This is a genomic window from Modicisalibacter coralii, from assembly GCF_004117855.1.
Taxonomy (GTDB): Bacteria; Pseudomonadota; Gammaproteobacteria; order Pseudomonadales; family Halomonadaceae; genus Modicisalibacter; species Modicisalibacter coralii.
In genome coordinates this window covers 1-45,998 of the sequence record NZ_QWBW01000036.1, presented here as the reverse complement: position 1 = coordinate 45,998, position 45,998 = coordinate 1, and the positions used below count along the sequence as shown (strand labels likewise).

Sequence of the window (45,998 nt, the reverse complement as noted above, 5' to 3'; positions counted from 1 at the left end):
GACCAGCACCGTGCGCGGCACGCCGCCGAAGTGGCGGAAGGCCTGCACCAGTGCCTCATAGGTGTGCTCGGCATCCTGGCTGGACGCCGCCCAGGCATGGAAGCGCCGTGAGTAGCCCAGCGTGTTGACCGCAAAATAGACCTTGCAGCGCTGGCCGGCGACGACCGTCTCGATTTCACCCCAGTCTTGCTGAAGCTGGAAGCCGGGCTGGGTCTCGAAGCGTACGGTCCGCTTGCTGGGCCGTAACGCCCGCTTGGGCTGGATGTACAGACGTACCATCGTGACGCCGCCGCTGTAACCCTGCTCGCGAATCAACTGGAAGATCACTTCGGCGTTCCAGACGTTGTCGGCCAGCAACTGATCAATGATCGGCTTGTAGGGATCGAGCTTGCTCGCTCGCGGCCTGGCCGGTCGCCCGGAGGGTGCCTCCTCGCGGGCCAGGTGGCGGCGCACGGTCCGTTCGCAACAGCCGATCTGATGCGCAATGTCCACGAGGTGGGCGCCTCGCTGGTGAAGTTGCCTTATCATGAGAAAGTCCTCTCGGCTCAGCATGGCGCGGCCCTTACCGGTTTGGTCACCAGCAAGGAAAGGCCATGCGGGTCGGGGGGACAATCTGTGTTGATGATTTACGGACTTATAGCTCCGGCGTCGACACCGGTCTACTGGCCGCGCAAGCTACGCCGGGAAAGCACGGCATCCGGGCCGGTATGAAGGTGTCACCGCGCCTCGTGGTCGATCCGCAGGTTCCGAGCGGCGAGCAATCGGCCCACCCTGGTCGCACGAGACGTCAAGCTCTCCCGAGCTCTACCCAGTTGCTACGTGACATCTGTTGGGTGATCGCGTCCGTTCACGGTATACGCAGCATCCGGGCCGCCGAGGATACACAGGAATGGTTGAGCCATAGCTTTTATGGGACAGCCGAAAGATTCAAGAGTGTAACGGCTTCCAAGAAACAACTGGCTAACGTTTTGGGGTGATCTCTTGAATATTGAAAAGTATCTTAGATTGACAGGGTTTCTGAGAAAAGGGAGTTACCCTGACATAAAAATTCCCTCGCCTGGAGAGGCAGAGGATATCAAGGCGGCGCCCAGCACCCTGTTCCATGTCGATGATCATTGTCTTGTGTTGGGTGACGCCGGTTTTCGAGAAAGGGGTATGTTACTTGGGGGTGGTTTTTTAGTGGTTCTGCTTGTGATCATTCCTTACTTGGTTGCAAGTTTCTTTCTGATAAAGTACCAGTATTATTGGCCGCCGGTTGTTTTCTTTGTGGTAGTAGTATTGGGGGGCATCCTTTTTTTTTGGCGGCGTGGTTCGAGGTAAATCGTGACTCGATTTATCCGGTGGTGTTCAACCGAAAGACCGGCAAGGTGTATTTTTTCAGCGATCAGGACGGCCGGCCCCGGCAAATGCCCTGGCAGGAATGTTCCTATGCCGTCGCTTACAAGGGGCGCTCCATTGTGGCCTGCCAGTATGAATTGCGAGGGTTTATCATGTCCGGTTATCGTGTCGAGGACAGTTTCTCCTTTGGTGATACGATTTATGAGTTCCGGGAGGCGCCAAAGAATGAAGTGTTCTATTTGTTCTATTATGTTCAGGCTTTTATGGAACATAACGAGGATTTCGAGAAGCCCGAACGGCTCATGTCCTGGCGGCCGTCGCTGGCCGAGTCCGCGCGACATACGATCCCCCGACTCGTCACCAACAACACCACCGTCAATGTCTTGTCCACTGTGTTTTATCGGTCGATGTGTGTCTTCTTCTCCTGGCAGATACTGGGGCATTATCTGATTAGTCGGTATGGAAAAATACCGCAATGGCCCCAGGAGATCATCGATGAGTGTGGTGAGGGTATTATTCTGAAGTAGGGCAGACTGGAATCATATCCTTGGCAGTGGTGGAGCGCGAATGCTCTCCCAGCGCTACAGCGTCCATGAGATCGCTCATATCGGATCCTCTGCTGCCTTGATGATCGATAGTGACGCGCAGAATAAGTCGAAATGCTGTGTTACGAACCGATATGTGATGAGTTTCAGATCGCGTGCCGGGTTGCGCTACATGCCCCATTTGCAAGCCGAAGGCGTAGCGGAGATGGGCTGCAACAGCCATCCGTGGTGTGCTGATGGCCGGTTTCGCCGTGGTCTCCTGGACTAGCATCATCCTGGTGGTCGGGTTCTGGTTTTTCGGCGACGATGCGCTGTCCAATGCGCGCTCCATCTACCGCATGAACGATACCTACATGGATATCAGAACCTTCTTCGATGAATGGCGGGGTCGGGTGTTGTTGGGGTTTTTTCCATTGTTGCTTGGTTTTTTTGGACTTTTTGTTTAGTTTTTTCCAATGGTGATGGATTTCTAAGTGGTCAGGATCTCATGGAACTGTTGATCAGAGAGTCAATATTGTGAATGAAAATTTTAGAGTGATGTTTGGTTTTGAGTGAGTGACGTTTTGAGAGAGGTGAAGTGGATGAAAAAGTTTATGCTTGTTTTACTCGGAGCTCTTGGGTTGGGGCATGCCCATGCTGATCAGACATTGGATTATTCAAAAGTCGATTCTCGCGAAAAGGCTATGGAGTTGGCTCGTGAAGGGAAGTTGCAAAAAATTCTTCTTTTTCCTTCAGAGTTAGGAGGTGAAGATATTCCTCAGAATGTCGTGTATGTACCTCCCGGTATTTCCGAGATCAAGGATAGAATCACGGGAACTCTCTTCAGATTTGCACAGGAGGGGGTGATCGATAGCTTACAAGTCAATCCAGAATACAAGGGGGTTAGTGTTATTCCTTCTCGGATCCATATCAAAACATCACATTCGGGGAAACCTGGTGAGTTCAATCCTACCATCGATATTTGGTGAGTTAAGTCGCCATGAGTTCTGGTCATCGCCCTAAGTGTTCTTATATTATGCATGGATAACTCGCTGAGAGATGGCGGCCGGCCTCATGAGCCAAGTGCAATCCATGTCCCATTCTTTGTAGTGTCCCAATCCATCGGAGGAAAGCATCTATATCGGTTCCATGGTTTTTACGTGATATCATGCTTTTGCTGATTTTTTGAAGAGGAGGTTGTTATGAAGGTTCGTAAATTTTCGCTCGTGGTTGCCTGTATCATGATCCCAGCGATGTCCTATGCTCAGGATTTTGACTTTGCAAATTTTTCGAAGGCCGTTGAAAGAGCTCATGAGCTAGGGACCGCGTGCCAGAATAGTGTGGATGCCGATGAAATGACACCACAGTGCGAAAAGTTTTTGAATTACTATAATGGCGAATACGATGAGCAGGCGGTTTTGCTATCCGAAGAAATGTCCAGGAATGGTGCTCGGTTCATTGATGACATTGGCTACGATGAGTTCGACCGTGTCTCTGAGCTTGATGAGCAAGTTGAGAGAATGGAGATTTTTGCCTACGACCTGAAGTACAATTAGAAGATAATAGGCTAGATCAAAGGTTGATGAATACGACGCCTGGCCAAAACGGTTAGGCGTTGTGTGTACTGATTATTTCATTTTTGCATTGGAAGCCGTTCTCCGGCTGCAGGCAGATTTGATCAATCCTGATCTCGTTGTCTCTTGGCCGACTGTCAGGTAAACACCGTAACACCTCAAACTGATGTTACGTCACAAAGTGCTGGGTAGGGCCTTCACGTCCACTTGGCTTCGGCGGTGAACGATACCGTGAACCAGCGTCGCTCCGGCGGGATGGAAAGCCCGCCGGCGATCTGTTCGCGGATCTCGTCGAATACTGCGACGCCTTTATCGGCGCCGAAGTCGGGAGTGGTGAGTATGTGGATCTCGATGAAGTGGCCGCGTCCGCTCTTGGCCACGTGGCTGAAGTAATCGAGCAGTCCGTCGCGGGCCATGACCGGCGTCATCGCGGCATGGACCTCGCTGTCCAACTTGCTGGGGGCGATGAGAAATATCTCGCGGATGGCCCGGCGCAGGATGCCGACAGGAACCGGCATGAAGCACAGCGTCAGCAGGGCGAGCAGCAGCGAGTCCACGTAGGGCGTGAGGTGGGCGTAGGCGGTGCGCTCCAGCACCAGGGCAATGGCGAAGGCCACCACCAGCGCGGCGGTGATCAGCCCGGCCATCAGCCAGCCCTGCATGTCGATGCGCAGAAACTCGGAGTCCACCCGGCGGTTGATGCGTTTCTCGTAGATGAACATCGTGAAGCAGGCCGTGGCGACCACCACGGCGTAGACGATCGCGAGGCCAAAGGCGAGCTCCTGGCCGCCGTCCACCAGCCCCTGCACGGCATTGAGGAAGGCGTAGAAGCACAGCAATAGTAGGATGCCGCCGTTCAGACCCGCCACCATCGGCTCCAGGTGCCAGTAGCCGTGCTGGAAACGCTGGCTGGCTTCACGTACCGCCAGGCGGGCGACCAGTAATGCCAGTCCCGACATCGCCGCGTCCAGGGTCGAGAACACGCCATCGAAGAGAATCGAACGTGAACCGGCCAGCAGGCCGAATGTCACCCCCAGCGCCGATACACCCAGTGTGGTGGCGATGGAGAGCATCAGGGTGCGTTGTTCGAGCGCGGCTTGCGTGGGCGCTGTCATGGGGCAGGACTCAGCAGCGGAAAAGTCTCGATACTAGCCGAGTGGCCCGAGAATGCGAAATCGCGCGCCAACGGCGTTGTCTCACGACCGACGGCGCTCACTTCCACTTGATATTGCAGCCCATCGACGGCTTCTGCTGGGTGCTTGGCAGTTGCCCCTCGAGCACCGCATCGGCGGCGGCGCGCAGGTCCTCGCCGGTCACCGGGGCGTCCTTGTTCGGGCGACTGTCGTCGAACTGTCCGCGGTAGGCCAGCTTGTGCTCGCGGTCGAACAGGAATAAATCCGGCGTGCAGGCCGCCTCGAACGCGCGGGCCACGTCCTGACTCTCGTCCACCAGATAGGGAAAGGAGTAACCGCGGCGACTAACCTCTTCTAGCATCTTCTCCGGACGGTCGTCCGGGTGGCTGTGGAAGTCGTTGCTGTTGATCGCGACCACGGCCACGCCTTGCTCCCGATACTCGCGGGCGAAAGCGGCGAAGGCATCGGCGATGTGCTTGACGAACGGGCAGTGGTTGCAGATGAACGCGACTACCAGCGGCTGGCCGGCGAAGTCCGTATTCGAGATTTCCCGCCCCTCGGGGTCGGGTAGCCGGAACGCCGGCAGGGGAGAGCCCAGTTCGATCATCCGCGACGGGGTCAGTGACATAACGGTTTCCGCTCCTCGAATAGCGTCTTGACCCTTCAGTTGTGCAGTATTGATCTGTCACTATCAAGGCCTTGCATTGCCCCCAAGACCTAACGGGATCGATAGCGCTAATGCCGATAACCGCCAATACCCCGGAACCTCCCTACTACGCCGTCATCTTCAGCAGCCAGCGAACCGAAGGCGATCATGGTTATGCGGCCATGGCCGAACGCATGGTGGCGTTGGCCGCCCAGCAGCCGGGGTTTCTCGGCATCGAGTCCGCGCGGGAGGAACTGGGCATCACCGTATCGTATTGGCAGAGCCTGGCCGCCATTCGGGACTGGAAGCGGCATGCCGAGCATCTCGAGGCACAGCGGCTAGGGCGCCGCCAGTGGTACAGCGACTTTCGCGTGCGTATCGCTCGGGTCGAGCGTGAGTATGGCATGTAGGCCGAGATGGGAATTCGGAGCCGGAATTTCACGCTGCCCGCCCAAGACGCCGGGGCGGAAAAGCTGGATAATGGCGCGCCATAGCCAGCCGAAAGCCACCAACCCGGCCCATCTTCATGGAAATCAAGGTCAACTACCTCGAAAATCTGCGTCAGGAAGCGAAGTTCGACGATTTTACCGTCGTCACCGATCAGCCTATCCGCTACAAGGGTGATGGCTCCGCGCCGGGGCCGTTCGATTACTTCCTGGCCTCGTCGGCACTGTGCGCCGCCTACTTCGTGAGGGTGTACTGCAACGCGCGGGACATCCCCACCGAGAACATCCGTCTGTCGCAGAACAACATCGTCGACCCGGAGAACCGCTACAACCAGATATTCCGCATCCAGGTCGAGCTGCCCAACGACCTCTCCGAGAAGGATCGCACCGGCATCCTGCGTTCCATCGAGCGCTGCTCGGTCAAGCGGGTGATCCAGAACAACCCCGAGTTCCAGATCGAGGTGGTCGACAACATCGACGAGGACGCTCAGGCGCTGCTGATGGGCGGGACCGTCGACGGCGACGAGACCTGGATCGAGGGCAAGGATCTGCCGCTGGAGCGGACCATCGCCAACATGACCCGCATCCTCGAGGATCTCGGCATGAAGATCGAGATCGCCTCGTGGCGCAACATCGTGCCCAATGTCTGGTCGCTGCACATCCGCGATGCCCACTCCAACATGTGCTTCACCAACGGCAAGGGCGCCACCAAGGAAGCCGCGCTCTGCTCGGCGCTGGGCGAGTTCATCGAGCGCCTCTCCTGCAACTTCTTCTACAACGACCAGTTCTTCGGCGAGGTCATCGCCGAGAGTGGCTTTGTCCACTACCCGGACGAGAAGTGGTTCCAGCCGGGGCCCGACGACGCGCTGCCGACCGAGATTCTGGACGACCATTGTCGGGCGATCTACGACCCGGACGGCGAGCTGCGCGGCTCGCACCTGATCGACACCAACTCCGGCCGGACGGAGCGCGGTATCGTCTCGCTGCCGTTCGTGCGTCGCTCGGACGGCGCGACGGTGTACTTCCCCTCGAATTTGATCGAGAACCTCTACCTCAGCAACGGCATGAGTGCCGGCAACACCATTGCCGAGGCGCAGGTGCAGTGCCTTTCCGAGATCTTCGAGCGGGCGGTCAAGAAGCAGATCATCGAGCAGGAGCTCGCGCTGCCTGACGTGCCGGACGCCGTGCTGGCCAAGTACCCCGGCATCAAGGAGGGCCTCGATGCACTGGAGGCACAGGGCTTCCCGGTGCTGGTCAAGGACGCCTCGCTGGGCGGGCAGTTCCCGGTGATGTGCGTGACGCTGATGAATCCGCGCACCGGCGGGGTGTTCGCCTCGTTCGGCGCGCACCCGAGCTTCGAGGTGGCGCTGGAGCGCAGTCTTACCGAACTGCTGCAGGGGCGCAGCTTCGAGGGCATGAGCGACCTGCCGGCGCCGACCTTCAACTCGCTGGCGGTGACCGAGCCGAACAACTTCGTCGAGCACTTCATCGATTCGTCCGGGGTGATCTCCTGGCGCTTCTTCAGCGCCCGCGCGGACCACGAATTCGTCGAGTGGGACTTCTCGGGCAGCAATGACGACGAGGCCGAGCGGCTATTCGGTATCCTCGACGAGCAGGACCTGGAAGCCTACATGGTCGTGCACGAGGACCTCGGCGCGCCGGTGTGCCGTATCCTGGTGCCCGGCTATTCCGAGGTGTACCCGGTGGAGGATCTGGTCTGGGACAACACCAACATGGCGCTGAATTTTCGTGCCGACATCCTCAACCTGCATGCTCTCAACGATGCGCAACTGACCGACCTGCAGGAGCGCCTGGAGGAGAGCCAGCTCGACGACCAGTTGAAGATCGTCACGCTGATCGGCATCGAGTTCGACGACAATACCGTCTGGTCGGAACTGACCATCCTGGAACTGAAACTGCTGATCGACCTGGCGCTCGAGCGGTTCGAGGACGCCCTGGCGCGTGTCGAGATGTTCCTGCAGTTCCACGACAACACCGTGGCGCGGGAACTGTTCTACCGCGCGGTGCAGGCGGTACTGGAGATCACTCTCGATGACGAGCTGGAGCTCGACGATTACCTCGTCAACCTGCGGCGCATGTTCGGCGAAGAGACCATGGACGCGGTGGTCGGTTCGATCACCGGCGAGGTGCGCTTCCACGGCCTGACGCCCACCAGCATGGCACTGGAGGGGATCGAAAGGCATCAGCGGCTGATCGAGAGCTATCGCAAGCTGCATGCCCACCGTGCGGCCCAGGCGGGGCTCTGACTGCCGGGTTGGCGTGTCTTGCCTGAGATGCGTACGAAGAAGCGGCGAGTGCAGGCCGTTTTCGTGCAAGACCTAGCGCCCACTACCGGGTGGGCGCTGTCGTCTCGGCTACCGTTGTCGGCGGGCGTCGTCGATGTACGTGGCGTATGCCGCTATTCAGCGCCGAGTGCCTTCGAGCAGCATGACGGCCAGACGCACCCCGTCGACTGACGAAAGGATGCCGACGAGCCGGTCGCCGTCGAGCACCGGCATGGCGCCCTGGCGGTTTTCGAGCAGTTGCTGAAAGGCGTCGGCGAGCGGCGTATCGGGGGAGAGCGTGGCGACGTTACGGTCGATGACCTGAGCCAGCGCGATGCGGTCGAGATGCCGACTCAGGTGCAGCGAACCGAAGGTGTCGGTGATGCGCAGTGCTTCGCGCAGCACGATCTTCTGGTTGAGCAGGCCCATCAACTGGCCCTGGTCGTCCAGTACCGGCACGTGGCGTATCCGGTATTCCCCCATGGCCTCGTTGGCGTCGTGCAGGGTCTGGTCGTGGCGCAGGGTCACGATGTCGCGAGTCATGATATCGGCGACGACGTCGGGTGTTTCCTGGGTCATGAATTGCATCCTTGATCGAATCGAATATCGGGTGTTGCCACGGCTCGGCCACTTGCTGCCATCGGTGGCTCGATGGCTCCGAGTCGCCCTGCGGTGGTGGCTTCGTCGTGAAGCCGTCGCGGGGCGATCCACGATGGACTTCTGCTCTTTATCGGCAGCGAGCGGCCGAGCCACAGCCTGATTCGGATTTTTTCGACCAAGGGAGCATGTCTGCGGAAGGGGCATCGCCTCCCGGCCGTGTGTCGGCAGGCGATGGCACGCAGCGTGCGGCGGAAGGAATGGTGCTCGCGTCGTCTATAGACGGCTGACGATCAATGCCGCGTTGACGCCGCCGAAACCGAATCCGTTGCACAGTGCATGGCGGATCGAGTGCTCGCGCGTAGTGTTCGCCACGAAATCCAGCCCTTGCAGGTCATCGTCGGGGTTTTCCAGGTTCAGCGTCGGGGGCAGTCGGCCCTGTATCACGGCCAGCGCGGTGAACAGGCTTTCCACGCCGCCGGCGGCACCCAGCACATGGCCGGTCGCCGACTTGGTGGCGGAGATCGGTATCGTGGTCAGCGCCTCATCGAAGACGTTGCGCAGGGCGGCGATCTCGGCGCGGTCGCCGACCGGGGTCGAGGTCGCGTGGGCATTGATGTGATCGATGGACTCCGGCGCCAGGCCCGCCATTCGCAAGGCCGCCCTGACCGCCGCCGCCGCGCCGGCGCCATCCTCCGGACCGGCGGTGATGTGATAGGCGTCGGCGCTGGTGCCGTAGCCGCTGAGCATGGCCAGGGGCGTCGCGCCGCGCGCCTCGGCGTGGGCCAGCGTCTCGATCACCATCAGCCCGGCGCCTTCACCCATCACGAAACCATTGCGATTCCGGTCGAAGGGACGCGATGCCCGGTCGGGCCGTTCCCGTTCGGTCGAGAGCGCCTTCATGGCGTGAAAGCCGGCCAGCGATAGCGGGTCGATGCAGGCTTCGGCACCGCCCACCAGGGCGACTTCCGCCTCGCCGCTGCGGATCAGCCGCATGCCGTCGCCGATGGCCTGAAGGCCGGCCGCGCAGGCGGTGACCGGACACCCCAGCGGCCCCCGAAAGCCGTGGCGAATCGAGACGTTCCCCGCCGCCAGGTTGGCCAGGAAGGCCGGCACCGTGAAGGGCGAGAGGCGGCGGTGACCGCGCGTCGTCAGGGTGTTCTGAGCCTGGGTGATGGTCGGGAAGCCGCCGATGCCGGACCCCACCAGGGTGGCGGTGGCCTCGCGGTCCGCGTCGCGCGTGGGGTGCCAGTCCGCCTGGGCCAGCGCCTCGTCGGCGGCGGCCATGGCGTAGAGGCTGAACAGCTCCAGCTTGCGGCGTGCCTTGGCGTCGGCGATACGTTCCGGGTCGAAGCCGGCCTCGGGGTCGTCGCCGAGATCGGGAACGCTGCCGGCGATCTTGATCGGCAACTCTCCGGACTCGAACCGGGTGATCGTCCTGACGCCCGAGCGGCCGGCGAGCAGGCGTTCCCAGCTTGCCTTGACGCCGCAACCCAGCGGGCTGACCATTCCCATGCCGGTGATGACGAGAGGGGATTGCATGGCGTTTTTTCCTGCATGGCGAGTTTTCGCCAAGCTAGCATCGCGCTATATATGATCAAGGTAATATTCAGGCGTGAGATGACGAGGTAGCCATGCCTTACTCGGCAACCCACAAGGCCAGGTCCCGGGAGCGGATTCTCAAGTCGGCTACCGAGCTGTTCAGCCGCCAGGGCTTCGAAAAGGTCTCGATCGGCCAGATCATGAAGCTGGCCCGAATGACCCATGGGGCCTTCTACGCGCACTTCGCCTCGAAGGAGGCGCTTTATCAGGCCTCGGTGCGTCAGACCCTGGAGAACAGCCGCGCGGCCAGGCTGGTCAAGGGGCCGCTGTCGGCCAAGCACCTGACGGACCTGGTCGCCAACTGCTGGAATCTTCAGGAACTCGAGCGCAAGCACAAGCCAGGCCCGGAGTCGGTGCTGTTCAACGAGATCGGCAACGAAAATACCGAGATTCGCACGCTGTTCGAGGCCTCGTACCGGCGCGTGAAGAAGATGCTGGAAACCCGCCTCATCGCCCTGAGTCGCCTGAAGAAACTGCCCCTCGAACCCGACCGCGAGGCCATCGCCGATAAGTCCCGCGTGATTCTCGCCTCGCTGGTCGGTGCCGTGGCCATCGCCAAGAGCCTGCCCGAGGAAGCCGAGCGCCAGCGCGTGTTGAACGCCGCCCAACGGCATATCCTGCGCATGCTCGGCGTCGAGGAGAGCGAGCTGGAAAGCCTGTTGGACGCTTCGGGGTTGGAGGGGAATCCTGCGTAACCCGATTTCGACCGCAAAATGCCCCGTACAACGGCAGGCCATGTTTTCCATGAGTTTCTTGCTCCGCGGGACTGGTAGCGTTGCTGAATATTCATTCAGGCCCCAGCCCAGCGGGCTACACGCCCCGACAAAGTCTTTTGCGGCATAGAGCGCCTTCCAAGATTTTGAAAGGCACTATAAGCATAGTCAGCAAGGTGGACAAAAATGGCCTGTAATTGACTTCTCCTTAAATCTGTTCATGCCGCCCGGAGTATAAAATGTTCGAGATAGTGAGAGCCGTTTTTCCCGATGATCTTGAGGATGTTCTTGATCTGTACCGGGAGTACGTGGGAAGCACCTCGGTCGATCTCTCTTTCCAGGGCAATGAGAAAGAGTTTAGCCAGTTGCCTGAGAAGTATGGCTCTGGAGAATCAAAGATTTTTCTGCTGAAAAAAGACGGCAAGCCGGTTGGGTGTGCGGCATTTCGGAAGCTGAATGAGGAAGTCTGCGAAATGAAGAGGGTGTATGTCCGGCCAAGTGCGCGAGGCGATAATCAGGGCGCTAATCTTGTGGGCAGAGTCTTGCAAGAGGCCTTGATGAGTGGATATAAGAAAATATGTCTGGATGTGCTGCCTGAGTTCAAGGCTGCCCTGAAATTATACCGGTCGTATGGATTCGTTGAGCATCCTCCCGTAACGAACAACCCCGTTCCAGGAACAAATTTCCTGGGCTTGAATCTAGAGCTGTATAACCAAGCATTGCAGCGGACGGGCCGCTAACTATAGCGTTAGGTGTCTACGATGCATGTCCTCATTACCGGTGCAGCAGGTTCCGGAACCAGCACTCTCGGCAAGGCTCTTGCCAGGGAATTGAATGTCTTGTTTTTGGAGGCTGACGATTTCTATTGGTTGGATACCAACCCGCCGTTCACGAAGAAAAGAGCTGCGGCGGAGAGGTGCAGGTTGCTGTCGTCGAGACTGGGAAGCCATTCGGACGCAGTCGTCTCAGGGTCGGTGATGGAATGGGGCCAGTCAATTGAAGACGCTTTCGATGTCGTGATCTTCTTGTATGTGGAAACTCATATCCGTCTAAAGAGATTGCAGGCCAGGGAAATCCACCTTTTTGGTGCTGCAGACCCCGAATTTCTTGAATGGGCGGCTCAGTATGACCAGGGAACCGCGCCGGGGAGCAGTCTTGCTAGGCATCGGGCATGGCTGGAAAAACGTTCATGTCCCGTGATCAAGCTAGAAGGGGACATGCCAGTGACTGAGCAAATGGCTATTTTGAAGGAGCATGGTTTGATCAACCGTTTCAGCCGACCATGGTAAGCGCCGTTGCGCATCGACTGACAACTGAGCTTCGATATTCTGCGTTGAGCACCTATGTGGACGCTTGAAATAATCTCGCCTGATACCATCGAGGCAGCCACGGAACTCGCCAAGGCTGCATTCAGCGATGATGATCGCTTCAGGCCGCTGACGGTGGCGTCAGGCGGCCCTCCCGGCCATGATGATCCCATGGTTCACGGAAGATGGATGAGAGACAGCCATTACTATGCCTGCTTTTTGGAAGGTTGTCTCGGCGGCTCGATAATAATTGCTGTGCGTGGCGGCGCTCGGGGGATAATTCATGGTATGCATGTCCACCCGAGCGTGATGAACAAGGGAGTCGGGAGCTGGATGCTTCGGGAGATACGGCGGCTTTATCCGGCAGTCAAAATCTGGGAGCTGGAAACCCCGGACTACGCGAAGCGTAATCATCATTTTTATGAGAAAAATGGCTTTGTGAGAGTGTCAGTCACGGGGCCGGAGCCTGACCTGGGTTTCGGATTTTTCCAATATCGATTCGTCGGTCAATAAGGCGCCAAGGCTGCAATCATATTTCCGCCGTGTCGGTAGGTACGAGTCAAACCATGAAACTGGGATGGTCGTCATGAATGCTACGACGCTGAGTACGAAAGGTTATTGCCGTTGCGGACAGACAGCGTTCGAGGTTCGTGGCAAGCCAATGATCACCATGGCCTGCCATTGCACGGGGTGTCAGAGGATGACATCCAGTGCCTTCAGCCTCAGTTCGCTGTTTCACAGCACGGCCTTCTCGATCACATCCGGGGAACCGGTTATCGGTGGGCTGCATGGTAGTACGCGCCATTTTTTCTGCGGGCATTGCATGAGCTGGCTATTCACGCGCCCGGAAGGCATGGATGATTTCGTCAATGTGCGTGCGACGATGCTGGAAGATGCCCGAGCCTTCAGGCCATTCGTCGAAACGTATACGGATGAAAAGCTGGAATGGGCGACGACGGGGGCAGAGCATAGCTTCTGCAAGTTCCCGCCGCAGGACAAGTTCCCGGAGCTACTTCAGGCATATGCGCTAAGGCCGGGTTGAATCCAGCATCCGTTGCCATGGGGCGCATGAAGCCATCACCTCGGTAATCTCAATGCCAGGCATGCATCTCGTGACAAGCCCTGAGTCAGACCTCTGATTCGGGGCTTTTGGGTTTTCGTGGCTTGAGTCAATTTTTAACGCCGTATGGGCGAGCGCAGCATTTTTCAGACAAAGCGTAAAGCCTCGTCAGCGGTCAATCGCGCCAGATATGCGCTCGAGCACAGACAGTGTTGTCTCCAGCTCCGCCTGGGTGATGCCTGCTGAGCATGTCTTGGCCCAGCCTGACTGCTTTTCATACAGCTTCGAATAGACCGTTCTTCCAAGGTCAGAGAGGCTGATCAGTTTTGCACGCTTATGCCCCGGATTGTCATGGAACAACAGAAGGTTATCCTTCTGCATGGCATCCACGAGCCGCTGTACGGCTTGTCTTGTCAGCCCCATGCTTCCGGCGATCTGCGGCACGGTTTGCGGTTCACCCGCCAGGGAAAGGGCACCCAGGATCTTCCATCGGGCACTGGTAATGCCATATTCCGACCCCATACGGTCGCCCTCACTGACGAGGAGCCCGCCCAGCTTGAAGACTTCGAGAACAATCTCGGTGAACACCGGGCCTTTCTGAGCGTCGCTCATCGACGATTCCTTTGGCGGATTGACAACATGTTGACAACCTCGGCTGTCGCTCGCATTATGACAACATGTTACCAACTTGCCCCGCCGGAGGAAACCAGCATGCTCATGCTCCATCGACTGGCAGCCACCCTCGCCATCTTGTGCATTGCCACGTTCTTCTCGTCGACGATTCTCGTCGAGCTGTTCGGTACGGCAGCATCCATCGTGACTGTCAAAAGCCTCATCGTTTGGCCAGGTTTGTGGGTGCTGGTGCCTTCCATTGCCCTGACCGGCGGTAGCGGTTTTGCCTTGGCGAAATCCAGAAGAGGGAAGCTCGTAAGACGCAAGAAAATGAGAATGCCCTTTATTGCCATCAATGGGTTATTGGTACTCATTCCCTGTGCCGTGTTGCTTGATCGCTGGGCATCCGCAAGCGCGTTTGATACGGCTTTCTACCTGGTGCAAGGCGCTGAATTGCTTGCCGGTGCGACCAACCTCGTCTTGATGGGCATGAACATGCGAGATGGTTTCAAGATGAGCGGTGGGTTTAGACGCTCAACGTTGGCTAACCGCTAGGCCACATCCCCCAGGGGCCGGGCCAGCAGCTCCGAGACCACACCCGGCATGAACTCTCTCGGCAGGGTGATGGCGTAGAAATTCTCGAAGACGTTGGGGAGCTGTTCCAGGCGTGCCAGCCGCCCCTGCTGTAGCTCGTCCTTGACCACCACCTCCGGCAGCACGCTCAGCGCGCCGCTGTCGCGGGCCAGCAGGCGCAGCATCGCCATGTCGTCGGCTTCGGCGAGGATCTTCGGCCGGTACTGGTAGAGGCTGCAGTGGCCGTCGAAGGCGCGGCGAATCTCGTGGTGCTCGCCGGGCAGGATCCAGCGGCTGTCATCGAAGCCGGTGGGGAAGGGGGTACCCGGGGCGGCGCCGGGCGGGCCGATGATCGAGAGCGGTTGGCGTGCCAGTAGCTGGCTCTGCCAGGCAGCGGCCTGCGAATGCGACGACGGTAGCTGGGTGTTGGTGAGCACCACGTCGAGTTCGTGGCGGGCCAGGCCATCCAGAAGGTCGGCCATGCCGCGGGCGTGCAGGCTGAAGTGCACCCGCTGCTCGGGCTGATGGAGCAGAGGGGCGACGAAGCTCTCGATGAAGTTACGCGACATGGTGGAGAGCGTGCCGATGCGTAGGCGCTGGTACGCGGGCTCGATACCGCGGCTGATCAGCGACTCCAGCTCTTCGCCCTTGGTGAAGATCGCCTCCGCGTAGTTGAACACCCGGCGGCCCGCCTCGGTCAGCACCAGGGCGCGGTTGCGGCGTTCGAACAGCGGCTTGTCCATCCGTTCTTCCAGCTTGCGGATCTGCGCCGACAGCGCGCTCTGGGAGAGGTGCAGCGAGTCCGCCACCTGGGTCAGCTTGCCGTCGCGGGCCACGCGCCAGAAGTAGTAGAGGTGATGATAGTTGAGCCGGCTCATTTCGTTCTCTTTTTTAGAACCATTTGTCAATTAATATCTATTTTAATTAAAAATCGGCTCGCCGGATACTGCACGCTCCCTGGATCAGCGGAGCCTTCCCATGCACGGCAACGAGCCATTTTTCACCTTCCTGCTTACCCTGGTACCGCTCATCCTGGCGCTGGGGGCCGTGGTCAGCGCCCGCGGCACCACCGCGCGGGCCTGGCGCATCGGCCAGGTCACCACCAGCGTCAGCGTGCTGCTGGCAGCAGCGCTGCTGGCGCTGGGGCTGGTACACGGCCTGCCGGCGCTGGCCGGCTGGTGGCAGAGCGGCGTACTGCAACTGACCATGCTGGCGCTGGCCAACTTCATCGCCTTCGTGGTGGTGCGCTACAGCGCGACCTATCTGCAGGGCGAGCCGCGCCAGCGACGCTTCGTCACCCTCGTTCAGGCGCTCTTCGCCGCGGTCAGCGTGGCGGTGCTCAGCGATCATCTGCTGCTGTTCCTGTTCGCCTGGCTGGGCATCAGCCTGGCCATGCACCAGCTGCTGATGTTCTACCCGGACCGCCCGCGTGCGGCCCTGGCCGCGCACAAGAAGTTCCTCTTCGCCCGCGCCGCCGAGCTCTGCGCCGCAGCCGCTTTCCTCATCCTCTACCTGGAGCACGATAGCGCGCGGATCAGCGTCATCACCGCCGCCTATGCCGTACCCGGTCACGCCCTGACCCTCGCCGACCAGGTCGCGGCCTGCTTGATCGGGCTGGCGGCGCTGATCAAGTGCGCCCAGCTACCGCTGCACGGCTGGCTGATCCAGGTGGTGGAGGCGCCGACCCCGGTGTCGGCGACGCTGCACGGCGGGGTGATCAACCTGGGGGGCTACCTGCTGCTGCTGTTCTCGCCGCTGCTGCTGCAGTCGGCGCCGGCCCAGGCGCTGGTACTGGCGGTGGCCGGTGTCAGTAGCGTGCTGGCGGCACTGGTGATGATGATCCGCGTCAGCGTCAAGGTGCGCCTGGCCTGGTCGACCAGCGCCCAGATGGGCCTGATGCTGGTCGAGATCGCCCTCGGGCTGACCGAACTGGCGTTGCTGCACCTGCTCGCCCACTCCTGCTACAAGGCCTACGCCTTTCTTAGCTCCGGCGAGGCGGTGGTCGAAGATCTGCTGCGTCGCCAGGCTCCGGCCCGCAGCCCCTCGCCGGGCCAGTGGCTCGCGGCCTTTCTGATCAGTGCCGCGCTGGTGAGCACGGTGGTGGTGGTGGCACGCAGCCTTAGCGATTCGCCGGCCTTCGCCGCCTACAGCCCCTGGGTGCTGGTCACTTTGGCTCTGAGCGTGATGCTGGCCGAGCGCCGCAGTGAGCGTAGCGCGGGCGCCCTCGGCAGCTTCCTCGGCCTGGCCGTGCTGGTGGTGCTCGCCTATGTCGGCCTCAAGACGCTGTTCGTCACGCTGCTGCCCGCCACCGGGCACAGTGTCTCGCCCTGGGCGGATCTGTGGGTGAGCGTGCTGTTCGTGCTGCTCTTCGCTGGCTACTGGCTGCAGCGCCATGGATTGCACTACCGCGCCTCGCAGACGCTCAACCGTTACTGCTACGCCGGCTTCTACCTCGACGAATGGGTCACCCGTAACACCCTCAAGCTCTGGCCCCACACACTGCCCGGCCGGATTCAGGCCAAGCAGCATCACACTGTCTCTCGCGGGAGTTTTCAATGATGAGTCTCGATACCTCTCGAACCGCACGGCTGGCCGACGCGAGCGACGCCACGCCGCTCACCGAGCCCCAGATCGCGGCGCTGGATCGCGCCTGCGCACGCATCGCCCCGAGCTGGCCGCTGGATCGGCTGATCGCGGTGAGCCCCTACTGGACCCAGCGCGGTGAAGACGCCGCCACGGTCTCGGCGCGCCTCTCGGCGCTGGGCAATGTCCACGGTCTGATGCCGCCGAGCCACTATCTGGCGGCGTGGCAGCGCGGTGAGATCACCGAGGCGCACCTGAGTGAGGCCGCCGCACGGCTCGATTACCACGGCGCCTACCGCAATCTACTGGCGGTGGTCGACGAGCTGAGCCGGCTGCCCCACTGGCATAACATCAGCGATCTGATCGATGCCCGCCGTGACCGTCAGCACCAGATGGCCTGGCGCGACGAGATCACCCATCAGATCAGCCAGTTCTGCGCCGCCTACTATCAGGCGGACGGGCCGCTCAACGCCGAGCGCCTGCACGCGCCCCGCAGCAAGCGGCTCTACCAGCACTGGCGCGAGATGACCCTCGAGGATCGCGGCATCGCCATCCTGATGGGCGAGCCGCGGCTGCGGCGCTACTTCCAGACCCTGCCGGAGAGCGAAGAGGGGCTGTTCCAGGCGGCCATTGCCGAGCTGGATGTCGCCACCGGCCATCTAGAGAGCTACGCCCAGGCGCTGCTGCTCGATATCAACGGCTGGGCCAGCTGGGTCGCCTATCAGGATTGGCAGCAGGGGCTGGATGCCTCCGCCGGTGGGGCGCAGGAGGCGCATCAGCACGAGGGCGAGCGGGCTCCTTCGGACATGCGCAGCCTGCTGGCGATCCGCCTGGCCTGGGAGCTGGTGCTGTGGCGCTATATCGGAGCGGAGCAGCCAGAGCAGGCCGAGCGCCTGAATCGGCTGTGGCACGCCGAGCTAGTGGAGCTGCCGACGCGCATCGAGCGCCACCAGCGTGCGCAGCAGCCGCTATGGGTGTGGCAGCTCGCCAGCGAAATCGCCTACCAGCAGCCGTTGCACCATGCGCTACTGCAGGCTGCGGGTGTGGCTCCAGACAATACGCAGACGCCGCGGCTACAGGCGGTGTTCTGCATCGATGTGCGCTCCGAACCGATGCGCCGGGCGCTGGAGCGCCAGAGCCCGGCGATCCAGACGCTGGGCTTTGCCGGCTTCTTCGGGCTGCCGCTGGCGCACCAGCAGGGCGGCACCGCGCTGGCCCAGCCGCACCTGCCTGGGCTGTTGGCACCGCAGGTGATGCTCAAGAGCGAACCGAACACGGGGACGACACACACCGCGCAACGGCTGAACTGGCAGGCACGCCTGCAGGAGTGGAGCCGCACGGCGAGTGCCAGCTTCACTGCGGTGGAGGCGGGCGGGCTGCTCTATGCCGGCAAGCTACTGCGCCGCTCGCTGGAGGCCAAGGCCCGGCGCCAGCCGCTCGCCATGGATACGTTGAGCTGGCACTGGCGAGCCAGCGGTGAGGCGCTGAGCCTGGCCGACAAGGCCGCGCTTGCCCGTAGCGTGCTGGTGGGCATGGGGCTGACCGAGCATATCGCCTCGCGAGTACTGCTGGTGGGGCACGGCAGCCACAGCAGCAACAATCCGCACGCCGCGGGGCTCGAGTGCGGCGCCTGCGGCGGCCAGTCCGGAGAAGTCTCGGTACGCGCCCTGGCGCGGCTGCTCAACGACCCCGCGCTGCGCGGGGCGCTGGCCGAAGATGGACTGGTCATCCCCCAAGAGACGCGCTTCGTACCGGCGCTGCATCACACCATCACCGACCGCCTCGAACTGCTGGAGGCCGAGACGGACGCCCAAGTGCTGGGTGAAGAGATGCGCACCTGGCTCCAACGGGCCGGCGAGCAGGCTCGGCGCGAGCGTGCCCCGCAGCTCGGCCTCGCGGCCGATACGCCCGAACTTGAGCAGACCCTGGACCGCCGTGGTGCCGACTGGTCGCAGACCCGCCCGGAGTGGGGGCTGGCCAACAACGCCAGCTTCATCGCCGCCCCACGGCGCTGCACTGCGCTGCTCGATCTCGCCGGGCGCAGCTTCCTGCACGACTACGACTGGCGCACGGATAGCGACTTCGCCCGGCTGGAAGCGATCATGACCGCACCGCTGGTGGTCGCCCACTGGATCAACATGCAGTACAACGCCTCGGTCACCGATAACCGCAAGTTCGGCAGTGGCAACAAGGTGCTGCACAACGTGGTCGGCGGGCATATCGGCGTGTTCGAAGGCAACGGCGGCGATCTACGTATCGGCCTGCCGCTGCAATCGCTGCACGACGGCGAGCGCTGGCGTCACGAACCGCTGCGCTTGAGCGCCTACCTCGCTGCGCCCCCGGAGGCGATCGCCGAGATCGTCGCGCGCCACGAGGTGCTGACCTCGCTGACGCACAATGGCTGGCTGCATCTGCTCGCGCTGGATGACCAGAGCGGCGAAGTACTCGCTTACCGTGGCGGGCAGTGGGTCAGTAGCTAACGGTAAGATTTGCCTAGCAAAATCGCTTCATCATAAAAAGCCCCGGGCCAGAACACTGGCTCGGGGCTTTTCTCTTTGGGGCGTTTTCGCTGAGCCGGCATCCGCTTGAGTGGTGGAATTTCCAAGGCCTGAATCTCAACGCGGCGGATTATGCGTCTATTACGACCCACAACGTTTTGCATCCGTCATGATGAGTGAATAATCTTGTTATTCAAGACCCCCTGCATGGCCAGGTGGAATTGTCTCATAGCTGAATGCTAGAACTACTGCATGGATGGCAAGTGCCATCACCCCATGCCTAGGTAGGGGCGGTAGCGTGGCCAGGTGTTAGGTTCTCTCGGTACGCGAGCTGTAGCGTTTACCCGCATGATGGCTTCACACGATCCATCAGCTTGAGAGGCTGCTCTGCGCATCCATACGTTGATGACCGAGTTTCTGTTTTTGTATACAGTATTATTGGGTCTGGCAAGATGTGCAAGCGCGCGAATTCGGCATAAGTAGCCGAGCTGTTGTGAGAAACCAGTTTTATCAATGGGTTAGGTAAAAAATGGTGTGCTCGACAATATTTTTGAGCGTGCTAGCGCGTTCAAGTCACTAAGCGAGCGCGTTTAGAATCTCTGTTAGGCATCTAGGAGGTTGTCCATTGAAAATAGATAGTTTAGATGGCTATGACGATTACTATGATCTAGATGGAAGCCCTCTAGAGTTCTGTATTCAAAGAAAAACAGTACACTACGACGGCATGAAGATTGTTTTGGATCGTCTTCCGTATTTGCTCAATAAAAGTAGTGGCCAGATTCGTTTTTCTAGCCCAGCAGTACAGATCATAAAAGAATATGCTGAAGACGGTAAGAGGAACGGTAAAAAGGAAGTCAGAATCAATCAGTTTGGTAAGTTTAATAGAGGAAAGCTTCCTGTCGGTGAACAGACAGATTTCAAGTATTCTCCAGCGGAACATTTTTTCATACCAGGGTTGATCAGAAATAGGCCATCAGATGGCTTTTTAACTCCTGTATATTTTGAGAAGCATGTTTTAGTCAAATTTGAACATGCGGATGGCTATAATCTGGAGAAACAAACAGAAAGCGCTGGTCGCATTCATGGCCCTGGTGACATTGACGTTCCATACGGTGTTAATAAAGGAGGCCATGTAATTATGTGGCTAGGTGATATAGCCAACCTCCCCAAAAATGAGTTTTTATACTTGTACTCTGCAAATGTAGAGCCTCAGTATGATATTCACTCTGATTTCTATCGTAATCAAATATTAGGTGAGTGGTTGTAATATATGCCTAGCAAGTTGCTGCAACGGACTCGTCAATCTGATATTTTTTGTGCACAGCCCGCACAATAAGCGCCAGGTTAACTCACCGCTGAGCAAGGCGTTAGGCTCCATTCAAACCTCATCCCATGATTAAAGGAAAGTGAATAAATGAGTAGAAAAAATCCGTGGGAAGTGCCTGAATGGCATGCTCTGGGTCGAGAAGCATCATTAGTCAGGCATCTGATTGGCTCTGGAGCAACGGCTATAGGTAGGGCTAATTACGCGGATAAGATGGGCGAGTATTACACCGCGTTCTTTGGTCTCTCGGTTGGGTTAGAAAGGCTTTCAAAGCTAATACTGGTTGCGCATCATGCTATCGAAAACAATGGGAAAATGCCTGGCGAGAAAGTTGTTAGAAAATTCGGTCATAAACTGATTGACCTCGCCAATGAAGTTGAGAGTATTTCCGAAAAGATGCAGCTATCGCTTCGCTATTCTCGCCCTACACAAGAAATTCCACAAAAAATACTAGAGTGCTTAGATTCATTTGCTGACGCGAGACGAGGCAGGTACGCAAATTTCGCATCGCTAGATGATCCCAATTTAACTGCAGATGAACCTATAAATAAGTGGTGGGGCGAGGTGGCTGAGAGTATATTGGAAAAGCACTATTACGGAAAAGCTGCACAAAAGAGAGTTGAAGGTAGGGCTGAATTAATTGATTCGATGATTTCACCATTTACTATGGTGATACAAACGAATGAAAGTGGGCATACTATGCAGGACGTTGAATCTGCCTCCATACGTGCCGGCCAAAATGTAGTCGTACAAAAGTGGGGAAGGTACCATTCTTTGTCTATCGCTCGCTGGCTCTCAACCGTTCTATCTGAGCTTTCCCGTATCGCTTGCCATACACATGGCATAGATGGTTTTTTTGGCCTAGATGAATACTTTTACACTTACACTGTTGACGATAGTTTTCTAAAGACCAGAAAAGTATGGCCATTGTAGTAGTGCAAAGCCTAACAAATCAATCAACTTTGCGCCTGCGGCGCCGGACGCAGCAAAGCTGCGCCGGTTATTGAGGCGTTAGCTCCTGGAGAGAGCATGGATTTCAAGGCTTTGGTGGATATTCTCGCCTCCCTCGCGGCGATCGTGGCGGTGGTCTCTGTCTTGGTCGGGTGGTACCGCAGTGCTAGGAAGCCCTTGAAGGTCGTCCGGGTGGTCGTGCACAAGACGAAAAACGACATGATGTTCATTTTGGTGACGAAGAATCGGCAGCCCTACCCGGTTAAGACCAAGCGCATTGACTGTTATAAGCACAAGATATTCGAGGTCCAGAAAAAGGCCGGAGGCAAGCCGGAGTACGCTGAGCGTCTTTCCAGCCGAGAGGCGCTGTTCATGGGAAGCTCCGAGTTTGAAGTCCCAGCGAATGCGAACACGGATCTGCGCATCAATGTCACCGGAACTGCGGACATCCCCAACCGCCTACTTTTTTCCGTTGATACCTCCCACGGATATCACGAGCTCTGGTGCGACGATATCAGCGTCCTCGAAGTAGGAAGGACGGAGGTCTACAGCGTGGATTACAAGAACGAGTACAAATCAAAGGCGGCGGCAAAGGTGATGTACCGCTGGAAGCTAGTACAAGAGCTAACCAGGCGCTGCAGCCGACGGCTTCGCCGCGGCTGAACTTCAACGTTATATCAATCTAGGGATAGCTGAAAGAATAATTAAACTATATGAAATGTAGTCATTGGAAACTTTCTTTATGGGTTGGGCTACTCTGTTGGTGCTAAGAAAGGCGGAAATGAGGTTTTGTCAGTCGTAAACCTGCTTCAACAAACGCCAGCAGACAAAGAGCTGGGCGATGTACTTTTAGAACTTCCTGGAGTTGTGGGGCTCATAGAGTTTAAAAAGCTGGCAGGTTAGAAAAAGAGATGCAAAGACACCCTCAATCAAAGTCTGCATTGGGAGAAGGTTATATAAGCATTTCTTTGTCTGAGGGTATTTATTGGTATATTGAAACCGTGCCTGTTGATCTCTATAGCGCCAATGGAGGTGATTCAGGTCTCAGTCAGTACTTTATAAATCAAACTAATCCATTCTACGAGAAAAATGGGGTTCAAAGCTTAAGCCGTGGTTTGGTGTAGGCAAGGTATAACAGGGTGCTGCTAGGGACAAATTTACTCTGCGTTTCGGTCTGCCCCAGAGCACGGCGTTAGACATCATAGGAGAAGCTTTCGATGTTCAAGGAAGTCGGTGGGGTTCAGATACAAACCAAGCACAGAGCGTCATGCCATTGCGGCTCAGTGGTACTGGAGTTGAGCCTGCCTGATGGCGTGGTAAATCCGCGCCGCTGTGATTGCTCCATGTGCCGACGCAGAGGCGCGATCGTTGCTTCTGTTTCTTTAAACGGCATTCGCGTTCTGCAAGGCGCCGAGCATCTGAAGCTCTACCAATTCAACACGCTCACTGCCAAGCACTATTTTTGCTCGAATTGTGGCATCTATACGCATCATCAGCGCCGCTCCAACCCTAGTGAGTATGGTTATAACGTAGGCTGCCTTGAAGGCGTTAACCCTTTTGCCATCCCCGATGTTACGACCAATGACGGCGTCAATCACCCGTCGGATCGGCAAGAGGTCTAACTTTCATTCCAACCGAAGCCGCTTCGCAGCACGGCTTAATTCACGCGCGGGCTAACGTGATCTATATGCCAAGACGTAAGGAGCTAAAGGGAATTGCCTCTGGCATCTCCAGTAGCTTTTCGTCCAGGAACAACGACGTGGATGGATACTGGGCACTTGGAGTATTATACAAACTGGTGGCCGAAACAGGTTCCTATAGCTTTTCGCTCAACTTGGCGAATGGGAATTCCACCCCAGCGTTCAGGTTCAGTAGCCGTATCGCGAGGCCCTATGCGGATTTTTTGGATGAACAGCTTAAGAAAAAGGGCATTGGCTGGGAGCGCGTGAAGTCCGCGGTCATCAATGTGGTGTTTAACGTCCCGCCTACGAAAAGGCAGATTGGGATCAAATCTACTTGGGGTGAACCTTTTGTTTGCGCGGTACATCTCACGGACGATCTAAATAGAGTGTGGAGTTCTGAATTTAGAGGCTGATGTGGAATTCACGATCCGCTCAGAGAGCAGCGGAACGTTTGTAGATATGGCTAATAACCGATCGGTCAACGGGATCGCTTTTCCGGCGCGGCGAGCTACCAAGTCGGCCGCCGAGCCTAGGTGTTAAGCAAATGGAGGCGGGTTTGTTTGTCACTGAAGCAGTTGAACTGAAATTGCTGAGCCTGGAACACACCGAGCAGCTCTTTGATTTGGTGGATGGAAGTCGAGATCACCTGCGAGAATGGTTGCCATGGGTTGATGGAACCAAAACAGCGAATGACACTGAATCATTCATCAAGTCGACGCTCTGCCAGTATGAAGCTGGCAAGGGCCCTCAGTACGCGATCTTTTATGGCGGCGCAATGTGCGGGGCTTGTGGCTTCCACCCATTCGAGCTGGCGAATAGGATTGGCGGGGTCGGCTACTGGCTGAGTCGGGCCTACGTCGGGAAAGGCATCATGACATCCGCCGTGAGATCTTTGGTGAACATAGGGTTTAATGAGCACGAACTGAATCGAATTGAGATTGCCTGTGCGACGGGCAATGCAAGAAGTCGGGCGGTCCCCGAGCGCTTGGGTTTTACATTCGAGGGCGTACTTCGAGAGCGTGAGTACCTGCACGGCAGCTATGTGGACCATGCCCTCTATTCGATGCTGGCATCGGAGCTGTCATCGTTTGACAAGGCGTTGCATCGTTAAAGCCGGTGAGTGCGGCGTTATGTGGACGTTCCCATAGAGAATCTATATGGCATTCAGTGAGTTCGAAGCAAAGAAAATTGAGCGGGCCGCTTCTGAATTTCTTGAAGATCAGAGGCCGCCAGTCGAGATCAGAGCCAAGTTGGATCTAGCCGTTCGGGTTTCAGGTCAAAGCGTTCAGATTGTCGAAATTCTCCCCCATTTTCGGGATCCATCCATGAACATTGAATCGCCGGTAGCCAAAGCGACCTACGTCAAGAAATCTCAACGCTGGAAAATCTACTGGATGCGTAGCGATCTAAAGTGGCATTCGTACACGCCAGAACCTGAGTCACGCTCCATCGAGGAATTCTTTGCCATCGTGAGTGCTGACAAAAATGGCTGTTTCTTCGGGTAGCAGGTAACCCGTCATTCAAGCGCGTTTCCGGCCTGGCGGCTGGTCGCCGGATGCCCTCGGGAGTCGGGTAACAGTGGTGTTAATTTTCCACCAGGGACGCATGGCTGACACAACGCAAAGCCCCTGAGCCAGCTTGCTGGCTCAGGGGCTTTTTCGTTTTCTGCGCTGTTGCGACTTCGCTCTGGGTCACCGGGCGGCGATTGCCACACCGACCTTGGAGCGATTGGGCCGACCGATGGTTTGGGTGATCCAGGTACCGGTTTTCGCCAGCGTATCCAGATCGATGCCGCTCTCGATGCCGAGGCCGTCGAGCAGGTAGACGACATCCTCACTGGCCACGTTGCCGGAGGCCCCTTTGGCGTAGGGGCAGCCACCGAGGCCGGCGACGGAGCTGTCGATCACGGCGATACCTTCTTCCAGCACGGCGTAGAGGTTGGCGAGCGCCTGACCGTAAGTGTCGTGGAAGTGGGCGGCGAGCTTGTCCCTGGGAATGCCGCGGCTGACTGCTTCGAGCATGCGCTTGGCTTTGAGTGGGGTGCCGGTGCCGATGGTGTCTCCGAGCGAGACTTCGTAGCAGCCCATCTCATACAGCGCCTTCGCGACCTCGGCGACCCTGTCCGGGGCGATCTCGCCTTCGTAGGGGCAGCCGAGCACGCAGGAGACATAGCCTCGCACGCGGACGTTGGCGGCCTTGGCGCGTTCCAGTACCGGCGCGAAGCGTTGCAGCGATTCGGCGATCGAGCAGTTGATGTTCTTCTGCGAGAAGGCCTCGCTGGCAGCGCCGAACACGGCGACTTCCTCGACAGCGCATTCCAGCGCGGCGTCCAGCCCCTTGAGGTTGGGGGTGAGGGCGGCGTAGGTCACGCCGGGCCGGCGGGCCAGGCCGGACATTACCTCGCGGTGATCCGCCATCTGCGGCACCCACTTGGGCGAGACGAAGCTTGCCGCCTCGATGTGGGTAAGGCCCGCGGCGCCCAGGCGGTCGATCAGCTCCAGCTTGGTGGCGGTGCTGATTGCCTCGGGTTCGTTCTGCAGGCCGTCGCGGGGGCCGACTTCGACGATGCGGACCTGTCTGGGAAGTGCCATCAACTGTCTCCTGCCTGAAATGCCAGCAGCATGTCCCCCTGGCCGACGGTATCGCCGCTCTGGAAGTGGAAGCTATCCACGTGGCCGTCGGCGGGGGCGCTCAGGGTATGCTCCATCTTCATCGCTTCCATCACCATCAGCGGCGTGCCCTTGGTGACGCGTTGCCCCGGCTCGACGAGCAGTTCCACCACGGTGCCGTGCATGGGCGCGGTAAGGGTGGCGTCGACCTCGTGCTGGCCGTGGTCGACGGCGTCGAGTCGCCGCCAGGCGAGGCGCACTTCGCCGTGGACATCGCCGAGAATCAGCCGGTCGCCGTCGGCGGCGCGCTCGTGACGTGCCAGGTAGCGCCGGCGGTGGCCGTCGAGGGTGATTGCCACGGCGTCGCCGTCGAGCCGCTGTAACTGGCCCTGAAAGCTTTCGCCGTTGACGTTGAGGCGCCAGTCGCCGTTGGCGCTCGGGCGCTCGGCGCGCACGGTAACGATCGCGTCGCTGTCACTGGCGTCCGCGGCATGGGTCGGGTCAGCCAGGGCGATGCGCACCTGGCGGGGGGCGTTGAGCCGCCAGCCGTCGCGACGCGCCCAGGGGGCGTCGTCGGCCTCGCCCTGCAGGTGATCGAGCGCCTGCAGGGCGAGCCGTGCGTAGGTGGCGGCGTCGGGCGCGCGGTTGGCGAAGAGCTCGTCGTGGTGATGCTCGATGAAGCGGGTGTCGAGTTCGGCGCGCTGGAAGGCGGGGTGGCCGGCCAGACGCTGCAGGAAGGCGCGGTTGGTGGTCACGCCGACCACGTCGAGCGCCGCCAGGGCGCGGTTGAGGGTGGCCAGCGCCTGGTCGCGGTCGTCGCCGTGAACGATCAGCTTGGCGAGCATCGGGTCGTAGTGCATCGAGACTGCGTCACCGGCCTCGACGCCGCTGTCGAGGCGTACCCGTTCGGCGTCCAGTGCGGCGCCGGTCAGGTCGAGGCCGAAACGCTCGAGGGTCCCCGTCGCCGGCAGGAAGTCCTGCGCCGGATCCTCGGCATAGAGCCGGGCCTCGAAGGCATGGCCGCTGATGGTGAGTTCATCCTGCGTCCTGGGCAGCGGCAGGCCGGCGGCGACGGCGAGCTGCCATTCGACCAGGTCCTCGCCGGTGATCATCTCGGTGACCGGGTGCTCGACCTGCAGGCGGGTGTTCATCTCCATGAAATAGAAGGACCCATCGGCATCCAGCAGGAACTCGACGGTGCCGGCGCCGACATAGCCGATCTCGCGGGCGGCGCGCACGGCGGCCTCGCCCATCTCGCGGCGCAGTGCCTCGGTCATGCCCGGGGCGGGGGCTTCTTCGAGTACCTTCTGGTGGCGGCGCTGCACCGAGCAGTCGCGCTCGAACAGGTAGACGCCGTCGCCCTGGCTGTCGCAGAACACCTGGACCTCGACGTGGCGCGGCTGGGTCAGGTATTTCTCGATCAGCATGCGGTCGTCGCCAAAGGCGGCGCGTGACTCGCGGCGGCACCCGTCGAGGGCGGCCTGGAAATCGTCGCTGGACTCGACCACGCGCATGCCCTTGCCGCCGCCACCGGCACTGGCCTTGAGCAGTACCGGGTAGCCGATGCGTTCGGCCTCGGTCTTGAGGTGATCGTCGTTCTGCTCGTCGCCATGGTAGCCGGGGACCAGCGGCACGCCGGCGGTCTCCATGTGCGCCTTGGCGGCGGACTTGTCGCCCATGGCGGCGATCGCCGAGGCCGGCGGGCCGACGAAGGCGATGTCGGCGCGCTCGCAGGCGGCGACGAACTCGGCGTTCTCGGAGAGAAAGCCGTAACCCGGGTGGATGGCGTCGGCGCCGGTGCGCCGGGCGGCCTCGATCACGGCGTCGATGTCGAGATAACTCTCGTGGGCCGGTGCGGGTCCCAGTCGCACGGCTTCGTCGGCCTCGCGGACGTGGCGGGCGTTGGCGTCGGCATCGGAATAGACGGCGATGCTGCGCAGCCCCAGGCGGCGGGCGGTGCGGATCACCCGGCAGGCGATCTCGCCGCGGTTGGCGATCAGTACCGAGCCCAGCGGGCGGGGCGCAGTGGCGAGACTCATGAGCGGGATTCCTTGTCGTCGTCGCCGGCCGGTCGCCAGGCGGGGGGGCGTTTGTCGAAGAAGGCGGCCAGGCCCTCCTGGCCTTCGTCGCTGACGCGCAGCTCGCTGATCACCCGGCAGGTGGTCTCGCGGGTGGCATCGCTGTCGGGGTCGCGGGCCACTTCGGCGAGCAGGGCCTTGGTGGCGCGCTGCGCCCGGGGCGAGGCCTCGAGGAGCCGGGCGACGTAGTGCTCGACGCGCTCGTCGAGTTCGTGGCTGCCGGCGACTTCGTGGACCAGGCCCAGCGTCTGCGCGGTGGTGACGTCCATGACTTCCGCGGTCAGCGCGAAGCGGCGCATCTGGCGGCTGCCGATGGCGCGCTGCACATAGGGGCTGATCACCGCCGGCGAGAGGCCGATCTTGACCTCGGAGAGGCAGAATCGCGCCGCCTCCGAGGCGACGACGATGTCGCAGCACGCCGCCAGACCCACCGCGCCGCCGTAGGCCGCGCCCTGGGCGCGGCACAGCGTGGGGCAGGGCAGGCTGTCGAGGCGCTGCATCAGGCGCGACAGCTCACGGGAATCGGCGAGGTTGTCATCGACACTGTAGTCGACCATGCGCTTCATCCAGTGGAGATCGGCGCCGGCGGAGAAGTGCTTGCCCTCGGAGCCCAGCACCACCACGCGCACCTCGCCGCGCTCGGCAGAGTCGTGCAGACGATCGAGATGGCCATTGAGCTCGCCGATCAGCGCATCGTCGAAGGCGTTGTGGACGTCGGGCTTGTCGAGGGTCAGCCGGGCGACGCCGCGGGAATCGATCCGAAGCTTTGCAAAGCTTGTTGTGTCTGTCATATACAGCGGCCTCATCGGTAAAGCTGTAAGCCGTAAGCGTTAAGCTGTAAGAACCCCAGTTAGGCCTTCGAAGCGTGCGGTGGAAACTTCCAGCTTACAGCTTCAAGCTTATAGCTCCCCTTGCGCAGCAAGGGGCTCACATCCGAAACACCCCGAAGCGCGTCTCTTCGATCTCGGCATTCATCGCTGCCGCCAGCGCCAGTCCGATCACGTCGCGGGTCTGCAGCGGGTCGATGACGCCGTCGTCCCACAGCCGTGCGCTGGCGTAGTAGGGGTGGCCCTGACGTTCGTACTGGTCGCGGATCGGCGCCTTGAAAGCGTTCTCGTCGGCTTCGCTCCAGGTCTCGTCGCTGCGCTCGAACTGGTCGCGCTTGACCTGGGCGAGCACGTTGGCGGCCTGCTCGCCGCCCATCACCGAAATGCGTGCGTTGGGCCACATGAACAGCAGGTTGGGGTCATAGGCACGGCCGCACATGCCGTAGTTGCCGGCGCCGAAACTGCCGCCGATCAATACCGTGAACTTGGGCACCTTGGCGCAGGCCACGGCGGTGACCAGCTTGGCGCCGTGCTTGGCGATGCCTTCCTGCTCGTACTTGGAACCGACCATGAAGCCGGTGATGTTCTGCAGGAAGATCAGGGGAATACCGCGCTGGGCACAGAGTTCGATGAAGTGCGCGCCCTTCACGGCGGACTCCGAGAACAGCACGCCGTTGTTGGCGACGATACCCACCGGGTGGCCGCACCAGTGGGCGAAGCCGGTGACCAGGGTGTCGCCGTAGTAGCGCTTGAACTCGTCGAAGTCGGAGTCGTCGACCAGTCGCGCGATCACTTCGCGCACGTCATAGGGCTTCTTGAGGTCGGTCCCCACGATGCCGTAGAGCTCGTCCGGGTCGAGCCGCGGCGGGCGCGATTCTCGCATTGCCAGCTCGCCGCGCTTGTGCCAGTTCAACCGCGATACCGCGCGCCGGGCGAGCTGCAGGGCGTGGGCGTCGTTGTCGGCATAGTGGTCGGCCACGCCGCTGACCTTGGCGTGCACGTCGGCACCGCCCAGGTCCTCGGCGCTGATCGTCTCGCCGGTGGCGGCCTTCACCAGCGGCGGGCCGCCGAGGAAGATGGTGCCCTGGTTGCGCACGATGATCGACTCGTCGGCCATGGCCGGCACGTAGGCGCCACCGGCGGTGCACGAGCCCATCACCACGGCGATCTGCGGGATGCCTTCGGCGGAGAGCGTGGCCTGGTTGTAGAAGATGCGCCCGAAGTGGTCGCGGTCGGGGAACACCTCGTCCTGGTGGGGCAGGTGGGCGCCGCCGGAGTCGACCAGGTAGAGGCACGGCAGGCGGTGCTTGCGGGCGATCTCCTGGGCGCGCAGGTGCTTCTTCACCGTGAGCGGGAAGTAGGTGCCACCCTTGACCGTGGCGTCGTTGGCGACGATCACGCACTCCACGCCGGACACGCGGCCGATGCCGGCGACCACACCCGCCGCCGGCACCTCGGTGCCGTAGACCTCATGGGCGGCCAGCGCGCCGATCTCGAGGAACGGCGCGCCCTCGTCGAGCAGGTGGTCGATGCGATCGCGAACGAACAGCTTGCCGCGGGACTCGTGCCGCTCGCGGGCCTTGTCGCCACCGCCCCGGGCGATCGACGCGGTCAGCGCGTGGAGCTTGCCGACCTCGGCGCGCATCGCCGCCTCGTTGGCCTGGAAGGCCTCGGTGCGCGGGTTGATCTGGGTCTGAAGAATAGCCATTCATCTCTCCGAGATGAGCTATAAGCTATAAGCCGGAAGCTGTAAGAAAAGCCTCAATGCAGTTACTTACCGCTTAAAGCTTATGGCTTACCGCTGGGTTTATGCCGATTCATTGAACAGTTCGCGACCGATCAACATCCTTCGAATCTCGCTGGTGCCGGCGCCGATCTCGTAGAGCTTGGCGTCGCGCAGTAGTCGCCCGGTGGGATACTCGTTGATGTAGCCGTTGCCGCCGAGCAGCTGGATGGCGTCCAGCGCCACCTGGGTGGCCTTCTCGGCGCAGTAGAGGATCACCCCGGCGGCGTCCTTGCGCGAGGTACGGCCGCGATCGCAGGCGCTGGCCACGGCATACAGATAGGCCCGGCAGGCGTTCAGGGTGGTGTACATGTCCGCCACCTTGCCCTGAACCAGCTGGAACTCGCCGATCGACTGGCCGAACTGCTGGCGCTCGTGCAGGTAGGGGACCACCACGTCCATGGCCGCCTGCATGATGCCGATGGGCCCGGCGGCGAGCACGGTGCGCTCGTAGTCGAGCCCGCTCATCAGAACCTTCACCCCGCGGTTTTCCTCGCCGAGCACGTTTTCGGCCGGGACTTCGCAGTCCTCGAACACCAGCTCACAGGTATTGGAGCCGCGCATGCCCAGCTTGTCGAGCTTCTGCGCGGTGGAGAAACCGGCGAAGCCCTTCTCGATGATGAATGCAGTGATGCCCTTGGAGCCGGCGTCGGGGTCGGTCTTGGCATAGACCACCAGCACGTCGGCGTCGGGGCCGTTGGTGATCCACATCTTGTTGCCGTTGAGCACGTAACTATCGCCGCGCTTCTCGGCGCGCAGCTTCATCGATACCACGTCGGAACCGGCGCCGGGTTCAGACATCGCCAGCGCGCCGACGTGCTCGCCGCTGATCAGCCGGGGCAGATACCTGGCCTTCTGCCCGGCATTGGCGTTGAGCTTGAGCTGATTGACGCACAGGTTGGCGTGGGCGCCGTAGGACAGGCCCACCGAGGCGCTGGCCCGCGAGATCTCTTCCATGGCGATGCAGTGGGCGAGATAACCCATGCCGCTGCCGCCGTCCTCTTCCGGCACGGTGATACCGAGCAGGCCCATGTCGCCGAACTTCCGCCACAGATCCTCGGGGAAGACGTTATCGTGGTCGATCTGCGCGGCCCGCGGCGCGATCTCGTCGCGGGCGAAGGCGTTGACGTGGTCGCGCAGCATGTTCAGTTCGTCGGGGAGGCCGAAGTCGAGTGGCGTATAGGGGGCGTGCATGGCTGGGTTCTCCTTGGCGAAGCGGGCGGCGTCAGGGGCGGCGCGTGTCGATTCTCAAGCGGGGTGCCGGTCGCTTGTTTCCGTTGACGTTAACGTAAGGTGGCGTGACCGGTTTCGCCATCCGACCATCGTCTCAGCCCCGCTCGCGGCGGCGCCATGAGGCGACCGGCACGAGATCTGCCGAACGCTGCATTGACATTGGTATCTGCATGCCCGTGCAGGATATCTTTGTCTGACGGTAGAAGTGCTTTACGTTAACGTCAATATGGCTCCCGGGCTTCTGCCTGGAGCGCCGGGTCGCAAGCAGAGGAAGAAAGACACATGGGATTATGGACGGGAACGCCCACGCTGGATGACGTGGAAAGGAGCTGCCGGGATACGCTGGTCAGCCATCTGGGGATCGAGTTCACCGAGCTGGGCGAGGAGACGCTGAGTGCCCGGATGCCGGTGGATTCGCGAACGCATCAGCCGATGGGGCTGTTGCATGGCGGCGCCTCGGTGGTCCTGGCGGAGACCCTGGGCAGTATCGCCGCCAACATGTGTCTGAAGGAGCCCGGCAAGCAGGCGGTGGGGCTCGAGATCAATGCCAATCACCTGCGCGCGATGCGCTCGGGCTGGGTCCACGGGACGGCACGGCCCTGGCACATCGGTGCCAGTACCCAGGTCTGGGAGATCCGCATCGAGGACGAGCGTGGCCGCCTGGTGTGCATTTCGCGGCTGACCATGGCCGTGGTCAACGCCAGGGACTGACAGGCCGCAAGACGCCCCGGCACCGGGCCGGGGCGCCATGTCACCAACGGGTGCCGAAACCTATACCGAGTCGCGCATCGCCCGGTCGTGCTGGGGCAGGATCAGGTTGAGCACGATGGCGATCAGCGCGCCGGGGATCAGTCCGGAATCGACGATCGCCGTCAGGTTGTCCGGCAGTCCCGCGTAGAGGCCTTCCTGAGCGGGCAGGCCCAGCGCGGTGGCCAGGGACATGGCCATGATCAGCATGTTGCGCTTGTTGAACTCGATACCGCTGAGCATCTTGATGCCGGCACTGGCGATCATGCCGAACATGATCACCACGGCGCCGCCGAGGACCGAGTTGGGAATGCCCGAGATGATCGCGCCCAGCTTGGGCAGCAGCCCGGCGATGACCAGGAAGCCGCCGCCGATGGCGACCACGAAGCGACTGATCACGCCCGTCAGGGCGACGATGCCCACGTTCTGGCTGAAGCTGATCTGCGGGTAGGCGTTGAAGATCGCCGCGAAGACGCTCGCCAGACCGTCGGCCATGACGCCGCCGGAAAGCTCCTTGGGGGTGGGCTCGCGGTTGGCGCCACCGACCGTGGTACCGACGATGTCGCCGATCGACTCGGCACAGGTGACGATCGCCAGCAGCACCACCGGCAGGATGGCGGCGAGGTGGAACTCCACGCCGATCGCGAAGGGCACCGGCAACGAGAACCAGGCGGCGGACTGCAGGCCGGAGAAGTCCACGTAACCGAACAGCAGAGCGACCACGAAGCCGGTGACCAGCCCCACCAGGGGGGACATCTCCGACCAGATGCCTCGGCCGAACTGGTGCAGGCCGATGGTCACGACCAGTACCAGCGCGGCCAGCAGCCAGTGGTGCAGGGCGCCGAAGTCCTCAGCACCGAAGCCGCCGCCGATGTAGGCGAAACCGACCGGCATCAGGAGGGTGCCGATCATGATCACGAAGGTGCCGGTGACCACCGGCGGGAACAGGAAACGCACATAGGGCAGGAACAGCCCGACCAGCGCCATCGCGACGCCGCCGCACAGCGCCGCGCCAAGCGCCGTGGGCACGCCCATGCCCACGGCGATGGGAATCAGCACCGGCACGAAACCGAAGCTGGTGCCCATGACGATCGGCAGTCGCGCGCCGATGGGTCCCAGCCCCAGCGACTGGATCAGGGTGGCGATCCCGGCGACGAACATCGCCGCCTGGATCATCAGCGTGGTCTGCGCCTCGGACAGGCCGGCGGCGCCGGCGATGATGATCGGCACGGTGACGTTACTGACGAACATCGCCAGCACGTGCTGGATGCCCAGCGGTATCGCGCGCCGGAGCGGGGGCATGGCGTTGACGTCGTGGGTACTGCGCACGCGCGGGGGCGTCTCTTGAACCGGCTCGGAAGCGGTGGTCATCGAGTCTTTCTCCGGGTTGTTGTTGTGGCAGGGGTAGCAACGCGCTGCCGCCTGGCAGCGCGGAATTACAGCGCCTCGCGCAGGCGGCGAGCCGCCTGGCTGTGGCGGGCCAGCAGCTCGCTCAGGTCGACGTCGCAGGGCTCGCCGTCGGTGACCCGCCAGCGACCGGCGACCATGACCCGGTCGGCCCGGTGCGCGCCGCACAGCAGCAGCGCCGCCAGCGGATTCTCGGCGCCCGAGAAGCGCGCCTCGTCGAGCCGGAACAGCGCCAGGTCGGCCTGCTGGCCGGCCGCCAGCCCGCCGATGTCGTCGCGCCCCAGGCAGCGTGCCGAGCCTTGAGTCGCCCAGCGGATCACCGTCTCGTGGGTGATCTCGCCCGGGGCGTAGCGCAGCCGCCCCAGGAGCAGCGCCTGGCGCATCTCCTCGGCGAGGTTGGAGTGATCGTTGGAGGCGGAGCCGTCCACGGCCAGGCCCACCGGCGCGCCGGCCGCCTCGAGTTCCAGCGTGCGGCACAGTCCCGAACCGAGCACCATGTTCGACGACGGGCAGTGGGCGATGCCGGTGCCCGCCCGGCCGAGCCGGACGATCTCGTCGTCGTCGAAGTGGATGCCGTGGGCCAGCCAGGTACGATCGCTCAGCCAGCCGCAGGCTTCCAGGTAGTCGAGCGGGCGCAGGCCGAACTGTTGCTGGCAGAACGCGGTTTCGTCGGCGGTCTCGGCGAGATGGGTGTGCAGGCGTACGTCGTTGCTCTCGGCCAGGCGCGCCGTCTCTTGCATCAGCTCGCGGCTCACCGAGAAGGGCGAGCAGGGCGCCAGGGCGATGCGCGTCATCGCCCCGTCGTCGGGCTCGTGATAACGGTCGATCAGACGCTGACTGTCGTCGAGGATGGTGCGCTCGTCCTGGACCACCGATTGCGGCGGCAGGCCGCCGGCATCGCGTCCCAGACTCATCGAGCCGCGAGTCAGCGCGGCGCGCACACCGAGACGCCGGGCGGTCTCGACCTGGACGTCGATGGCGTGGGTCAGTGCGCCGGAGAACACGTAGTGGTGATCGGCCACCGTGGTGCAGCCGGACATCAGCAGCTCGACCATCGCCAGCTCGCTGGCCAGCGCCAGTTGCGGTTCGTCGAGGTTGGCCCAGACATCGTAGAGGGTGGTCAGCCAGGGAAAGAGCGGCTTGTTGAGCGCCGGCGAGTAGGCGCGGGTGAGCGTCTGATAGACGTGGTGATGGGTATTGACCAGCCCGGGCAGCAGCACATGGTTGCCGGCGTCGAAAACGTCGTCGACGCGGGATTGCGGCCGGGCGCCATCCGCCACGGCTTCGATGATTCGCTCGCTTTGTATCACCACGCCGCCGGCCGCGGCCGCATCACTGCAGGCGAGGGGCTGACGAATCCAGAGAGTGCGCTTTGTCTCGGTCATTGAAGTCTCCTCAGCAATGGACGCAACACCCCCATCACGTTCGAGGGTTACCCACCTCAAGGTGGTTCAGGTGCCTGTCCGATGCCGGAGATGTATTGTGTACTATTGTTGTATACCAAAATCGTCGATCGTGACTTCAGTTGTCAAGGCGGGATCTTGTCGCCATCTGGCGACTTATGCCGTGTGCCGTTTTTCGCTAGGGTGGCAGCGAGGAGAAAAACCGACCAGAAAAAGGAGAATAGCCATGTTGCCGATACGAGCCCTGATGACCCTGATGATGAGTACCATGGTACTGGCCGGCTGCAGTTACACACCCGCTCGCATCGACCCTGAGCCGGTCGTCGAGATTGGCGATGGTCACCACGACCATGATCACGGTCGCGGCGATGGGGACTTCTGTCCGCCGGGCCAGGCCAAGAAAGGCAATTGCTGACACCGGCTCAGCCATCCGCTGGGGCGCGAATGCTATCCTCCATCGGCGGTGCCTGGTCTGCCAACAAAGACGCCACGGCAGTTTCCGTGGCGTGATCTCAAGGCTCCCTGGGCGGTCATCCCTGCCGCACGGCCTTGCGGCCGTTCCCTGAGCGCTTCCTGCGCTCTCGCTTCCGTGACGCGCTGAACGGCAGTGTCCGTTGCCTGATGCAGCGATGTGGCGCGGTGGTGTTTTACCCGCTCAGTCTGGCGCGTTCACATGTCAATGTGATGACGAGGTCGTGGCAAACCAATCCTTCATCACCCCGGTTATCCGGCGCATCTCGTCGTGCGTGGTGACGTAGGCCGGCATGGTGTAGAGCCAGCGACCGAAGGGGCGTAACCAGACCCCGCGCGAGCGGGCGAACGCCTGAGCACCGTCGAGGTCCGCGTCATCGTGCACCTCGATGACGGCGGTGGCGCCCAGCACCCTGACGTCGGCGATACGTGAATTGCCAATCAGGTCGCCGTCTTCCTGCAACTCCTCACGGAGAATCGTGTTCAGGCCGGCAATCTTGTCGAGGTAGGCCTCTTCCTCGAAGACGGCCAGGCTCTCCAGCGCCACGCGACAGGCCAGTGGGTTGCCCATGAAGGTCGGGCCATGCATGAAGGCCCGGCCCGGATCGTCGCTGAGGAAGGCCGCGAAGACGGAAGACGTCGCCAGCGTCGCGGCATGGCCGAGATAGCCGCCGGTCAGCCCCTTGGAAAGCACCATGATGTCCGGCGTGACGCCGGCGTGCTCGGCGGCGAACAGCTTGCCGGTGCGGCCGAAGCCGGTAGCGACCTCGTCGAAGATCAGCAGGATATCGAATTCATCGCATAGCTCGCGAGCCGCCCTGACGTATGCCGGTGAGGTCATGTTCAGGCCGCCTGCCGCCTGCAGCATGGGTTCCATCAGCAGGGCGGCGGTCTCCGTGTGGCATCGTTCGAGCGTTGCCCGAAGGGCGGCGATGTCGGTATCGATGGCCTCGCGGGTGGCGTGGTAGCCGGCTCGGGGGGCTGGCGCGAAATGGTGCCGGGGCAGAAATCCGGCAAACAGTGCATGCATGCCTTCCTCGGGGTCGCAGACTGCCATGCAGCCGGTGGTATCGCCGTGGTAGGCACCCATGAGTGACAGCATGCGGTGTTTCTCCGGCTGTCCGCGTTGTACCTGATACTGCACGGCCATCTTCATGGCGACCTCCATGCCCACCGAGCCGCTGTCGGAAAAGAACACGTGGTTCAATCCCGCCGGGGTGATGCGTACCAGGGTGTCGGCCAGCCGTTGAGCCGGCTCGTGGCTCAGGCCGCCGAGCATGACATGGCACAGGGTGTCGGCCTGGTCCTTGATGGCTTTCACCAGCCTGGGGTGCCCGTAACCATGGATCATGCACCACCAGGAGCAGGTCGCATCGATGAGGGTTTCGCCGCCCTGCAGATGAAAGCGGGCGCCTTCGCCACCGACGACGGTGGGTGCCGTAGGACTGGTGAGCATCTGCGCGTAGGGGTGCCACAATGATGAGGGGGGAAGGGATTGGTTCATTAGTCAACCTTGTATCTTTTAATTGGTTGACAATGCTAGCGACGGGGGCCAGTAGTGTCCATGGCCCGCTGCCGGACTCGTGCCGTTCTACCGCCCCCTTCACGATCGCGACGCATTGCTTTCCCCTGCAGCCCTTTTCACCGGGAGTCGGCAAGCCGCTATTCGCGTTGTTCCGGGATGCCCGCGAGTGGCAGATTTAACCGTCGGCTCGAAAGCCGCCGGTCACGTATTGACGGACGGCGATTACTTAAAGGAAATTAGCCGAAAAGTGAAAAAGAGCCACGCCGATAACTCGCACTTGGCATAAAAGCGTTATCGGTTGATAATGGAGGGGCATCTCGTTAATCCCATCCGAAGAAAGAAGGCAACATCCCAATGTCGCTACTCAGTGAGTACATGAAGAAAGAACAGCTGCTCAAGCAACTCAGTGAAGAGTTGAAGCAGCTCGAAGGCGATCAGCGGCTCAAGAACGAACTGGACTTCAAGGAGCGCCTGGAAGCGCTCATGAGCGAGTTCGACAAGAGCCCGCGAGACGTCATCGACATGCTCGATCCGAAACCGCAGCAGAGCACGGCTGCCAGCCAGGCCAAGACGACGTCCAGTGGCCGGCGCAAGCGTAAACTGAAGATCTACAAGAATCCGCACACCGGGGAAGTCGTCGAAACCCGGGGTGGCAACCAGAAGACGCTCAAGGCGTGGAAGGACGAGCACGGTGCCGAGACCGTCGAATCCTGGCTGGTGCGCACCGAAGATTGACATCGCCTGCGATGACGCGCCTTGCCGTCGGCTTAGAGCTTATTTCCAAACCCTCTGATGATGGGCGCCGGTGGCAGGGCAAAGCGAGGGTCCTTTGCCATGGCCGGAAAATGCTCCTTTCCATTCCGGCATTCCCGCCATCCATGGTGGTCAGATAGCAAAGGTAGCGCCCACGGAGGGGTTTACAGCGCCCTCGCGACGCCCTGCCGCCGGAGAAGCCTGTTTCATCTACCGGTTGTGAAAGGCGTTCTAATCCCGTCGGGTGCGGTCATCCCGATGATCCGTGCAATCGGCGAGGAATCGCCCGAGACCTCGTCGATTGTTTGCAATTCCAGCATCTTGGGGTAGGATGGCATCCCCGCACTGTCCCATGGCCTCTTCCGTGGGTCCATGATTCGCTGTTAATTGACCAGTGTGCTGTTCGTTAATCTCCTCGGACATCGTTCGTGTGTGCGATGTATCGAGAATGATAAGGCACGGTTGTCTTGAGACTATGAAAAACTACGGCCCGAGAAGGAATTCGCAGCTCAGCGAGCGCGAGAAGCTGCGTCAGTTCAATGAACTCGACGACGCCTTTGCCAAGGCCCTGCGAGACCTGGACGCGTCCAGCGAGGCATCTTCGCGTAACGCAAGGCGCGATTTCGAAAAGCAGTTGCGCGATCTCATGAAAGACTTCCAGCAAAGCGACGATAGCGTTCGTGATCTGCTGAGTATCATGCTGGAATATGAAGCGAGCTGATCCATCCGAACGGCATTCTTCCGCACTCTTTCCGTGCAGCCGCCATTCGCAACGTCCTGTTCCAGGCATCCCTCGCCCTGCCATGCGTCCCCGTTGATGCCGCCCGGTAGGGCCGCTAGGGCGGGGTAGTGGCAAGAAGGCGGTCGCGTATCACGCCTTTTCATGGTTTTGCCGCTGCCGGGGAGCGCTACGATGGACGCCTCCTGAATCCCCAACGAGATTCGTCCCGAATGAATGTATCCACTCTGATCGGCATCGTCGCAAGCGTGCTGCTGCTTGGGTGTGTGGTGTTGTTGAGCGCCGATTCGGCGACCGGCTTCGTCAACCTGCCCGGGCTCCTGATCGTTCTGGCCGGAACGCTGGCGGCCACCTTCATCAGCTATCCGCTGCGGGAGGTGGTTCGCGTGGTACGGCTGGTCGGTGTGGTCTTCCGGCGCGAGGACAGCTACATCGAGGAGGACATCCGCGAGCTCGTGGCGATGGCCCGCCTCTGGTTCAAGGGCGACATCCGCGCCGTCGAGAAGCTGCTGAAACAGGCCCGGAATCCCTTCCTGCGTACCGGGGTCCAGCTGGTCATCGATAACACCCGCGAAGAGGAAGTCCTCGATCTGTTGCACTGGCGGATCGCCCGTCTCAAGGCCAGAGAGCTTGCCGAAGCCCAGATCTTTCGCACCATGGCAGCCTACGCTCCGGCTTTCGGGATGATCGGTACCCTGGTCGGGCTGGTCAACATGCTCCAGGTCATGCAGCTCGGTGAAATCGCCACCGTCGGCCCCAAGATGGCCGTCGCCCTGCTGTCGACCTTTTACGGGATTCTGCTGGCCAACCTGGTCTGCAAGCCGATCGCCGTCAAACTCGAGCGCCGTACCGAACAGCGGCTGATCGCCATGAACATGGTGCTCGAAGGCGTATCGCTGATCGCCAAGCGGCGGTTGCCGTCGTTCGTCGAGGAAACGCTCAACTCCTTCGTGGCCACGCCGCATGACGAGATGCGCGACCCGCCGCCAAGGCGGCTCAAGCGCAAGGACGGCCCCGTCAATGCTTGAACATCCCCGGCGCCGGAATGACCGCCACCATCGATTGCTGGCGGTCCACCCGCATGAACGCGACGGCGATGGCTGGATGATCAGCTACATGGATATCATGACCCTGCTGGTCGCCCTGTTCGTGCTGCTTCTCACCGTCAGCGGCGGGGCCGGGGGTATCGTCGGTGCCGTGCGCGGGGCGCTCGAGGCGAATCAGGCCAACGCGGCCCAGGCGATCGATAGCGCGGCGGTGGCGGCGGCGCGTCGGGTTTCTGCCGGCGCGGCACCGAGCGCGGGCGGTCCGCGTACCATGCCACGCGGCACGGGCATCCGCATCACGGCGTTGCAGGCTCCACCGCGAATCAACCCTGTGGCGCTGGCCAGCGCTCAGTTGATCGCGGGGCGAGGGATGATGGCCCCCGCGCGGTCAGACGCGCGTGACGTGGCGATTTCGGCGCCGGCGCTCGCCGCCGCCCGGCAGGTCGGGGCGCGCCAGGCGCTGATCAGCGAGCCCGCCAGGCTGGCGGCACTCGCCGTGGCTCGGGCGATGCCGCAGCAGAGCCCGCTGCCGGTGATCGACGGCGTCGAAGTGTCTCGCGTGAAGGGTGGCATCAACCTGCGCATTCAGGACCATCTGCTGTTTGGTTCCGGCGATGCCGATCTGACCGATCCCGGACGCGACGTCGTGCAGGGGCTGGTGTCGCTGCTCGAACAGTACGAGGGAGAAATCTCCGTCGAAGGACATACCGACAGCGTGCCGATCGACACGCCGCGGTTCCCGTCCAACTGGGAGTTGTCGAGCGCCCGGGCGACGGCCATTCTGCGTTATCTGGTCAAGGCCGGGGTCGATCCGTCGCGACTGCGCGCCGTGGGGTACGCCGACACGCGTCCCTTGCAGAGCAACGCGACGAACCAGGGGCGCGCGGCAAACCGCCGTGTCGAGATCCTCATTCATGCCCCTGCCTCGTGAATGAGGTATCATCCGCCGGAATGAGATTCGCCAGCCCCCGTATCCGCGGGGGCCAACTCGTAAAGCTTGGCAGGGCCATGTCGAACAATCGAAACACTCGCACCAATACCTGGAAGACGCGCTCGCGCAATGCCGCGAGCGCCTATACCGACAAGCAGATCGAACAATATCTGTTCTTGCTGATCTACTCCGGTCGCCATTCTAATGCCGAGAGCCTGTTTGCGGAGCTGCGGAAGATGTTGCCGGGTGTGGACCCGACACAGATGAATCGCGTCGCGCACCAGTTCGCGGCCGAATTGAGGAATGCCGGCCTGACGTGACGTCTGTCGCAAACACGCGGGCTCGCCATGAGGTGGCCCCGCGTGTTTCCGGCGCCCTGCGGACCTCGCCTGCGCCCGCGGCGGGGGGCCTTGTTTCGTCCCCGACCGTGGATCGCGTTACCAAACGACATCAAAAGTAATCCTCGATATCTTTTTGTTACGATAATACCGGTATTCTTTCTGCAACACTTTGAAATAACCTTTGTAGGAGATGTTTCAATCGACTGATCGAGAGTCGATCCCATCGGAAAAGACCGTCGGCTGCCGGGACTCGGTTTCATGGCATACCCTGTGGCCTCCAAGACGGCGTGACCACCGATAGAAGACAATAATTCGCGGGGGAGCACATGGGCCAGAAGTCGCGAGTCGCCGTTCTCAGCCTTGTGTGGCTGATCGCGTTGGCGTCTGCGCCGTACACGACGCTGATGCTGCTGGAGTTCGATCCCCGGAATCAACCGCAGACCCTGATTGCCCAGCTTCACCTCGTGCCCATCGGCATGGTCGTGCTCAATGCCATGCTGTTCTTCATGGCCTTCGCGATGACCCGGCTCTGTGACGAGATCGCTAAACTCGAGCGTCACCGGGAGCATGACGATCACGAACCGCCGACCCAGGGTATCGATGAAAGCGGCAATACGCGTAACGCCGTGCTCAAGATCCTGCGGCTGGGCAAGAACAGCCCCTTGCGCGGGCGTATCACCGAACGCGCCCTGATCTGCTCGATCAATGACGTGGCCCCCAGGACCGCGGCCGAGGCCAATCAGGCCCTGGTCGATGGTATCAACGAGGTGGAGTGGCTCGATGCCCGTGGGGCGTTGCACAAGACCCGCTTTTCCACGCACCAGTCGGATCTGCTGGCCCAGTTCGAGCAGGTCGCGTCACCGCGCGATACATCTGCTGCCGCCACGGGAGACCGGGGCATGAGTGCCTGACGGCCGAGGCGGATCGCGTTACCCTTTCTCGAGGTTACTGACTTGAGCGGATGGCAATGCCGGCGTTGATCTTTTTTACATCCCTGTTGGCCTTGATGAGCGTGGTCTCGGTGTCGCTGGTGCGTCGCTGGTCACGAGGCACGCCAAGGAAGGCCTCTCGGGCCGGGCAACGCAAGCCCCGGGGCGCGGCGACGAACCGCCGCTCCGCCGGCGATGGCAAGCAGCGCCGTGGGGCGGCGGGCGCGTCATCGGCAAAGAAGGGCAAGCAAGCGGCCAAGGGCGCGGGCCGCAAGGCGCCCAGGCCGCGTCGCGAGTGGCGCTGGCCACGCTTGCCGGTACCGCCGGCCCTGGCGTCCTGTCTGCCGCTGGGACTGCTGTTGACGCTGGTGGCCGGTGCCGGGCAACTGGCGCTGTACGGGCTGCGTCGCGCGCCCGATATCCCCCCCGATGACCCGCGCCTGGCCTCGCTCGACAATGCGCTGGCGGCGATCAGTCTGGGCGCCGTGGTCTTGTTGATCATGGGGCTGGCCGGGTGGCTCGCCGCACGCCGTGCTGCCTGAAGGGATCGCCCGCGAGAAGGGCGCGCGTCCGAGAAGGCGCATGGTATAGTGGCGCATTTTTCGCGGTTCGGTAGTGTCATGAACATTCTGATCACCGGCATGGCCGGCTTCATCGGCCATGCGGTCGCCAAACGCCTGGCCGGCGATGGACACACCATCGTCGGTATCGACAACCTCAACGACTACTACGATGTCGGCCTCAAGCAGGCGCGGCTCGAGGATCTGGCGCACTTTGCCAATGTGCGCTTCGAGCGGCTCGACCTGGCGGATGATGCCGGCATGCAGGCGCTGTTCGACACCGAGCGCTTCGATCGAGTGATTCATCTGGCGGCCCAGGCCGGGGTGCGCTATTCGATCGACAACCCGCGTGTCTATGCCCAGTCCAACCTGGTGGGGCACCTCAACGTGCTCGAAGGCTGTCGTCATCAGCAGGTTCCGCACCTGATCTATGCCTCGTCGAGCTCGGTCTATGGCATGAATGCCAAGGTCCCGTTCGAGACCCGCGACAACGTCGATCATCCCATCAGCCTCTATGCGGCGACCAAGAAGTCCAACGAGTTGATGTCGCACACCTATGCGCACCTCTACGGCATCCCCACCACGGGGCTGCGCTTCTTCACCGTCTATGGCCCCTGGGGGCGCCCGGACATGGCCTTGTTCAAGTTCACCCGGGCGATTCTCGAGGGCCGCCCGTTGTCGGTCTACAACCATGGCGAGATGTCGCGGGACTTCACCTACATCGACGATATCGTCGAGGGCATCGTGCGCATCCAGGATGTGATCCCCAGCGCGCATCGCGAATGGACCAGTGAAGCGACGGTCCCGGATGTCGCGCGTGCGCCCTTCACGCTGTACAACATCGGCCATGGCAGCCCGGTTTCGCTGATGGATTTCATCCGCGCCATCGCCTCGGCCACCGGGCGCACGGCGCGCTGCGACTTTCAGGACATGCAGCCGGGCGACGTGCCCCAGACCTGGGCCGATACCGAGGCGCTGTTCGCGGTAACCGGCTATCGGCCGCGGGTCGGCGTCGACGAGGGGGTTGCCCGATTCGTCGACTGGTATCGCGACTTCTATCAGGTCTGACCGTCACCCGGTGCGGCGACGGCTTGTCGGCGCCAACACAATCGACAGGAAAGCTTTGCCATGAAAATCACCATCTTCGGCACCGGCTACGTGGGCCTGGTCACCGGAACCTGCCTGGCCGATGTCGGCCACGACGTGCTGTGCATGGATGTCGACACGGCCAAGATCGCCCGTCTCGAGGCCGGCGAGATCCCCATCTACGAGCCGGGCCTGGAGGCCATGGTGCGCAGCAACGTCGCCGAAGGACGGCTGCGTTTCACGTCCGACGTCGCCGACGCGGTGGCCTTCGGCACCTTGCAGTTCATCGCCGTGGGCACGCCCCCGGACGAGGACGGGAGCGCCGATCTTCAGTACGTGCTGGCGGTGGCGCGCAGCATCGGCGAGCACATGCACGACGACAAGGTGATCGTCGACAAGTCCACCGTGCCGGTGGGGACCGCCGAGCGTGTCGAGGCCGAGGTGCGTCGGGCCCTCGACGCGCGCGGCAGTCGGTTGACCTTCGATGTCTGCTCCAACCCGGAGTTCCTCAAGGAAGGTGCGGCGATCGAGGATTTCACCCACGGTGCGCGGATCATCGTCGGCACCGACTCGTCGCGGGTCGAGACATTGATGCGCGAATGCTACGCGCCCTATAACCGCCATCACGAGAAGCTGATGGTCATGGACGTGAAGAGCGCCGAACTGACCAAGTACGCGGCCAATGCCATGCTGGCCACCAAGATCAGCTTCATGAACGAGATCGCCAATCTCGCCGAGCGGCTGGGCGCGGACATCGAGCAGGTGCGACGCGGGATCGGCTCGGATCCACGGATCGGCTATCACTTCATCTATCCCGGCTGCGGCTATGGCGGGTCCTGCTTTCCCAAGGATGTCCAGGCCCTGGCACGCACCGCCGGCGATATCGGCTATCGGGCCGAGCTGCTCGAGGCGGTGGAAGCGGTCAACCAGCGCCAGAAGGCCACGCTGTTCGGCAAGCTGGCCCAGGCCTTCGACGGCGACCTGACCGGCAAGACCGTCGCGGTCTGGGGCCTGGCCTTCAAGCCCAATACCGACGACATGCGCGAGGCGCCCAGCCGCACGCTGATGGAAGCCCTGTGGGCCGCTGGTGCCCGTGTCCGGGCCTTCGACCCCGAGGCCATGGAGGAGTGCCGGCGGCTGTACGGCGAGCGTGACGAGCTGGACCTCGTCGACAGCCGTGAACAGGCCGTGGCCGGCGCCGATGCGCTGGTGATCTGCACCGAATGGAAGGCCTTTCGCAGCGTCGACTTCGCCTGGCTCAGGCGGACGCTGGCGGTGCCCGTCGTCGTCGACGGCCGCAATCTCTACGACCCGCAGGCGGCCCGCGAGGCGGGACTGCTCTACTACGCCGTGGGGCGCGGGGCCTCTCTGGCCAGGCACTGAAGCCGCCCTGTATCGACAAGGCCCCGGCTCGATGAACGAACCTCCCGACGATCGGGGGCCATTCATGAGCCGGGGCCTTGGCATTTCAGGTGGCCCGGAGCGGGCGATCAACGCATCAGCAACGGCGTGACCAGCATGCCGCCGGCGAGGAGCATGGCGAACAGGCACAGGGCCAGCAGGAAGGGCTTGACCCCCAGGGCCTTGAGCTTTTCCAGGCGCGTCTCGAAGCCCAGCGCGGCCATCGCCATGGCCAGGGCGATCTGTCCGATCACCACCAGCGACTGATGCAGCGGCGCCGGCAGGGCGACGAGGCTGTTGAAGACGACCATCGCCAGGAAGCCGAAGGCGAACCAGGGGATCACCAGACCGCCGCGGACCACCTCGGTGTTGCCTTCGCTGGCCTGCCGGCGGATCCACCACTGGCCGACCACCAGCAGGAAGGGGACGAGCAGCATCACCCGCACCAGCTTGACGATCACCGCGTTGGCCAGCGCCTGCGGGCCCACCGCATCGCCGGCGGCGACCACTTGTGCCACTTCGTGGACGGTGGCGCCGATGTAGATGCCGAAGAGCCCTTCGTCCATGCCGGTGAGCGGGTAGAGCAGCGGGTAGACCAGCATCGCCAGCGAGCCGAACAGCACCACCGTCGCCACGGCCATGGACGTGGCGGCGGGCTTCGAACGGATCGTGGTCTCGGTC

General features: G+C 61.5%; 47 protein-coding genes. 31 read left to right on the top strand and 16 right to left on the bottom strand.

All coding sequences use genetic code 11. The features are described from left to right. The coding region (locus D0901_RS17720) for a DDE-type integrase/transposase/recombinase (protein ID WP_233440463.1) at positions 1-552 on the bottom strand (552 nt) is incomplete at its 3' end. Positions 553-1,298: 746 nt separating this feature from the next. On the opposite strand from D0901_RS17720, the gene D0901_RS17715 reads away from it, so the two are divergent. The 4 genes from D0901_RS17715 to D0901_RS17700 all read left to right on the top strand — a co-directional run bounded on the left by D0901_RS17715 (position 1,299) and on the right by D0901_RS17700 (position 3,418). Then, positions 1,299-1,865 carry a DUF6708 domain-containing protein gene (locus D0901_RS17715; RefSeq protein WP_129141634.1) on the top strand — a complete coding sequence of 189 codons (567 nt, stop codon included), beginning with the start codon at positions 1,299-1,301 and terminating at the stop codon, positions 1,863-1,865. 254 nt (positions 1,866-2,119) lie between these two features. Then, on the top strand, positions 2,120-2,329 hold the full coding sequence (locus tag D0901_RS17710; RefSeq protein WP_129141633.1) for a hypothetical protein: 210 nt from the start codon (positions 2,120-2,122) through the stop codon (positions 2,327-2,329). A gap of 135 nt (positions 2,330-2,464) precedes the next feature. Beyond that, positions 2,465-2,851 (top strand): hypothetical protein, encoded by a 387-nt coding sequence (locus D0901_RS17705; RefSeq protein WP_129141632.1) that lies wholly within the window; start codon positions 2,465-2,467, stop codon positions 2,849-2,851. A gap of 213 nt (positions 2,852-3,064) precedes the next feature. Continuing rightward, positions 3,065-3,418 carry a hypothetical protein gene (locus D0901_RS17700; RefSeq protein WP_129141631.1) on the top strand — a complete coding sequence of 118 codons (354 nt, stop codon included), beginning with the start codon at positions 3,065-3,067 and terminating at the stop codon, positions 3,416-3,418. 215 nt (positions 3,419-3,633) lie between these two features. On the opposite strand, the gene D0901_RS17695 is transcribed toward D0901_RS17700, so the two are convergent. Together D0901_RS17695 and D0901_RS17690 are read right to left on the bottom strand one after the other, a co-directional pair. Beyond that, a complete protein-coding gene (locus tag D0901_RS17695; RefSeq protein WP_129141630.1) occupies positions 3,634-4,551 on the bottom strand; it encodes a cation diffusion facilitator family transporter in 918 nt (305 codons plus the stop codon). A 97-nt stretch (positions 4,552-4,648) separates the two neighbouring features. Then, complete coding sequence (locus D0901_RS17690; protein WP_129141629.1) at positions 4,649-5,197, bottom strand: thioredoxin family protein; 549 nt, start codon at positions 5,195-5,197, stop codon at positions 4,649-4,651. 110 nt (positions 5,198-5,307) lie between these two features. On the opposite strand from D0901_RS17690, the gene D0901_RS17685 reads away from it, so the two are divergent. Next, positions 5,308-5,625, top strand: a complete 318-nt coding sequence (locus D0901_RS17685) for an antibiotic biosynthesis monooxygenase family protein (RefSeq protein WP_129141628.1) — start codon at positions 5,308-5,310, stop codon at positions 5,623-5,625. Between the two features lie 116 nt (positions 5,626-5,741). Further along, on the top strand, positions 5,742-7,928 hold the full coding sequence (locus D0901_RS17680; protein ID WP_129141627.1) for an OsmC domain/YcaO domain-containing protein: 2,187 nt from the start codon (positions 5,742-5,744) through the stop codon (positions 7,926-7,928). A gap of 156 nt (positions 7,929-8,084) precedes the next feature. On the opposite strand, the gene D0901_RS17675 is transcribed toward D0901_RS17680, so the two are convergent. Then, positions 8,085-8,525, bottom strand: coding sequence for a CBS domain-containing protein (locus D0901_RS17675; protein ID WP_129141626.1), 441 nt, complete (start codon positions 8,523-8,525; stop codon positions 8,085-8,087). A 294-nt stretch (positions 8,526-8,819) separates the two neighbouring features. Continuing rightward, a complete protein-coding gene (gene fabF, locus D0901_RS17670) occupies positions 8,820-10,085 on the bottom strand; it encodes a beta-ketoacyl-ACP synthase II (RefSeq protein ID WP_129141625.1) in 1,266 nt (421 codons plus the stop codon). 92 nt (positions 10,086-10,177) lie between these two features. Between fabF and D0901_RS17665 the strand changes: the two genes are divergently transcribed. The 5 genes from D0901_RS17665 to D0901_RS17645 all read left to right on the top strand — a co-directional run bounded on the left by D0901_RS17665 (position 10,178) and on the right by D0901_RS17645 (position 13,207). Continuing rightward, positions 10,178-10,840: a TetR/AcrR family transcriptional regulator gene (locus D0901_RS17665; RefSeq protein WP_129141624.1), complete on the top strand. Its 663-nt coding sequence runs from the start codon at positions 10,178-10,180 to the stop codon at positions 10,838-10,840. 257 nt (positions 10,841-11,097) lie between these two features. Further along, positions 11,098-11,598 (top strand): GNAT family N-acetyltransferase, encoded by a 501-nt coding sequence (locus tag D0901_RS17660; RefSeq protein WP_129141623.1) that lies wholly within the window; start codon positions 11,098-11,100, stop codon positions 11,596-11,598. Between the two features lie 21 nt (positions 11,599-11,619). Next, positions 11,620-12,147, top strand: coding sequence for an AAA family ATPase (locus D0901_RS17655; protein ID WP_129141622.1), 528 nt, complete (start codon positions 11,620-11,622; stop codon positions 12,145-12,147). 54 nt (positions 12,148-12,201) lie between these two features. Then, complete coding sequence (locus D0901_RS17650) at positions 12,202-12,678, top strand: GNAT family N-acetyltransferase (protein WP_129141621.1); 477 nt, start codon at positions 12,202-12,204, stop codon at positions 12,676-12,678. Between the two features lie 64 nt (positions 12,679-12,742). Further along, complete coding sequence (locus D0901_RS17645) at positions 12,743-13,207, top strand: GFA family protein (protein ID WP_325051849.1); 465 nt, start codon at positions 12,743-12,745, stop codon at positions 13,205-13,207. Positions 13,208-13,393: 186 nt separating this feature from the next. Here D0901_RS17645 and D0901_RS17640 read toward each other — a convergent pair whose 3' ends face one another. Continuing rightward, positions 13,394-13,837 (bottom strand): MarR family winged helix-turn-helix transcriptional regulator, encoded by a 444-nt coding sequence (locus D0901_RS17640; protein WP_129141619.1) that lies wholly within the window; start codon positions 13,835-13,837, stop codon positions 13,394-13,396. 99 nt (positions 13,838-13,936) lie between these two features. On the opposite strand from D0901_RS17640, the gene D0901_RS17635 reads away from it, so the two are divergent. Next, positions 13,937-14,392: a hypothetical protein gene (locus D0901_RS17635; protein ID WP_129141618.1), complete on the top strand. Its 456-nt coding sequence runs from the start codon at positions 13,937-13,939 to the stop codon at positions 14,390-14,392. Here D0901_RS17635 and D0901_RS17630 read toward each other — a convergent pair. Next, complete coding sequence (locus D0901_RS17630) at positions 14,389-15,288, bottom strand: LysR family transcriptional regulator (protein WP_129141617.1); 900 nt, start codon at positions 15,286-15,288, stop codon at positions 14,389-14,391. The genes D0901_RS17635 and D0901_RS17630 overlap by 4 nt on opposite strands. A gap of 100 nt (positions 15,289-15,388) precedes the next feature. Here D0901_RS17630 and D0901_RS17625 point away from each other — a divergent pair, with 100 nt between their 5' ends. The 8 genes from D0901_RS17625 (at position 15,389) to D0901_RS17585 (ending at position 24,953) form a co-directional block, all read left to right on the top strand. Then, positions 15,389-16,969, top strand: coding sequence for an NADH-quinone oxidoreductase subunit L (locus D0901_RS17625; protein ID WP_129141616.1), 1,581 nt, complete (start codon positions 15,389-15,391; stop codon positions 16,967-16,969). Next, entirely contained in the window at positions 16,966-19,473 is a 2,508-nt protein-coding gene (locus tag D0901_RS17620) for a YbcC family protein (RefSeq protein WP_129141615.1), read from the top strand. The genes D0901_RS17625 and D0901_RS17620 overlap by 4 nt, the downstream gene beginning before the upstream one ends. Positions 19,474-20,116: 643 nt before the next feature. After that, complete coding sequence (locus D0901_RS17615; protein ID WP_129141614.1) at positions 20,117-20,758, top strand: hypothetical protein; 642 nt, start codon at positions 20,117-20,119, stop codon at positions 20,756-20,758. Positions 20,759-20,905: 147 nt separating this feature from the next. Continuing rightward, positions 20,906-21,748, top strand: coding sequence for a hypothetical protein (locus D0901_RS17610; protein WP_129141613.1), 843 nt, complete (start codon positions 20,906-20,908; stop codon positions 21,746-21,748). 96 nt (positions 21,749-21,844) lie between these two features. After that, on the top strand, positions 21,845-22,429 hold the full coding sequence (locus D0901_RS17605) for a hypothetical protein (RefSeq protein WP_129141612.1): 585 nt from the start codon (positions 21,845-21,847) through the stop codon (positions 22,427-22,429). A gap of 554 nt (positions 22,430-22,983) precedes the next feature. Further along, on the top strand, positions 22,984-23,388 hold the full coding sequence (locus D0901_RS17595; RefSeq protein ID WP_129141611.1) for a GFA family protein: 405 nt from the start codon (positions 22,984-22,986) through the stop codon (positions 23,386-23,388). 604 nt (positions 23,389-23,992) lie between these two features. After that, positions 23,993-24,559: a GNAT family N-acetyltransferase gene (locus D0901_RS17590; RefSeq protein ID WP_129141610.1), complete on the top strand. Its 567-nt coding sequence runs from the start codon at positions 23,993-23,995 to the stop codon at positions 24,557-24,559. A 46-nt stretch (positions 24,560-24,605) separates the two neighbouring features. Next, complete coding sequence (locus D0901_RS17585) at positions 24,606-24,953, top strand: DUF3024 domain-containing protein (protein WP_129141609.1); 348 nt, start codon at positions 24,606-24,608, stop codon at positions 24,951-24,953. 186 nt (positions 24,954-25,139) lie between these two features. Here the strand turns inward: D0901_RS17585 and D0901_RS17580 are convergent, their stop codons facing one another. The 5 genes from D0901_RS17580 to D0901_RS17560 form a co-directional block, all read right to left on the bottom strand. Continuing rightward, complete coding sequence (locus D0901_RS17580; RefSeq protein ID WP_129141608.1) at positions 25,140-26,039, bottom strand: hydroxymethylglutaryl-CoA lyase; 900 nt, start codon at positions 26,037-26,039, stop codon at positions 25,140-25,142. Further along, entirely contained in the window at positions 26,039-28,096 is a 2,058-nt protein-coding gene (locus D0901_RS17575; protein ID WP_129141607.1) for an acetyl/propionyl/methylcrotonyl-CoA carboxylase subunit alpha, read from the bottom strand. The genes D0901_RS17580 and D0901_RS17575 overlap by 1 nt, the downstream gene beginning before the upstream one ends. Beyond that, positions 28,093-28,926, bottom strand: a complete 834-nt coding sequence (locus tag D0901_RS17570) for an enoyl-CoA hydratase-related protein (protein ID WP_129141606.1) — start codon at positions 28,924-28,926, stop codon at positions 28,093-28,095. The genes D0901_RS17575 and D0901_RS17570 overlap by 4 nt, the downstream gene beginning before the upstream one ends. Positions 28,927-29,062: 136 nt before the next feature. Then, positions 29,063-30,670: a carboxyl transferase domain-containing protein gene (locus D0901_RS17565; protein WP_129141605.1), complete on the bottom strand. Its 1,608-nt coding sequence runs from the start codon at positions 30,668-30,670 to the stop codon at positions 29,063-29,065. 99 nt (positions 30,671-30,769) lie between these two features. Then, positions 30,770-31,939 (bottom strand): isovaleryl-CoA dehydrogenase, encoded by a 1,170-nt coding sequence (locus tag D0901_RS17560; protein WP_129141604.1) that lies wholly within the window; start codon positions 31,937-31,939, stop codon positions 30,770-30,772. Positions 31,940-32,260: 321 nt separating this feature from the next. On the opposite strand from D0901_RS17560, the gene D0901_RS17555 reads away from it, so the two are divergent. Further along, positions 32,261-32,689, top strand: coding sequence for a hotdog fold thioesterase (locus D0901_RS17555; protein WP_129141603.1), 429 nt, complete (start codon positions 32,261-32,263; stop codon positions 32,687-32,689). A gap of 60 nt (positions 32,690-32,749) precedes the next feature. Here the strand turns inward: D0901_RS17555 and D0901_RS17550 are convergent, their stop codons facing one another. Then, the gene (locus tag D0901_RS17550; protein ID WP_129141602.1) at positions 32,750-34,096 is read right to left on the bottom strand and encodes a uracil-xanthine permease family protein; all 1,347 of its coding nucleotides are present in this window, start codon (positions 34,094-34,096) and stop codon (positions 32,750-32,752) included. A 65-nt stretch (positions 34,097-34,161) separates the two neighbouring features. Next, the gene (locus tag D0901_RS17545; protein WP_129141601.1) at positions 34,162-35,517 is read right to left on the bottom strand and encodes an 8-oxoguanine deaminase; all 1,356 of its coding nucleotides are present in this window, start codon (positions 35,515-35,517) and stop codon (positions 34,162-34,164) included. A gap of 244 nt (positions 35,518-35,761) precedes the next feature. Here D0901_RS17545 and D0901_RS17540 point away from each other — a divergent pair, with 244 nt between their 5' ends. Further along, complete coding sequence (locus D0901_RS17540) at positions 35,762-35,950, top strand: hypothetical protein (RefSeq protein WP_203234898.1); 189 nt, start codon at positions 35,762-35,764, stop codon at positions 35,948-35,950. Positions 35,951-36,211: 261 nt separating this feature from the next. On the opposite strand, the gene bioA is transcribed toward D0901_RS17540, so the two are convergent. Beyond that, on the bottom strand, positions 36,212-37,510 hold the full coding sequence (gene bioA, locus D0901_RS17535; protein WP_129141600.1) for an adenosylmethionine--8-amino-7-oxononanoate transaminase: 1,299 nt from the start codon (positions 37,508-37,510) through the stop codon (positions 36,212-36,214). Between the two features lie 375 nt (positions 37,511-37,885). On the opposite strand from bioA, the gene D0901_RS17530 reads away from it, so the two are divergent. From D0901_RS17530 to D0901_RS17490, 9 genes are all read left to right on the top strand, one after another. Then, on the top strand, positions 37,886-38,266 hold the full coding sequence (locus D0901_RS17530; RefSeq protein ID WP_129141599.1) for a histone-like nucleoid-structuring protein, MvaT/MvaU family: 381 nt from the start codon (positions 37,886-37,888) through the stop codon (positions 38,264-38,266). A 493-nt stretch (positions 38,267-38,759) separates the two neighbouring features. After that, on the top strand, positions 38,760-39,005 hold the full coding sequence (locus D0901_RS17525) for a hypothetical protein (protein ID WP_129141598.1): 246 nt from the start codon (positions 38,760-38,762) through the stop codon (positions 39,003-39,005). Positions 39,006-39,235: 230 nt separating this feature from the next. After that, positions 39,236-40,051 (top strand): motility protein A, encoded by an 816-nt coding sequence (locus tag D0901_RS17520; protein WP_129141597.1) that lies wholly within the window; start codon positions 39,236-39,238, stop codon positions 40,049-40,051. Then, positions 40,044-41,000, top strand: coding sequence for an OmpA family protein (locus D0901_RS17515; protein WP_162500909.1), 957 nt, complete (start codon positions 40,044-40,046; stop codon positions 40,998-41,000). The genes D0901_RS17520 and D0901_RS17515 overlap by 8 nt, the downstream gene beginning before the upstream one ends. A 77-nt stretch (positions 41,001-41,077) precedes the next feature. After that, positions 41,078-41,320, top strand: coding sequence for a hypothetical protein (locus tag D0901_RS17510; protein ID WP_129141595.1), 243 nt, complete (start codon positions 41,078-41,080; stop codon positions 41,318-41,320). Between the two features lie 347 nt (positions 41,321-41,667). Continuing rightward, positions 41,668-42,252 (top strand): hypothetical protein, encoded by a 585-nt coding sequence (locus D0901_RS17505; protein ID WP_129141594.1) that lies wholly within the window; start codon positions 41,668-41,670, stop codon positions 42,250-42,252. A gap of 56 nt (positions 42,253-42,308) precedes the next feature. Beyond that, positions 42,309-42,812, top strand: a complete 504-nt coding sequence (locus D0901_RS17500) for a hypothetical protein (protein ID WP_129141593.1) — start codon at positions 42,309-42,311, stop codon at positions 42,810-42,812. A gap of 78 nt (positions 42,813-42,890) precedes the next feature. Then, the gene (locus tag D0901_RS17495; protein ID WP_129141592.1) at positions 42,891-43,898 is read left to right on the top strand and encodes an NAD-dependent epimerase; all 1,008 of its coding nucleotides are present in this window, start codon (positions 42,891-42,893) and stop codon (positions 43,896-43,898) included. A 60-nt stretch (positions 43,899-43,958) separates the two neighbouring features. Then, positions 43,959-45,299, top strand: coding sequence for a UDP-glucose dehydrogenase family protein (locus D0901_RS17490; protein WP_129141591.1), 1,341 nt, complete (start codon positions 43,959-43,961; stop codon positions 45,297-45,299). Positions 45,300-45,406: 107 nt separating this feature from the next. Here the strand turns inward: D0901_RS17490 and D0901_RS17485 are convergent. Further along, positions 45,407-45,998 (bottom strand): YeiH family protein (locus tag D0901_RS17485; RefSeq protein WP_129141590.1); only part of this gene is annotated, 592 nt, incomplete at its 5' end.

Bases quoted from the DNA above. Each gene is read 5' to 3' on its own strand.
- D0901_RS17710 (WP_129141633.1), top strand. From the start codon at position 2,120: ATGGCCGGTTTCGCCGTGGTCTCCTGGACTAGCATCATCCTGGTGGTC.
- D0901_RS17705 (WP_129141632.1), top strand. From the start codon at position 2,465: ATGAAAAAGTTTATGCTTGTTTTACTCGGAGCTCTTGGGTTGGGGCAT.
- D0901_RS17700 (WP_129141631.1), top strand. From the start codon at position 3,065: ATGAAGGTTCGTAAATTTTCGCTCGTGGTTGCCTGTATCATGATCCCA.
- D0901_RS17695 (WP_129141630.1), bottom strand. From the start codon at position 4,551: ATGACAGCGCCCACGCAAGCCGCGCTCGAACAACGCACCCTGATGCTC.
- D0901_RS17690 (WP_129141629.1), bottom strand. From the start codon at position 5,197: ATGTCACTGACCCCGTCGCGGATGATCGAACTGGGCTCTCCCCTGCCG.
- D0901_RS17685 (WP_129141628.1), top strand. From the start codon at position 5,308: ATGCCGATAACCGCCAATACCCCGGAACCTCCCTACTACGCCGTCATC.
- D0901_RS17680 (WP_129141627.1), top strand. From the start codon at position 5,742: ATGGAAATCAAGGTCAACTACCTCGAAAATCTGCGTCAGGAAGCGAAG.
- D0901_RS17675 (WP_129141626.1), bottom strand. From the start codon at position 8,525: ATGACCCAGGAAACACCCGACGTCGTCGCCGATATCATGACTCGCGAC.
- fabF (WP_129141625.1), bottom strand. From the start codon at position 10,085: ATGCAATCCCCTCTCGTCATCACCGGCATGGGAATGGTCAGCCCGCTG.
- D0901_RS17665 (WP_129141624.1), top strand. From the start codon at position 10,178: ATGCCTTACTCGGCAACCCACAAGGCCAGGTCCCGGGAGCGGATTCTC.
- D0901_RS17660 (WP_129141623.1), top strand. From the start codon at position 11,098: ATGTTCGAGATAGTGAGAGCCGTTTTTCCCGATGATCTTGAGGATGTT.
- D0901_RS17655 (WP_129141622.1), top strand. From the start codon at position 11,620: ATGCATGTCCTCATTACCGGTGCAGCAGGTTCCGGAACCAGCACTCTC.
- D0901_RS17650 (WP_129141621.1), top strand. From the start codon at position 12,202: ATGTGGACGCTTGAAATAATCTCGCCTGATACCATCGAGGCAGCCACG.
- D0901_RS17645 (WP_325051849.1), top strand. From the start codon at position 12,743: ATGGTCGTCATGAATGCTACGACGCTGAGTACGAAAGGTTATTGCCGT.
- D0901_RS17640 (WP_129141619.1), bottom strand. From the start codon at position 13,837: ATGAGCGACGCTCAGAAAGGCCCGGTGTTCACCGAGATTGTTCTCGAA.
- D0901_RS17635 (WP_129141618.1), top strand. From the start codon at position 13,937: ATGCTCATGCTCCATCGACTGGCAGCCACCCTCGCCATCTTGTGCATT.
- D0901_RS17630 (WP_129141617.1), bottom strand. From the start codon at position 15,288: ATGAGCCGGCTCAACTATCATCACCTCTACTACTTCTGGCGCGTGGCC.
- D0901_RS17625 (WP_129141616.1), top strand. From the start codon at position 15,389: ATGCACGGCAACGAGCCATTTTTCACCTTCCTGCTTACCCTGGTACCG.
- D0901_RS17620 (WP_129141615.1), top strand. From the start codon at position 16,966: ATGATGAGTCTCGATACCTCTCGAACCGCACGGCTGGCCGACGCGAGC.
- D0901_RS17610 (WP_129141613.1), top strand. From the start codon at position 20,906: ATGAGTAGAAAAAATCCGTGGGAAGTGCCTGAATGGCATGCTCTGGGT.
- D0901_RS17605 (WP_129141612.1), top strand. From the start codon at position 21,845: ATGGATTTCAAGGCTTTGGTGGATATTCTCGCCTCCCTCGCGGCGATC.
- D0901_RS17595 (WP_129141611.1), top strand. From the start codon at position 22,984: ATGTTCAAGGAAGTCGGTGGGGTTCAGATACAAACCAAGCACAGAGCG.
- D0901_RS17590 (WP_129141610.1), top strand. From the start codon at position 23,993: ATGGAGGCGGGTTTGTTTGTCACTGAAGCAGTTGAACTGAAATTGCTG.
- D0901_RS17585 (WP_129141609.1), top strand. From the start codon at position 24,606: ATGGCATTCAGTGAGTTCGAAGCAAAGAAAATTGAGCGGGCCGCTTCT.
- D0901_RS17580 (WP_129141608.1), bottom strand. From the start codon at position 26,039: ATGGCACTTCCCAGACAGGTCCGCATCGTCGAAGTCGGCCCCCGCGAC.
- D0901_RS17575 (WP_129141607.1), bottom strand. From the start codon at position 28,096: ATGAGTCTCGCCACTGCGCCCCGCCCGCTGGGCTCGGTACTGATCGCC.
- D0901_RS17570 (WP_129141606.1), bottom strand. From the start codon at position 28,926: ATGACAGACACAACAAGCTTTGCAAAGCTTCGGATCGATTCCCGCGGC.
- D0901_RS17565 (WP_129141605.1), bottom strand. From the start codon at position 30,670: ATGGCTATTCTTCAGACCCAGATCAACCCGCGCACCGAGGCCTTCCAG.
- D0901_RS17560 (WP_129141604.1), bottom strand. From the start codon at position 31,939: ATGCACGCCCCCTATACGCCACTCGACTTCGGCCTCCCCGACGAACTG.
- D0901_RS17555 (WP_129141603.1), top strand. From the start codon at position 32,261: ATGGGATTATGGACGGGAACGCCCACGCTGGATGACGTGGAAAGGAGC.
- D0901_RS17550 (WP_129141602.1), bottom strand. From the start codon at position 34,096: ATGACCACCGCTTCCGAGCCGGTTCAAGAGACGCCCCCGCGCGTGCGC.
- D0901_RS17545 (WP_129141601.1), bottom strand. From the start codon at position 35,517: ATGACCGAGACAAAGCGCACTCTCTGGATTCGTCAGCCCCTCGCCTGC.
- D0901_RS17540 (WP_203234898.1), top strand. From the start codon at position 35,762: ATGTTGCCGATACGAGCCCTGATGACCCTGATGATGAGTACCATGGTA.
- bioA (WP_129141600.1), bottom strand. From the start codon at position 37,510: ATGAACCAATCCCTTCCCCCCTCATCATTGTGGCACCCCTACGCGCAG.
- D0901_RS17530 (WP_129141599.1), top strand. From the start codon at position 37,886: ATGTCGCTACTCAGTGAGTACATGAAGAAAGAACAGCTGCTCAAGCAA.
- D0901_RS17525 (WP_129141598.1), top strand. From the start codon at position 38,760: ATGAAAAACTACGGCCCGAGAAGGAATTCGCAGCTCAGCGAGCGCGAG.
- D0901_RS17520 (WP_129141597.1), top strand. From the start codon at position 39,236: ATGAATGTATCCACTCTGATCGGCATCGTCGCAAGCGTGCTGCTGCTT.
- D0901_RS17515 (WP_162500909.1), top strand. From the start codon at position 40,044: ATGCTTGAACATCCCCGGCGCCGGAATGACCGCCACCATCGATTGCTG.
- D0901_RS17510 (WP_129141595.1), top strand. From the start codon at position 41,078: ATGTCGAACAATCGAAACACTCGCACCAATACCTGGAAGACGCGCTCG.
- D0901_RS17505 (WP_129141594.1), top strand. From the start codon at position 41,668: ATGGGCCAGAAGTCGCGAGTCGCCGTTCTCAGCCTTGTGTGGCTGATC.
- D0901_RS17500 (WP_129141593.1), top strand. From the start codon at position 42,309: ATGCCGGCGTTGATCTTTTTTACATCCCTGTTGGCCTTGATGAGCGTG.
- D0901_RS17495 (WP_129141592.1), top strand. From the start codon at position 42,891: ATGAACATTCTGATCACCGGCATGGCCGGCTTCATCGGCCATGCGGTC.
- D0901_RS17490 (WP_129141591.1), top strand. From the start codon at position 43,959: ATGAAAATCACCATCTTCGGCACCGGCTACGTGGGCCTGGTCACCGGA.